The organism is Mycobacterium sp. DBP42 (assembly GCF_005924235.1).
GTDB lineage: Bacteria > Actinomycetota > Actinomycetes > Mycobacteriales > Mycobacteriaceae > Mycobacterium > Mycobacterium syngnathidarum.
The window spans coordinates 1-53844 of the sequence record NZ_VCMY01000015.1 but is presented as its reverse complement, the minus strand read 5'-3'; the positions used below and the strand labels follow the sequence as shown (position 1 = coordinate 53844).

The window sequence follows — 53844 nt, the reverse complement described above, 5'->3', positions numbered from 1 at the left end:
TTGCGCGAGTAAAACCCGGTTCTGGCCTGGGTGCCCGCGGAGTGGATGTGGATGTTGGGTGCCACGATATGGCGCATGAGCCCGGCGGCCATGACCGACTTCCCGGTGTTGCTGACGCAGACGAACCACACAGACTTATCGGACATACTCGGCGTGTTCCCTTGTCTTAGTGGGCTATTGGCTGATCGACACCTTCAGCTCGGCGAGCAGTTGCTGGATCCGGTGGTCGATTTGGTCGCGGATCGGGCGGACCGCCTCGATGCCCTGGCCGGCAGGGTCGGGCAGTTCCCAGTTCTCGTAACGCTTTCCGGGGAAGATCGGGCAGGCGTCACCGCAGCCCATGGTGATGACGACGTCGGCAGCTTGCACGATTTCATCGGTCCAGGGTTTCGGGTATTCACCGGTGATGTCGATACCAACCTCGGCCATGGCCTCGATCGCGGCGGGGTTGATCTCATTGCCGGGCTCAGATCCTCCTGACCAGGCGATCGCGTTGTCGCCGGCATAGTGGGTGAAGTATCCGAGGGCCATCTGCGAGCGCCCGGCGTTGTGGGTGCACAAGAACAGCACGGTGGGCTTGCCGTCGCTGATCTTGCCTTCGACCCGTCCGCGGGCGTGCAGCTGGTGGGTACGTGGGCTGTCCGTCATGGCGTCGTGTCCGTTCGCGTCGTCGAGCCGATGGTGGGTAGATGTTGGGAGGTGTGGTGTCCGAACCGCTTACGCAGGGCCAGCGAGACATAGACCAGCCCAACCAGGACGGGGACTTCGATCAGGGGCCCGACCACCCCGGCGAGTGCTTGGCCGGAGGTGGCGCCGTAGGTGGCGATCGCCACGGCGATGGCCAATTCGAAGTTGTTGCCCGCGGCGGTGAACGCCAGGGTGGTGGTGCGCTCATAACCCAGATCGAGGAGGGTGCCGAGCAGATAGCCGCCGCCCCACATGATCGCGAAATAGGCGAGGAGGGGCAGGGCGATGCGGGCGACGTCCCATGGCTGGTGGGTGATCTGATCCCCTTGTAAGGCAAAGAGAATCACGATGGTGAACAGCAGCCCGTAAAGTGCCCATGGCCCGATCCTGGGCAGGAACCGCGTCTCATACCAGTCGCGACCCTTGGACTTCTCGCCGATGCGGCGGGAGAGGTAGCCGGCCGCCAACGGGATGCCCAAGAAGATGAGCACGGATTTGGCGATCTGCCACGGTGAGGTGTCGATGGTGGTTTGTTCCAGGCCAAGCCAGCCGGGCAGCACCGACAAGTAGAACCAGCCCAGGACGGCGAACATGACGACCTGGAAGATCGAGTTGAGCGCGACCAGGACGGCGGCGGCTTCGCGGTCCCCGCAGGCCAGGTCGTTCCAGATGATGACCATGGCGATGCAGCGGGCCAGTCCGACGATGATCAGGCCGGTGCGGTACTCCGGCAGATCGGGCAAAAACTGCCAGGCCAGGGCGAACATCAGTGCCGGGCCGAGCACCCAATTGAGCAGCAGTGAGGACAGCAGTAGTTTGCGGTCGCCGGTGACGGTGTCGAGTCGGTCGTAGCGGACTTTGGCCAGAACCGGATACATCATGATCAGCAGCCCGAGGGCGATGGGCAGCGAAATCCCGTCGAGCTGAACCTTTTCCAGCGCGGTGTTCAACCCGGGGATCCAGCGGCCCAGCAACAGCCCGGCGACCATCGCCGCGCCGATCCAGACCGGCAGGAACCGGTCGAGGGTGGACAGCTTGCCGACCACCGGCGGTGCGGGAGTGGTGGTGCCGGTCATGCCGGCGCTCCGGCGGTGGTCTCGGTGCCGAGCAGCACGGCCAGGCTGGCCAGCGCATCGGGGACCACCGCGTAGTACACCCACGACGCCCGGCGCTGCGAGCTCAGCAGGCCGGCGTCGCGCAGCACCTTGAGGTGATGGCTCACGGTCGGTTGGGAGACCTCCACACCCACAGAGATGTCGCAGACACAGGCCTCACCACCGGCGTGGCTGGCGATCGCCGAGAACAACCGCAGCCGCACCGGATCGGCCAGGGCCTTGAGCTTGACGGCCATATCCGCGGCCTCGGCTGCCGACAGGGGTTCGCGCAGCAGCGCCCCGGGCGGACAGCATGCCTGGTCGAGCGGCCCCAATGATTTCGACATACATCGATATTGACAGAGATCGATATCACCTGCAAGTGGGCAGTGTCGGCGGGCAAAGCTGGGCGGTGGGCATACAGGTCGGCATGTCCACCGCCAGCTCACCAAGGGTGGACGGTCAGCAGCAGGATGCTGCCTGTGTCGCCTCGGGCTCGGCCTCTGCGGCGGCGGTGCCGCCGCAGCAGACGCCGGTCTCGCCGTCGGCGCGGAGCTGTGGGCTGGTGCCGAACGTCTCGGAATCCGCCAGCACGGTGTAGACCTCCCACTTCTCGCCGGCCGGGCCGGTCACCCACACCTTGTCCTGGGTGGCGAAGCAACAGGTCGTACCGATCTCCTCGTCGGTGAACAGCCCTTCGCCGGTCAGCCGGGCGATCTCGGCGTGCACCTTGTCGCTGGATTCGACCTCGACGCCGAGGTGGTTGATGGTGCCGCCCTTGCCGGGGTTTTCCAGCAGCACCAGCTTCAACGGCGGCTCGGCGACCGCGAAGTTGGCATAGCCGGGCTTCACCTTGGCCGGCTCGACGCCAAACAGTTTGGTGTAGAACGTGATCGCTTCGTCGAGATCGTCGACGTTGAGCGCTAACTGAACACGGGACATGATCAACCTCCCACTAGGGATGAGACATATATCGAACTGACGCGTCACGCTCAGGATGCCACCTTTTCGATATATGTCAAGAAATATGGCAGGATGGGCGCCATGCCCAAGGCCCTGCCCGTGATCGACATGTCCGCCCCGGTGTGCTGCGCCCCGGTGGCCGCCGGGCCGCTCAGTGACGCCGACGCGCTAGAGGTGGCGATGCGACTGAAGGCGATCGCCGATCCTGTGCGGGTCAAAATCCTGTCGTATCTGTACAGCTCATCGACTGGCGAAGAGGCCAGCGGAGACCTGGCCGCGGTGCTCGACCTGGCGGAGTCCACGGTCAGCCATCACCTTGGTCAGCTCCGCAAGGCGGGTCTGGTGATCTCCGATCGGCGTGGCATGAACGTGTTTCATCGGGTGAAACCCGAAGCCCTGCAAGCACTCTGCGTGGTACTCGACCCGAACTGCTGCACTTAGCCGCAGAGACGGTCGGCCGCCCTGGCACCGTCGGTGGGTCCGGTTCGAATCCAGCCGCGGGCGCGCACGCCGACGCCCAGAAATAGTGCACCGAGGCCCGTCGGAGTGGCCTTACGCTTTGTGCATGTCGGCAAATCTGCGAGTGGCTCCCGCCGACCTGCGTACGGCGGCTGCGGCGCAGGCCGAGGTCGCCGCCGCGGTGTCGGCGCTGGGTGCCGGGCAATCGGTGGCGAGCGCAAGCAGCGGCGTATCCGACCTGGTCAGTGGCGCTGCCTGTAGTTTCGTGGCGTCAGCGATCGACAAGGCCACCGCAACCGTCAACGACGAGTTGACAATGCACAAAGACCGCCTGACCGTCGCCGCCGAACGGTACCGACAAGGCGACGAGGAGTTCGGCCGCCGCATACGGCGGATCGGTGGCTGACGCCGCGCCGGCAGGGATGCCGGTCACGATTCCCCAGGTCGAGGCGTCGCAACCTGCCAACCTGGTGCAGGCCGGCGCGGAGATCGGGCAGAAAGCCGCGGCGCTCGGTACCCAGATCGAGCAACATCAAAAGGGTCTGCAGACATTGCACGCCGGGTGGCAGGGGTCCGCATCGCAGGCCGCGCAGGCCAAGTCGACCGCGACCGTTCAGCGGATGCAACAACTGCAGGAGGCCCTGACCCGGACCCAGACGATCATGCAGGAGGGCGGCAGTCAGCTTGCCCAGACCCGTTCCAGCCTCTTGCAGACGGTCAGCGGCCTGACCGCACAGGGCTGGCAGGTCGGGCCTGACGGTTCCGTCTCGATCCGCCCCGGCTCGACGCTCGAGAAGTATGCGAAGGTCAGCCCCGCGAACGCCATGCAACTGCAGGCGTTGGCGGCGAGCAACGCGGTGAACGTGAAGACGATGCTGGCCGGCTTCGACACCGCCGATCGCCGGCTGAGCCAGAATTTGCGCGGCGCCGTCAGCGCACTGGACTCTCCGATGCAGAACTTCGGGCCAGGAGGAATTCCTGCGCCCCAGAGCCCCAAGGACACCGGTCCTCAGATACCGCAAGGCAAGGACGCCACGGAAGTCAAGAAGTGGTGGGAGGGGCTGAGCAAGCAGGATCGTGAACGGCTGCTGCGTGAGCAGCCGGAGAAGCTCGGCAACCTCAACGGCATCCCGGTCGCCGACCGCAGCACGGCCAACAAGGCAGTGATGGATGCCGATATCGCTCGTGTGGAAAATGCCACGGAGGCGTTGTCTCAGCAGGAAATGACCCGCTACTACAACGCGCTGAAGGTGCGCGAGGGACTTCAGCACAACGAGGACAGCACCGACGCTCCCTCATATCTCTACGTGTACGAACCGGAGGCGTTCAACGGCCAAGGCAGAGCAGCCATTTCGATCGGCGACCCCGATACGGCCGACAACACGGCGGTCGTGGTGCCCGGCACCAGCCACAGCGTTTCGGAGGGATGGCTGAGCAGCGACGACGCCGCCAACGTGTACAACGAAACCCAGCGTGCCGATCCGAGCAAGAGCAACGCGGTCGTGGCCTGGATGGGGTACAACGCCCCCGACAGCCTCACCGACCCGCAGGTAGGACAAGTCGGCAATGCACGTGAGGGCGGGGCGTTGTTGTCCTCCGACGTCAATGCATTGTCGGTGACGAACCACGGCGACTCCCATGTCACGGTCATCGGCCATTCCTATGGTTCGACCACCGTCGCCGACGCCGCAGCCGGCTACGGCATGCGCGTCGACGACGTGGTCCTGATCGGTTCACCCGGAACCGATTTGGCGAAGAGCGCTGCCGACTTCCACCTGCCCGAGAACGGCCATGTGTACGTGGGCGCCGCCTCCACCGATCCGATCACTCATCTGGGCGGGGACAACAACCAGGTTCATATCCCCGGAACCGGCGTCACCATAGGACTGGGCACCGACCCCGCCGACGACGATTTCGGGTCGACGCGCTTCAAAGCCGAGGTGGAAGGCTGGACGTTGCCGTGGAAAGACCACAGCGGCTACCTGGTCCCGGGCAGTGAATCGCTGTTCAGTATTTCCGATATCGCCTCAGGGCACGGCGACGCGTTGGAGCATGATGGGATGACTGCTGATCATCGAACGCAAGTTCTCGGCGTGGAGATCGATCCCGAGGCGTGGCGAATCGCCACCGGGGGGCACCGTCACCAATGATCGCCATGGGGCATAGAGAAAAGGTCAGCGTGCGAGCGAATCTGTTCATCGCGGTGGTCATGACGGTCGCCGCTCTCACTTCAGGATGTGATGCCGTGAGTTCCAAGAGCTATGGGGTTTCGGACCCGCTCACACCCGAGCAGTCCAAGACCCAGGTGGTCGACGCCGCTCGCGAGATCGTGCAGACCCTGAAACTCGATACGTCGGCGGTGGTGTTCCGGCGTTCGTCCTGCAATGACCAGCACGAGGCACCGTTCCGGGGCGTCGTCAGGATCAAGTACCCGTTGGCTTCCAGTTTCGAAGCCTCCGGCAGCGAGGTCGAACAGATGGTGCAGCAGCTGAAGTCCAACGGGTGGGGCGAAAACACGGATTTCAAGACGCACGCCAGCAGCCTGGCCAAGAACCAGGTGGTCGCGGTCTTCAACCCTCAAGCCAAGGGGACCGTGAATCGATCGATCGAGCTCTACGGTGAATGCCGCGACGTCACCACGACGAAGGACTCGGCGGGCACCACCGAACACGTTGATCTCGGCTAGCCGCGTACCGCAGCAACCGGCCGGAACCGTACCTTTGCACTGAGCCCCCGGGTTCTGCGTCGACTGACATGAAGTTGATATGAAGTCGGCGGCAGACGCTGTTTCTGTCCGCAGAATGTCAGTGTGACGGCGTCGGCACCTTCCTGCGATCAGCAACGAGTTGATGGCTCGCTGATCCGCGTGGTGGGCGTCGCCGATGAAGTCGACAGGCTCACTGTCGCAGGCTCAGAACGTGACGAGGTCGTCCGGCTGACTCGCCAGCAGGAGCTGCGGCAGGCCCGTTACTACCGGGGGCTACTGGAATCGCAGCGGGCTGAGATCGAGGTGGAGTTGGCTCGCGACTGCGCACTGCTCGCCAGGCACTTGGCCGACGGTCGCAGTCGGCGCCGGATGCCTCGCCTTCGGGAATCCGTCAGGCGCAAGCGCCGTGAGCAATATCAGATCGAGTGTCTGCTGGAATCTTTGAACATGAGGTTCTTCCAGCCGCGGCCGATGCCGCTGCCGGATCACCGCTTCACCGTGGAGATCGAACCGACCCGGCACGGCTATCGGGTTCGGGTCCTCGAACTCGATCAAGTTGTGACCGCGGTCAGCCGGGACGAAGCGGAGATGACTGCCCGCGAGTACATCGCCGTGAGCATCGGTATGGCGATCAGCCGGATCGCCGTACACGTCTCCCCGGCCCGCTCTGTCACCTAGATCCCGCGCCATCCGCGCCGCGCCAATGCGCGTTTTCTCCCATCCTCTGTGACGACGCTGCGCAAAACTGTTGTGGGCCAAGCTATGAAAGCCGAGGGATCATTGGCGCCCAGGTTGGGTGGTTAATGTCCAGGCACAGTTTCCCTGTCAGTCACCTCCGGGAAACGCTGTGTCCCAACTGTTTATGGGGAAACTGACGATGGGTGGTGACATCCCTTCGCGGGCGTTGCTAGTTTCCCTCGGGAAGAATTTCTAATACCGAGAGGCGCGACTTCGCACCATGTTGAAAACTCTTGTCGCACTGGCTGTCGCCGGTTCATTCGCGGCCATGACAGCACTTGGCACCGCCAACCAGTGTGTGGCCCAGCCGCTTCCGGAACCGCCTGCGCCTGACGGCACAGCCGGAATGGGGGCTGGCACCGGTTCCGTGCCGTCTGCCGCGCCCGCGACCCTGCCCACTCCAGAGGGTTGGACTCTTTCGGTCAAGGCGGTGGACGAAACGCAGATCGCCGTAGAGCCGTTGACCACGGCCATTTCGTCGCGTGAATACCTGGTGGGCGGAACGTTTCTGGGCGAGGTGACTGGTGCCGGCAAGGCCGCCTTGACCGGCGGCACTCTGGAGGCGGGGTACCAGATCGGTTGCGGAATCACCGCCGATGTCGTGGATGCCCGGTTCGGCGGCAACATCACGCCCTCGCTCAGCTCGGCGGGTCTGCCGAGTGTTGGAGGTGGGCTCTTCGCGCAGATCCGCCCCACGCTCAAGCCGGGTACGGCAACCGTTGTCGCGGTGACGAAAGTTCAATACGAGGGCGATTCGGCTCGTGCGACGATCACCGGCCTGCGGATCAAGATCGACAGTTGTGTCGGTCAGTCCTTCATCCGCTCATACGCGACCTTCACCAGCTCCACCGCCGACACGCAGGATGTCGTGTCATACGTGGGCGTGACCAAGGCTGTCTGACGTCCCAAACCCAAATACACGCTCGCTCAACAATTTACGCTTTGAGAGGTGTCAAGCTGACATGACCAAGTTCTTTACTGCCCTGGTTACGATTGGTGCGCTGGTGGCGCCGGCACCTTATGCGGTCGCCGCGCCCGAACCTGTTGTGCCGCCCGTTGAGGGCGAGCCCGAACCGACGCCGGACACCGGGGCCGTCGCTTCCGGCGAACCATCCGTGGTCACGACGCCAGACGGCTGGGTGTTGAAGCTCGCCGCCAGGGACGAAACCCAATTGCCGATCCCGGCCCTCACGACGGCGACCTCATCGCGTGCGTACCTGGCTGGAGGGACGTTCACCGGCAGCATCAGCGGCAATGGCAGTACGTCGTTGCGAGGCGGTTCGCTGGAGGCGGGCTACCAGATCGGCTGCGGTATTGCGCTGAGCGCCGTTCGTCTGACCGGCAGCCTCGGCCTGTCCTCGTCGCTCAGCCGGTCTGGCCTCGGCGGGGTCAGCGCGCCGATCCAGGGCAATGTCGAAGTACGGCCCAAACCCGGCGAGGTCATCAACGTGCCGGTCACCAAAATGAAGTTCAAGGGTAAGGATTCCCGGGTCACGCTCAAAGACGTGCACATCAAGATCGATGGGTGCGTCGGCCAGTCTTTTCTGCGCTCATACGCGCAGCTGACCAGCGCTGCCCCGGGATCCGAAGATATCGTCGCGTACTACGGACTGACCAAAACCGTCTGATCCGCGTCCGCCCGCATCTGCGGATACGTCGGGTATTCGATGCCCGAGAGGTACTGCACGGTGCGCACGACCTGGGACGAGTAGCCGAATTCGTTGTCGTACCAGACGTAGAGGATCACGTTGTCCTCGTCGGCGATCGTGGCGTTCGCATCGATGATGCTCGCCGCACGTGAGCCGATGAAGTCGCTCGAAACGGCATCGGTGGCCGCGGTGTAGTCCAGGTTGCGGCTCAACGGTCCCGACAAGGAGGCCTGGCGCAGGTACTCCAGGACCTCACCCTTGGTGGTCTGCTTGTGCAGCTGCATGTTCAGGATGGCCACCGACACATCCGGGGTGGGAACGCGGATCGAGCTGCCGCTGATCTTGGCCTTGAGGTCCGGCATCGCCTTGGCCACCGCCGAGGCCGCGCCGGTCTCGGTGAGCACCAGGTTGAACGGCGCGGACCGGCCGCGGCGGTCAGCCTTGTGGTAGTTGTCCAACAGGTTCTGGTCGTTGGTAAACGAGTGCACGGTCTCCACGTGACAGCGCGCTACGCCGAACTCGTCGTCCATGGCCTTCAACGGCGGAACGATCGCATTGGTCGTGCAGGATGCGCACGAGAAGATCTGCTGCTCGAGATCGAGTGTGCGGTGGTTGACCCCGTGCACGATGTTGGGCACGTCGCCCTTGCCCGGTGCGGTCAGCAGAACCTTGGCGATACCGGGGCGCAGGTGCTTGGACAGCCCTTCGCGGTCGCGCCACTTGCCGGTGTTGTCGATCAGGATCGCGTTGTTGATCCCGTACTGGGTGTAGTCGACGGTCGACGGGTCGTTGCTGTGGATGAACTTGATGACGTTGCCGTTGGCGATGAGGCAGTTGTTCTCGTTGTCGACCTTGATCGAGCCGTTGAACTGGCCGTGCACCGAGTCGCGGCGCAGCAGTGATGCCCGCTTGGCAAGGTCGCCTTCCCCGTTGCTGCGGATGACGACGGCACGCAGGTTCAGGCCGTTACCGGATCCGGCCTTCTCGATGAGCAGGCGTGCGACGAGCCGACCGATACGGCCGAACCCGTAGAGCACCACGTCCCGCGGGCCCTGCGGCTCGATCTTGTTCTCCCCGGTCACATCGCTGAGCACCTGTGCGGTGAACTCGGGCACCGATGCGCTGCCATCGCTGGCGCGGTAAGCCATGACCAGCAGGCCCAGGTCGATCTTCGCGGGGCCCAGGTCCAGGTCGGCCAGGGCCTGAAGGAACGGGAAGGTCTCTTCGACCGAGAGCTCGTTGCCGCCCACCTGGCGGGCGAAGCGGTGCGTCCGCAGGATGCTGATGACGGACTTGTTCACCAGCGACCGGCTGTGCAGCAGAACCGTCACGCCCTTCGCCCGGTGCAGGGTTCCGATGATCGGGATCATCGCCTCCGCGAGTGCTTCTTGGGCATTCCAGTTGGCGAGTTCTGGCGAGTTCAAATCAAGCGTCCTGTGCGTCGTGTGGGCTGGCCCCTCGGATGAGTAGCGCTTAGATGTTAGCGATTGCCGGATTTCACAAAACGCCCTGGTAGGGCGGTGAGATCAGCAGTGGCGCAGGTCACAGGTCTAATCGGCCGGATGTGGAGGCCGTAGGGGGCTTCATGCCATCGAGCCGGCGCCCAGCCGTCACCGTAGCGCGCTGCCCGCGAGCCACTGGTCCCACGACACACCCCAGTCGCCGTTCTGCCAGACCGGCAGTGGCTCACCGCCGGTATTGCGAACCTCGAACACATCTCCGGGCTGGGAGAATTCGTAGAACCACCGGCTGTTGTCGGCGTTGACGTTCAGGCACCCGTGCGACGTGTTGGTCTTGCCCTGCGCCCAGACGGTGCTGTCGAGTTGGTGGACGTAGATCCCGCTGTTGGTGAGCCGTACCGCATTGTTGACGGTCACCTTGTAGCCCAGCCGTGAATCCACGGGCAGACCGTAGGTGGAGGAGTCCATGACGACGGTGTCGGCCTTGTCCATCACCGTGTAGACGCCGGGTTGGGTCCAGAAGGAAATGGATTTTCCCGCGACGGTTTCTGAACCGCCCATACCCATCGAGGTCGGTATCGTCCGGACCAGTTCGTCATTGCGGTAGACACGGATCTGCTTTGTGGCGTCGTCGGCGATGGATACGTGCGACTCTCCGATGACGAACGACACCCGGCCGGCCTCTTGACCGTCGGCGACCACGCTCACCTCGGTGCCTGGACGGAAGTAGTTTTGCGGCCGCCAGTGGGCGTGCCGGCTATCCATCCAGTACCAGGAACCATCAACTGGCGGAATGGTTTTCACCGACAGGCGGCGTTCGGCGGCCGCGCGATCAGCGACCGGTTCGTCGAAGTTAGCCACGATCACCGTGCCGACGCCGTAAGTCCCTCCGTCGGCCAACTTCGCCCCCGAGGTCGCGGTGAAGCTGACTTGCTTCTGCTCACCGGCGGTGAGTGTGGCGACCATCGGCGCCGGCTGCGTCAGCAGGAGGGCGGCGACGATGACGAGCAGCGACAGGACTGGTACCGGTCGCTTCGCGGGTGAACCCACCGACATCCCGGAGCCTCCCATCTGTCCGCCGCACTGCGGCGCCCTGTGCTAGAACGGAATACGTAGCTACGCCGTAGCTACGTAGGAAGGCTAGCACGGAGGTATGCGGTGAGCGGGCGGCGAGACAGCGTCAGGAAAGACCTGATCTTCATCGGGGGACTTGTCGTGATAGCCGCCGCACTGATCGCCTACCTGCTGATACGCCCCGTCAATGGCCCCGCTTCCGCCGCGCCCGTCGCGGAGTCGTCGGCGACCTCGCAAGCAACCAGCGCGACCGCCGGCTCGGACCGGGCTCATCCGCCGGTGGAACGCCGTCAGGCGGGTGACCCGCTGGCGCTGGGAGAACCCGACGCGCCCGTCGCGTTGGTGGTCTTCTCCGACTTTCGGTGCCCGTTCTGCGCCAAGTTCAGTCGCGACACCGAGCCCGAACTGGTCAAGCGATACGTCGATACGGGCCAGCTGCGCATCGAGTGGCGCGACTTCCCGATTTTCGGCCCCCAGTCGATGACGGCCGCACGTGCCGGACGCGCTGCCGCCGAGCAGGGCAAGTTCTGGGAGTTCAACCGCGCCGTCTACGCGGCCGCACCGGAACGGAAGAAGGCAGACCTGACGGATGACGATCTGATCGGTTTCGCCAGGCAAGCCGGTGTCCCCGACATCGACAAGTTCACTGCCGGGATGCGCGGAACCACCTACGACGCCGCCGTCAACGCCGACCTGGCCCAGGGCACGGGGATCGGCGTCCCCAGCACACCGGCATTCCTGATCAACGACGTGCCGATGCTCGGTGCGCAGCCCACCGAAGACTTCGTGACCGCCATCGACGGAGCGTTGGCCAAACGATGAGCGGCGTCGGTCTGCTCGGTGCCTTCCTCGGCGGGTTGGCCTCGCTGCTCAGCCCGTGTTCGGCGCTGCTGCTGCCGTCGTTCTTCGCTTACGCCTTCGATCGGACGCGCCTGCTGATCCGGCGCACCGTCGCATTCTGGGCTGGACTCTGTGTCGTGCTGGTGCCGCTGGGTGCCGGCGTCGGCGCCCTGGGCGGCGTGGTCACGCGCTATCGCAGCGAAGTCACCGTGATCGGTGGCCTGGTGTTGATCGGCTTCGGTCTGATGACGTTGCTGGGCAAGGGTTTCGGCCTCTCGGGCATGCAGCGGTTGACGGCCCGGATCAACATCTCCGGCACGGTCTCGGTGCTTGCGTTGGGGGCGGTGTACGGTCTGGCCGGCTTCTGCGCGGGACCGCTGCTCGGCGCCGTCCTGACCATGTCCGCGATGGGCGCCGACCCGGCTTACGGAGCACTTCTGATGGCGGTCTACGCCCTCGGTATGGCCGCCCCGTTGTTCGTACTCGCCTGGTTGTGGGACCGCTTCAACCTGTCGAAACGCGCCTGGCTGCGGGGGCGGCCGGTGCGTCTGGGCCCGCTGGAAACCCACACCACCTCGCTGCTCACCGGGGCGATCTTCATCGTTCTCGGTGGGATCTACCTGTTCACCGACGGCACCGCGAGTCTGGGCGGGCTGCTCTCCGTCGACGCACAGTACGACCTGCAGGTATGGCTGGGCCGCTTGTCGTCCGGCGTCAGCGATCCCTGGCTGCTTCTGGGCGTCGTGGCGGCGCTCATCGTGTGGCGGTCCATTCGGTTATGGCGGCGACGCACCACGTCCAGCACCGCGAGCGGGACTCACGATGAGCAGAGCAGCTACTATCGCGCTACATAGGTTTGACGGGCTGGGCCACGAAATGACGACGTCGCACCAACACGAGCGGTAATGGGTATGGGAATAAAGGGATTTGGCGATCTCGAAGCTGTGGTGATGGAAGTGCTCTGGTCACGTGCGGAGCCCTCCACGGTGCGCAGCGTGCACGACGAGCTCGTCACCCAGCGCCAGATCGCCTACACCACGGTCATGTCGACCATGGACAACCTGTTCCGGAAAGGCTGGCTGGAGCGGGAAAAGATCGGCCTGGCGTACAGCTATCGGCCGGTGATGACCCGGGAGGAGCATTCCGCGCAGCTGATGCGCACGGTGTTCGAATCCGGCGGCGACAGCGAGCTGATCCTCAACTTCTTCCTCGAGCAGATCGTCGACGAAGACTCGAAGAAACTCCGACAGGCCCTCAAGCGGTTCACCGAGGAGCAGCCACGATGAACGCCGTCACGTTTCTGCTCGCCTATGCGGTGGCGCTGAGCTGGCTGGCGCCCGTTCTGTTCAGCGGACCGCTCTCGGCCAACGTCCACCCCAGGCTTTCGGTGGCGGGGTGGCTGGTCGCCGTCGGCACCGCGGCATTCGCGTGGGTGGCGGCGTTGGCGATCCTGATCGCAGGTGCCGCCCACAGCCTGATCACCCACACGGCGCTCACGTTCTGCGTCGAGACACTGGGGATCGCCAGCGCGGTGACGTTGCCGCCGACCGTGGCGACGGCGCTGGTGGTGGTCTTGCTCGCCGTCACTGGCACGGTGGCGATCCACACCGTGCGTCGCGTCATGGTCTCGCTGCGCGGGGTGCGGCGCGCCAATCGAGCACACGCAGAAGCGGTCCGGATCATCGGGCGGCCCACCGAGCACAACGGCGTCGTCGCCATCACGGCCGACCAACCCGCAGCCTACTGCGTGTCCGGCGGCCGGCGACGCGCGATCGTCGTCACGACCGGGGCCTTGGAATTGCTCAAGCCGCCCGCACTCGCGGCGGTACTGGCCCACGAGCGGGCGCACCTGCGTGGCCGCCATCATCACGTCATCGCCCTGCTCAACACCCTGGCTGCGGCGCTGCCGCGGCTGCCGCTGATGAGGGCGGCGGCGCAGTCCGTACCGGCATTACTGGAGATGTGCGCCGACGACGCGGCCACTCGCCGGTATGGCCGGGAGCCGCTGTTGGCCAGCCTGGTCGCGTTGAGCACCCGGGGCCGTGTTCCTGATGGCGTGCTGGCCGTCGCCGGTACCGCGGTGGCCGCCCGGGTCACCCGGCTCCTGCAACCTCAGCGAGCGATCTGGTGGCGCCCATCGACCCTGGCGATGACGCTCATCGTGATCGCGACGGCCGTCGTGCCGGCTTTCGCGCTCACCTTGTGCACCCTGCAGCCGTAGCCGAATCAGACGTCGTGGCTGCTGCTCGGCCCGGTGCGGGGCCCGTAGCGTTCGGCGTACGCCTGGTGAATGTGGGCGTTCTTCTTGCGCGACAACTCGTCGACGAGGCCCGGGTTGAGGCCGTGTTTGGCGAGCATGTGACGACGCCACACCTTGTTGAGCGCGTGAGAGAAGTACACGAACGGGATGAAGATGGGCACCGTCATGCTGGCGTGCAGATAGAGCGACATCGGGATGAACCAGATCGGCGCCAGAACCAGGATCGCGGGGATCGCGACGCGGACCATCATCCGAATGGTGGCTCCGGGGCCTGCCAGGTCCTTGGCCACCCAGTCGCGCATCGAATCGGGTAGCCGCTTGCCGTAGCAGTACCCGATGTACTGCAGCGGGCCCGGTTTGGTGCGTGGGGCTTGGCCGGTGGGCATCGCTGAAGGGTAGCGCTCGCTATGATGGATTGCGAATTTCATCAATCCGTCAATCATTGGGGCAGTAGTGACCGACAGCGTTCTGGGAGGTCCCGAGCGGCCGTTGTACGAGATCAAAGCCAACCTGTTCAAGGCGTTGGCACACCCCGCACGGATCCGGGTGCTGGAGATATTGTCGGTGAGCCAGGAGCCGACCCCGGTCAGCGCGATCCTGGCTTCCACCGACATCGAACCGACCCTGCTGTCTCAGCATCTCGCGGTCCTCAAACGCCATCACGTGGTCAGCGGGCACCGCGTCGGTAACGCGGTGTACTACACCCTCGCCCATCCGAAGATCGCCGAGCTGTTGCGCATCGCCCGCACGTTCCTCGCCGACACCCTCGCCGCCCAGCAGGGTCAGCTCGAGGCCGTCGGTTCATTGCCGCCAATTGGGACGCCGCGATAGTCAGCGCGGTTGACGATCCGCCTCTCACTTCCTGGCGTCGACGGCTTCGGCTACCGCCGCCAGTAGTTTCGCGTCGGCGGTGAGCAGCGCGAGCCCCTCCACGGTCGCCTGGGCGAGCAGGATCGCGTCGAAAGGATCCTTGTGCGGTAGCGCGGTGAGGTCCGAAGCGAGGGTGTGGCGTCGCGTGATGGGAAGGTTCTGCAAGCCGGAGCGACCGATTGCATCGTCAAGGCCGTCGGGCAGGGCGAGTTTGCCGATCGCCGCCTTGATGCTCAGCTCCCAGGTGCTGGCCGCGGACACGAACACCGCAGGGCTTTGTGCGATGAGACCCCGTGCCTCGGTTCCCAACCTTGCGCTGTCTTCGAGCAGCCACAGCAGGACGTGGGTGTCCAGCAACAGCCCCCTCATTCGAGGGCGAACAACGTGTTGAGGTCGGTGTCGGCATCATCGAAATGTTCGGTGTCGTAATCGAATTGTCCGGCCAGCCCGCCGCAGGCGATGTCGACGCGGGTGTGCGGGACCAGGTCCGCTACCGGTTTGCCGGCCCGCGCAATCGTGATCTTCTCGCCGTTCTCCACGCGGGTGAGCAGTTGCGACAGGTGTGTCTTCGCGTCGTGGACATTGACCGTCGACATGGAGCCCAGCCTACTGGACTTAGTCTAGTTGGACTAGCAATGGATGATCAGCGCGGTAGTCGGTCGAGCCAGTCGGAGTTTCCGTCGAGCGATTCCCCGTCGATGACCACCATCGGCACCCCGGAGTCGGGGAGTGCCCGCAGCAGCGGCAGGTTGTTGGCGGCGATGAGGTGTCCGTCGAAGGGGATGGGAAGCCCCAGCTTGATCATGTCCTGCGCTGACGGCGGCGCACCGGCGCGATCGGCCAAGCCGGCGAGCTGCTCGTTGCTCAGATCGGTCGGGCCTTCTTCCTGCGGCTGCTGCTCGGCGGAAAAGATCTGCTCGATGAACTGCCAGGTGACGTCGCTCGACTTCGAGTGATCGGCGACGATGAACGCGGCGTAGATCGCCCGGCTGTCGTAAGTGCCACTCGCCGAGTACTTTTCGAGGAAATTGACGAGACGCAGGTTGATGTGGAGCTTGCCGTCTTCGATGCGCCGGCCGATCTCGGCGCCCTGCTCGCGGACCATCTTTCCGCTGTACGGGCAGAGCGGATCCAGATACAGCTCGATCTGGCCCGGTGCGGCGGGATCGCCGATGGACAGCACATTCCCGGCCGGGGTGGCTTCGGCCGCGTACGCACGACCGACGCCGGGGCCCCACGCCAGAACCGTTGCCAGCAGGGCCAGCACCACCGCGAGAGCAATCGAGGTGCGTGGGTGTTCGGATCTGGTCCGTGTGTGGCTCATGTGCTTCATCATGTCTGACGGATCAACTCGACGGCGCGAGCCCGTTCTCGATGAGGTGCATGACCTCGTCGGCGACTTTGTCGTGCGTCTTCTCGGAATTGATGACGTTGTGCAGCACCGCGGTCATCATGATGGCGCCGAAGATGGTGATCGCGGCGCTGTCCGGGTCGGCGACGTTGCGCAGTGAGCCGTCGGCGCCTCCGGAGCGGAGCACTCGGGCGATGGGTTCGTAGAACACCTCTTGAACGGCCGATGCGAGCTCGGGGAGTCGGATCGCACGCCCCAGATCCCCGACGAGTGCCTGGGCGGTGCCCGGGCGGTTCATGGTGTGGGCGACCTGCACTTGGATTACTGCGGCCAATCTTTGCCTGCCCGGCCCGGGGGCATCGGCGGCCGCGGCAACGTCGCTGGCCAGCGCGTCGAGGGCGTCCCGGAATAGGAAGGCAAGGATGTCGTCCTTGCCCTTGAAGTAGTAGTAGAGCGTCGCTTTCGGAACGCCTGATGCCGTAGCGATGTCCTCGATCTTGGTCTTGGCCAGCCCGCGAGCGGCAATCAGGTCAGTCGCGGAATACAGCTTCTCGGCCACCGCAGGGGGCACCTTTCGCCCGGTCTGTTGAGCCACGAGCGCAGTCTACGAGTGTCCTTGCGCCTTTTTGTACTTTGAGTACAAACTAGGAGTTTAAGTTCGATGGTCAATCGTTTCAGGGAGAGCCATGACAGGCGCGCGCACAGTGGACGTTCTCGTCGTCGGATACGGAGCTGCGGGCGTCTGCGCTGCGCTGGAAGCGCGGGCCAGAGGCGCCGATGTGCTGGCCATCGACCGATTCAATGGTGGCGGTGCAACTCAGGTTTCGGGCGGAATCATCTACGCCGGCGGCGGGACCTGGGTGCAGCGCCAGGCCGGCGTCGATGACAGCGCCGACGCGATGTACGCCTACCTGCAGGCCGAGATCGGGGATGCCGTCCGCCCGGAAACGCTGCGCCGTTTCGTCGACACCAGCCCGGCGATGATCGACTGGCTCACCGAACACGGCGTGCCGTTCGAGGCGTCAGTGTGCCCGTACAAGACGTCCTACCCGAACAACAAGTACTACCTGTACTACTCGGGCAGTGAGAACTCCGGACGCTTCCGCGCGATCACGCTGCCGGCCCAGCGCGGTCACCGGGCCAAAGGGCCGGGAGCCTCGGGCAAGAAGATCTATCAACCGCTGGCCGAGTCGGCGGCTGCCCGCGGGGTACGCACGCAGTTCCACACCCGTGCCGTCGCACTGCTGACCAACTCCGAGGGCCGGGTGGTCGGCGTGCGGGCCAGCACACTGGCCGATGCGCCGGCGTGGGTCCAGCATCGCTACCGCGCATACGCCGAGCTCGCGATCAAACCGGGCATCTACTACCCGCCATTGCGGGCCGCGATGGAAAAGCTGCTGAACCGGCTGGAACGGCGCTACGCCCGCACCGTCGACATTCACGCGCGCAAGGCAGTCATTCTCAGCGCGGGTGGGTACATCGCGAATCGGGATTGGATCGCCGAGCACGCGCCCGACTACCGCGACGGACTGCAGCTGGGCACCACCGGGGACGACGGCAGCGGGATCACGCTGGCCGCCGACGTCGGTGCGGCTGTCGACCGCCTCGACAACGTCTCGGCCTGGCGGTTCATCACCCCGCCCAGCGCGTTCCTGGGTGCGCTCGTGGTCGATCAACGAGGGCAACGATTCATCGACGAGACCCGCTACGGCGCGGCCGTCGGACACGCCATGATCCAAGACCACGGCGGCCGTGGCTGGATCCTGGCCGACGACGGTCTGCTCAGGCAGGCGCGCGCTCAACTTCGCGAGCAGGCCATCTGGTTTCAGCGCCTGCAGATGGAAGCGATGTTGCGCACCGACCGGGTGGTCGGAGACACCTTGGAGGAAGTGGCGGCCAAAGCCGGCGTCGATCCGGCCGGTTTGCGCGCCACCGTCGAGGCCCACAACGCGGCGGCCACGGCGGGATTGCCCGATCCGATGGGAAAGCCGGCCGAGTACGTGAAACCTGTTGAACAGGGGCCATTCTCCCTGATCGCGATATCCATCAAGCGCAGCCTGATCAACCCTTGCCCCATGTTCACCCTCGGGGGCCTGGTCGTCGATGAAGTCACCGGAGCGGTGAAAATGCCTGGGGGGAAGTCGATCCCAGGACTCTATGCGGCGGGGCGCACGGCAATCGGATTGTGCGTCAATTCGTACGTCAGTGGGCTGTCCATCGCGGACTGCGTGTTCTCGGGCCGGCGGGCCGCAGAACACGCCGTCGAACAGGAAGCCGTGCCGTCAGCGTAGGGCTCTGACCTGCTAGTGGGGCGCCGATGGCGGGACCGCCTGAACGTCGTTGCCGAACAGGGGCGATGACAGCAGCATGTTCGTCACGTGATCGACGAACATCTCTTGGTCTGACCCGAGGTTGCCCTCGGTCCACTCGATGAACAGCGAGATGATTGCGCCGAAGACTGTGGCGTATTGCATCTTCACCGGTGCCGACGCCGCGTCGGCCCGGCCGGCCGCAACCGCCGCACCACCCGTCAGTGCGCCGATGGTGTCGCGCACAAACTGCCGCAGCCCGAGGTCGGCTATGGGTTCTACCAACAAGATTCGGCAGATGCGGGGATCGTCGGTGACGAGTTGTGCCGCGGCTCGCACGCCGGCACGTGTTCGTGCGGGCGGGTCGGACGCCGGGTCACTTGCGGCACCGAGGACGTCGCGGGCGTGCTCGAAGGTGCTGCGGTAGACCGCGCGGAGCAGATCGTCGGTGTCGGTGAAGCTTTCGTAGAAGAACTTCTGGCTGAGTTCGGCCTCCCGGCAGACCGCGCGCATGGTCATCGCGGACACCCCTTGAGTGCCGACCAGGTCAACGGCTGCCTGCAACAGACGGGCGCGGCGCTCCGCCGATCGCGCGTCGGCGCCTTGGCCGCGGTACGCCCTTGACATGCCGCGAGCTTAACGGGCACGATCCAATTCCGGAAGCACATGCTTCCGGAATTGGGGAGGCAAGTCGTGGCGAGCAGTGCAGAAGAGCCCCGCGCCGAGGTCGACGCCTGGAACGCGTTCGTCGACGGATTACGCACGGCCGGTGAACAACTCGCCTCCGATAGCGCGGGTCTGCCGGAGTCTGAACGCGCCGACGGCTACCGGGCCTTGCTGCGGGGCCTGTCCAACCAACTGGGGCGCTTTGAAGTCGACCGCGACAAACCGGAACTCGTCGCATTCAACGGCTGGCGTCAGAAGTTCCTGATGGACAATCCCGACTTCCGGTACTGGGTCGCCGATATTCGCCCCGACGGTCGCTACCGGATCCGCGGTAATCGCGGCGACGCGGCGTATGTGTCGATCACGGTCTACGGCACCGGCGAGAACGGGGCCCAGGCAACCGCCCGGATCGATAGTGACACCATGGCTTTCGGCGCCGATGGCGGCTACGAGCTGACGGTCGGCGGCGATCGGCCGCCGGCCGGGGACTGGTTGGATCTGCCGGAGCGAGCCACGGTGGTCTGGGTGCGCCACTTCCACGATGGAGTGCAGACCGAGCGGCCCGGGTGGTGTGGCATCGAACCGGTCGAGGTGCCTCCGATTCCCGCACCGATCGAGTCGGTGAGGTTCGGCAAGCAGCTGTCCAAGGCATCGGCCGTGATAACTCACCTGCCCCGCATCTGGAATGCCGCCGCCTCCGCGGACCACCAGACACCGAACCAGCTGCGCCACTGGAGCGAGATGACCGGTGGAGCGGTGTTCACCGAACCGGCCATCCAATATGTGCGCGGCGGCTGGCAGTTGGAACCCGACGAAGCACTGCTCATCGAAGGCGATCTGGTGCCGTGCCGGTACTGGAACATATTGGCGTACAGCAGATTTCTCAACTCGCTGGACTACCGCCATCGGCAGGTCTCCTACACCGGTGCCACCGCCCACCTCGACGGCGGGCGCTACCGGTTCGTGGTCTCGGCCACCGACCCCGGCCCGGCCGCCGGCGATTGGATCGACAGTGAGGGACGCGCATTCGGCATCGTCGTCATGCGGTTCTTGCAACCCGAGCAGCAACCGGCGCTGCCGTCCACGCGCGTCGTCCGCATCGCCGACCTGGCGGAGCGCTGATGACCGGTTGGTCCGCGCCGGCCCGTACACCCGAGGCACTCGCGGCGTATGCGGCGGCCGAGAAGGACCGGGCCGCACGTCCTGACCGCTACCGGCTCGGGACGGACGCGGTGGACATCGTCATCGATCGCGGGACTCGCCGTACGGGTGCCGGTGTGCTCGGTGACCCCGACCAATGGCGTCCCGGTCTGCAGCAGTACCTCGCATCGGCCGAGGAGGACGGCCGCCTCAACGCACTCGGCGCGTTCACCGCCCAGCGGACAGCGGCCAGCCGGCTGGCCGCCCGGGTGTCGATCGCGCGATATCTCCACGAGCACCCCGCGGCCGAGCACCGGCCGCTGCGACCTCCGATCATCATCACCGGGGGCTGGCGCACGGGTACCACCTTCTTGTTCCGGTTGCTCGACCGTGATCCCCGGCTGCGGGCACCGCTGCCCGCCGAGTTGGGTGCGCCCTGGCGGCTGTCCGGCGATCTCGACGCTGACGAGCGCTCGCGGCGCCTCGCGGAGGCCGCCGCCGGCCCATACCTGCTGCATGTGCTCAACCCGGCGATGGCGATCGTGCACGACTCCGGGCCAGACCTGCCCGAGGAATGCGTGCTCGGCATGGGCACCACCCTGCGCAACTGGGGTTTCGCCGCCACCACGCGCCTGGACAGCTACGCGAACTGGCTGGCCGGCCAGGACTTCGCCGACGAGTACGCCCGGCACCGGCGGATGTTGCAGATCCTCGACGCCGGCGACGGCCGTCGCTGGGTCCTCAAGGCCCCGGCGCACACCGCCGAACTCCGCCACGTGGCCGCGACGTATCCGGGCGCCTGCGTCGTGCAGTTGCACCGCGACATCGTCGAGACGATCACCTCGGGGGCGAGCCTGTTCGCCACGTACCGATCCACCTACAGCGACCACGTGGACGGCGCGGACGTGGGCCGGTTCCAAACCGAGCAGACCGAACTGTGGCTGCGCCGCGCCGTCGCCGCCCGTGCCTCGGAATCCGCCGTCACCTGGCTCGACATTCAGTACACCGACCTGGTTGCCGACCCCGAGACGACGGTACGTCGCATCTACGCCGCGGCCCAGATGGAGCCGCCGGACGTCGCGGGGATGCTCACCGAGCACCATCGCACCCAGCCCCGCGACGGGAAAGGTAAGCACCGGTACCGGCCCGAGGAATTCGGCATCACCCCGAATGAGTTGCGCGAGCGGATGCGCTTCTACACCCAGACGCTCGTGGGGGAGTGACTGGCGCATTTCGCGTCGTCCCATTACTTTCCCTGAGGTGATGTCCTCAGCTGCTGGCGCAGTCGCGCGGTTGATCGTCCCCTTTCTGACAGTTGCCTCCGTGGTCGGCGCGGGTCTGGCTGCCGAGTCGGCGCCCATGGTGCGCCTGGCCAGCGACGGCAACCCGCTCGAGGGGCACTCGTTCTACGTCAACCCCTCCTCGAAGGCCATGCGTGCCGCGCAAGCCGACCCAAGCCCCGAGCTGCAGGCGATCGCCAACACTCCGACGGCCTACTGGATGGACAACGTCTCCAGCCCGGCCGTCGATGCGAAGTACATCGCCGCGGCGCAGGCCGCCGGCACCATGCCGATCCTGGCGCTGTACGGCATCCCGCACCGTGACTGCGGAAGCTACGCCGCGGGTGGATTCGGGTCGGCCGCGGCCTACAAAGGTTGGATCGACGGTGTGGCGGCGGCCATCGGCGGTGGTCCGGCAGCGGTCATCCTCGAACCCGATGCGCTCGCCATGGCCGACTGCCTGTCGGGTGATCAGCGCGAGGAACGCTACAACCTGATGAGCTACGCGGTGGACACGCTGACCCGCAATCCCGGAACCGCGGTGTACGTCGACGCGGGTCACTCCCGGTGGGTGGCCGCCGACGAAATGGCCAACCGGCTGAACCGGGTCGGGGTGGCCAAGGCGCGCGGTTTCAGCCTCAACACCGCCAACTTCTTCACCACCGAAGAGGAAATCGGATACGGCGACGCGATTTCCGGACAGACGGGTGGCAAGCCCTACGTCATCGACACATCGCGTAACGGCGCCGGGCCGGCTGAGGGCGAGATGTACTGGTGCAACCCGAGCGGTCGGGCCCTCGGCGCGGCGCCGACCACGGCGACCGGGAACGGCAACGTCGACGCCTTCCTCTGGGTCAAGCGGCCGGGCGAGTCGGACGGCGCCTGTGGCACGGGCGAAGCGTCGGCGGGAACCTTCGTCAACCAGTACGCCATCGACCTGGTCCGCAAGGCACACGGCTAGTTGCCGAGGCCTACTGGGGCGGTGGCGCCGCCTGGCACTCGGCGAGCATCGGTGTGGAGAACTTGACCGACCCGACACCGCCGAGCGTCATCCCGTTGTCGGCGAGCGTCATCGTGGTCGTGTAGCGGCAGGTCTGATTCACCGTCAGGCCCGTGAGGAACTCGACGTCATAGGTGTACAGAAACGACCGCACGAGCTGACTCGGATTCCAAGGCACATCGAGGGCGAACCCCAACGACGACGCGGACAGGGCATTGAGCAACCGTGGGCCGGCTTCACCGATGCCCGGTGTGAGGTAGAACGGCGTGCCGTCGAGCTTGTTGCCGGAGACGCTGACGCTTCTGATCCGGTAGCCGGTGGTACCGCCGGGGATGAGGGGCCCGCGTCTGATGTTGGTGCTGAACAGGATTGAGTAGTTCGTGCCGCCGACGATCGCGGTCGTGCTGAAACTCGTCGAGGTGAATTCCTGCGGCAGTTGGGCCGCGCAATTGCCGAGCTTGCCTGCCGGATAACCGCATTCCTGCGGTGCTGCCAAGGCAACCGGTGCCACTACGGCCGCGCCGACGACGGGAACCGTCAAGGCGGCACCGCGGATGAACGTGCGGCGGGAGAACGAGCTCCCGAAATGTTTCGTCATTGGTATTCCTCCTTATTGGCTCGTGCTTTTGATCGGCAAACTCGAACCTACAAGGGTGACCTGCGGTTAGGCGGGGATTGGCAATTACCGGAAGGAGCCGGCCCCGCCGTCCACGAGCAGCGTCTGCCCGGTGAGGTAGGTGGAGTCGTCGCCGATCAGGAACGCGACAACAGCACCGATGTCGGTGGTGGGATCCCCGATTCGCTTGAGTGAGGTGCTTCGGACCACCGCGTCGTACTGTTTGGGTGCCATGTCGCGCAACACTTTCAGGCCGTCGGTTTCGGCGAGCGGGCAGACCACGTTGACGCGGATCCGGTCGACGCCCCATTCCAGTGCGGCCACCTTGGACATGCCGCGAATGGCTTCCTTGGCGCCGGCATACGCCCCGAAAGAGTGCGTACCAACCGTGCCCGCGGCCGAACCGAGGTTGACGATCGATCCGCCGCCGCCTTTCACCATGACCGGGTGAATTGCCTGCATCAGCCGGAACGTCGCCCGCGGGCCCGTGTCGTGGACCTGCTCGTACTCCTCGGCCGGGATGTCGGCGAACGGGATCGGTCCGGCGCTGGCCACGGCGTTGTTGACCAGTCCGTTCACCGTGCCGAATGCCTCGAGTGCGGCGCCGACGATGCGCTGGGCGCTGTCAGCTTCACGTAGGTCTGCCACCACAGACGCGACATCGAACCCGGCCTCGGCGAATTCCGCTGTGGTGTTTGCCAACACATCATCGAGGATGTCGGTCACCAGTACGCGGGCACCGCGGGAGAGCAGAGCGGTGGCGATGCCTTTGCCGACACCACGGGCCGCGCCGGTGACGATCACGGCGTGGCCGTCCAACGAGTGCGGATGGCTGTAAGCGGACATGGCATTGCCTTTCCGGAGTCGACCAGAGTTGGCACGCTAGCTCATGCGAGCGAGCGCTGTCAGGTGACCGGCTCGAGGTCGACCCCGGCCGGGGGCTGGAGCCGCCGTAGCTTGCCGTCAATGGCCGTGACATACAGAGCATTGCCGTTGGGCCCGGGGCCCACCCGCACCGAGGTCGGTCCGTTGGGCGGCAGGGCAAGCCGACTGAGCCCTCTGGCGATCGCGCAAACCCGGCCGGTGTGGGTGTTCACGGCGTAGACCTCGCCGGAGGTATCCCCGGCGACGTAGAGCGTCCCGTCGCGGGTGGCTTGCATATCGTCGGAGCCGGCGATCAGGCCCGGCAATCGAGCCACGGTCGAGGTGGCGTTCGGCTGGTCAAGGGGAAGCCGCAAAACCGTTGACAGGGCTGAGTTCTCGGTAAAAAGCCCGGTGCGATCGGGGGTCAGCGCGAGACCGTTGGGCAGCGGTGTGGTGGACCAGGATTTCGTGTGCCGGCCAGTGGTCGGGTTGTAGCGACCGATGCCTCGTGGCGGGATGGTCAGTTGCGAGAAGATCAAGTCCCCATCCGGCAGGACGAGCAGCCCATTGGGTGAGGGCAATCCGGTGAGCAATGTCGTCGCTCGACCGGTGGACAGGTCCAGGCGCTGCAGTGTGCCACGCGAGCTGCCCGGGTTGTTTCCGGTCAGGAAGTACAGGGTGTTTCCCGAAAGTCTCAAGCCTGCAGGGTGGTCGAGGCCTGACAGCACGGTGGAGCTGGATCCGTGCTCGTCGACGTGCAGGAGCCGTCCGTCGTTGATCGCGCTCAGGTAGAAGCCTCCTCGGCCGTCGGGCTCGAGGTTCTCCAACGCGCCGAGTCCGCTGGCCACCGTGGTTGTCTGCCATGCCTGGCATACGCCCGACCGGCCAATGGCGTCAGGAGTTGCGTGCGCGGTCGGTGTCGCCGCGATGGACAGAGTCGCGATGGCGCATGCCACGGCGCCGATTGATTTCTGCAGCATCAACTCACCCCTCAGATCGCCCGGACCAGGTTGGTACTTTTTAGTATCGGATGCCAAAAGGTATCATGACTCCGTGACCAGGGAAGTGGGGCAGCCGGCGAGGCCGATGACGCGGCGCCGCGTCGAGACCCGTCGGCGCCTGCTCGACGCGGCCTTCTCGGTGTTTGCCGCAAAAGGATTCGGGCGCACCAGGATTGATGACATCTGCCAGGCGTCGGGGTACACCAAGGGCGCGTTCTATTCGAATTTCGGAACGTTGGACGCGCTGTTCTTGGCGCTGTACCGTGAGCAGTCCCGCCAGTTCGCCGAGCACACCGCGGGATTCCTTGCCTCCGAGCCTTTCGGCAGCGTCGAGGCGACGATCGAGGCCTGGGCGCAGGCTCTACCCATCGATCGCGACTGGCTGCTGATCAACACCGACTTTGTCCTGTATGCGGCTCGCCGGCCCGACGTGCAGCTCGAACTTGCCGCAGAACGTTCGCAGATGCGTGAGGACTTCGCTCGCATGCTCGCCGGCCATATCGGTGATCGGGTGTCCAAGCTGCCTGCGTCGTTGCCGACCCCGGCCGACTTGGCCCGGGCGTTGGTCACCGTCTACGACGGAGCCATCTCGCAGCTCATCCTCGACATGGACGAGCAGGCGGTGCGAAAGCACTTCGCAGACATCGCCAGTGCGCTGTTCCGGTAGAAAGCGAGTAGTCGCCTACGCGTGTGCCCGAACATTTTCAGGCAAAGACTGGATACAGCGCTATCCCGACTCACCCGAGGTGACCGCATGTCCAACGTGTTCTTGGAACCTGACCACGGCCGGTTGGTTCGCCGCATCACCGCGATCACCGCAGGCGACCTGACGTCGACTCAGATCAGCAAGGTCGTCGACGGTGACCTCGATCTGCTCAAGAACCTTCCACAGTCCGGCAAGGACAAGGTCGCCGCCCTGGTCAAACCGCAGGTGCACGGTGAGTTGAGAAAGATCATCGGCCCGACGACCGATTTCGTGCCCATCTACTACGTCGAGATGGCCAGGGTATCGGCTCAGGCGGTGGCACGGGTCATCGATGGCAAGCGTCGGCCACTCGGTACCGGGGTCATGGTGTCGCCGCGGCTGTTCATGACCAACAATCACGTCATCGCGGATGCGCAGAACGCCGCGTCGACCTCGATCCAGTTCAATTACCAACTCGACATCGATGACGTGCCCGCAGCCGTCACGGAGTTTCGACTCGATCCGGCAACCTTCTTTTGGACCAGTGACGAAACCGAACTCGACGTATCGCTGATCGCCGTCGGATCCCGCACTGCGGGCGCGGGCAAGCTGGCCGAGTTCGGTTGGACCGCACTGTCATCGGCGAAGGACAAGCACGCCGAAGGTGACCACGTCACGATCATCGAACACCCCGACGCCGACTACAAGCAGATCGCATTGCGTGAGAACAGGGTCATCGGCCGCGGTAAGAAGGGCATCACCCTCTACTACGCCGCAGACACCCTGCATGGCTCCAGCGGCAGCCCGGTGTTCAACGACCAATTCAATCTGGTCGCGCTGCATCACGCCGGTGGCGGCCATAACGACACCGAGCTCGAAGACGGTAAGCCCGTGCCGGAGGACTGCAATGAGGGCATCAGGATCAGCGCCATCGTCGACGCGCTCCGCGCCCGCCACGACCAATTACCCTCCAGGTTGAGGGATCTGCTGGCCGAAGCGCTCAATCCGCCGGCTACCGCCACCCCGCCGGCAGGAACGGGCGCGATCAGTGGTGGTGCTGCGGGCACCGGCCAGCTTGGTGTCCTCGAACGGAATGATGCGCCCAACCCTGACTACGGCAACCGCTCCGGCTACCACCCGGACTTTATGTCCAAAGCCGTTGCAATTCCGTCTATCCCGACGAACTTGCTGGCGGTGTGTGCGCTCCCGAAGGGGCTCAAACGGTCGTCGGCCAACGTGGTGCTGCGCTACCACCACTTCAGCCTCGTCATCCGGGCGGATCGGCGAATGCCGCTGTTCACCATCGTCAACATCGATGGCCGCCGATTGCGGAAAATCAACCGAACGACGGGAGAGGTCGAGGCCGCCGAAACCTGGTACGCCGACTCGCGCCTGCGGTCCGAACAGCAGCTCGACCAGGACGTATTCGAACGGCAGAAGCCACGCTTGTTCGATCGCGGACATATGGTGCGCCGCCTCGATCCGGCGTGGGGCAGTCCCGTCGCCGCCAAACGGGCTGCCGACGACACGTTCCACTTCGCCAACTGCTGCCCGCAGATCTCGGCCTTCAATCAACACCTCTGGGCCAAGATCGAAAACTACGCCCTCGACAACGCCGACGCCGAGAAGCGCCAGATCACCGTCGTCACCGGGCCGGTATTCGGTGACCGTGACCCGCTGTACCGGGGAGTCCTTGTGCCACGGCAGTTCTGGAAGATCGTGGTCCGGGTCAGTGCCCAAGACGGCGATCTGCGCGCCACGGCATTCCTGGCCGATCAGAACGCGGCGCTCGATGCGGCCTTCGGAGCCGACACCGAATCCTTCACCGACATAGACAAAGTGGTGATGTTCCAGAAATCCGTTGCCGACATCGAACGGCTCACCGGGCTGTCGTTCGGTGGGTTGCGTGACCACGACACGATGACAGTGGGGCTGGAGGCGGTTTCGCCGCAGCTGGACTCCCTGGACGAGGCGGCCTGGTGAGGCGACCTGACCTCAGCGAGTCGCACCCTGCCACACGGTGTCGAACGGCGCGTTGCCGCTGATCCGCTGGACGATGCCGGCGGTGGTGAAGTCCTTGGCCAGGCGCACTGCCTCGGAGACGCCGGCGCCCTTGGCCAGCGCGGCCGTGATCGCTGCTGCCAGAGTGCATCCGGCTCCGGCGACGCGAGCGTGTCCGACCTTCGGTGCGCGCAGGATTTCGGCGTCGCTGCCGTCGAAGAGCACGTCGACAGCGTCGTCGCCGGGAAACTCGACCCCGCCCTTCACAAGGACGTGCGCGGGTCCCAGATCGGCAATGCGTCGGGCGGCCTCGATCAGGTCATCGATCGAGTTGATGGAATCCATCCCGGCGAGGGTGCGGGCCTCGAACAGGTTCGGGGTGACGACGGTGGCCAGTGGCAGGATCTGACGGCGCAGTGCGGTGTCGGTGTCGAGCGCGGCGCCCGGTTCCTGCCCTTTGCAGATGAGAACAGGGTCGACGACGATGTGCCGCCAGGGCTGGCCGGCGAGGGCCTCTGCGACGACGTCGATGGTCGCCGGGGTGCCGAGCATGCCGATTTTGACGACGTCGAGGTCATAGGCCGACGTCGCCGCTTCGATCTGATCGGCGATCACCCGGGGATCGACGGGTACGAACCGGTGGCCCCAGTTCGCGTTGGGGTCGAACGAAACGATGCACGTCACCGTGCCCATGCCGTAGGTGCCGAGCTCCTGGAAAGTGCGCAGGTCAGCTTGCAAACCGGCGCCGCCGGTGGCTTCGGATCCGGCGATGACATACGAGAGATCGACCACGTGGGTGAGCGTACGCCTGCGCCGGCGGATACTGGCATACGTTGCCGCGCTCGTTCAGAGGTGAGACGACCATGCCCCCGGCGTCGTGCATTCGCCCGGGTCAACGTGCTCTCGCGAACCCCGCACCGCGGCAACCCCGTCGGTCGTGCTCGACGGCGAAGCCTTCGATGACGTTGCCATGCAACGGCTTGCCCGCAACATCTGTGTCGAGGAACTGCAGTGGATCGGGGATATCACTTCTGCAGAGGGTGGTCGCGCGGGACCGGCGTAGGTTCGCCGCGGCCGGGCGCCAGGATCATGATGGGTACGGCGCAGTGTTCGGTAAGCTCGGTCGCCACACTGCCCAGAAGCCGTTTGGTCAGTCCGCGGCCCTGTCGGCCTATGACGATCGCATCGACATCGTAGCTTTCGGCGAAGTGGCCCAACGTGGCTGCCGGAGGGCCAGTGAGGATCTCGGTGTAGCACGGAATCCCTTGGCGGCGAAGAAGCGCCGCCGAGTTGGCGAGTTCCTCGGTCGCCTCGCCGAGCGCGCGATGGTGCGGGAATTCGCTGGCTTCGTAGTACACAACCCGTGCGAGCACGATCATCTCGGACTGGCGTCCGAACAGGCTCACTGCAGTGTCCAGCACACGTTGTGCTGCGGGCGAGCCGTCCAGCCCAACGAGCAACCGCACTCCAGATGGCTGCGCATCGCGTGGGGGCGGTGGCTCCTGTGATCCTGGATTGGCGAGCCGCGATCCGTGCTCGACACGCTCGGCCGCAATTGGGACGAACAGTGGACCCAATACAGCGGCAATTGCGATCCATGTCTTGTCGTGGCCACGACGGACAATCCAGATGCCTGCGATCAGACCCGTCAGGAGCCATGCGGTGAGGAAGCCGGCCAGTAGGAGAAGCGTCGTCACGCGTCCATTCTGGCAGCCCAAGTCGATCGCGACGATGGTTCTAGGGCTCCAACGGCGAGGGACTTTTGGCCCTTGCGATGGAACGATGGCAATGTCTAGATCACCTGATCGCGCCTTGAGCCGGAAATTGGTGATCGAGCCCGGCTGATGAGCCCCCGGGGTCGAATCGCGAATCTTCCAGTCGGTTCCTGCAGTTCGTCGGGTTGACGACCAGCCGAGGCTGGGCAAGGCCGGCGAGATCAGTGTGGTGGCTGAATCCGATGGATCGGTCTGGGTCGGTGGTGCCACCACCTGCTTCGAGGGTGGTGCGACGCTCTAAACGGCATGTGCGGCAACGGCCGGTGCGACCCAATCCCAGAGGTAGGTGCGCAAACCGGTGTCGTGTCGTGACGGCCCGCCCGGGTCGATGATGAATGACTGTAGGGTCCGCAGCATGAACTCGACGAGCTGAGTGAATACTTCATCATCGAATCCGGCTGCAGCCCAGTCGATGTCGAAACGTTTCAGGATCGACTTGCCGAATTCGATGGCGAGATCCGAGGTTACGCCGGCGGTAAACGCGCTGGCCTTGCCGGGGTGCAACACCAGGCTGAGGTAACGGTCGTGTGGGATCTGTTCGGTGGTGTAGGCGATGCCCTCCACGACGGCTTCGCCGGGATCGGTGATCGAGCCCAGTTCCGCTGCGAGCCGATCGAGGAAGCCGTCCACTGAGGAGACGGCCGTGGCAGCCATGAGGCTCTCGACAGTCGGGAAGTAGCGATAGACGGTCTGTCGCGTCACCCCGAGGGCCTGCGCCACCTCGGACACGCTCACCGTGCCGCGCGCGTCGATCGCCTGGCGGGCCGTGCCGATGATGCGGCTGACGGCTTCGTCGTCGTCGGCGGGAATGTCTCCCGACCAGCCGTGCCTGCGCATCCGTTGATCGTCGCACGAAAGACGCTGAGATCTTGACAATACAGTAAGTGACAATTGTATGGTCAAATTATGACTGTCAGCCCAGTTAGCAGCACTGATGAGGAACTGACCCGCCGTGCCCTGCGGCACGCCGTCGAGGGGACGACGGATATGGCCGAGGCGGTGCTGAAGGTGCCCTTGCACTACTACCGCGATCCGAAGATCACCGAGATCGAGGAATCCCAGATCCTGCGCCGGGTGCCGCTGGCGATCGTGCCGTCGACCCAGATCGCGGAGAAGAACGACTTCGTTGTCCGCTCGGTGCTCGGGGACTCGCTGCTGGTCACCCGCGACCGCACCGGCGCCAGCCATGTTCTCCTCAACTACTGCCGCCACCGCGGCGCGATGCCGGCCTGCGGGTCAGGCAATGCGTCCCGCTTTGTGTGCCCGTATCACGCGTGGACCTACCGCAACACCGGCGAGCTGTTCATGGTTCCGGGTAAGGCCGGTTTCGACACGATGGACCCGGCGGAGTACGGCCTGGTGGAACTGCCGTCGGAGGAGCGTTACGGGTTCGTCTGGGCGGTCCTGACCGCGGATGCGTCGATTGACCTCGACGGCCACCTCGGAGCGCTCGGTCCAGAACTGGCGCAATGGAATTACCAGGACTACGGCTACCACACCGATCGCGAATTCTCCTCAGAGGTGTCGTGGAAGGGTGCACTCGAGGCGTTCGCGGAGGGCTACCACTTCCCGTTCGTGCACGGCGAGAGCCTGATCGGGCAGAACACCCTGCCCAACACCGCAATCTACGACGAATTCGGCAGGCACCACCGCATCGGATTCCCGTTCAACTGGATCAAGAATCTTGCCGAAGATCCGAGTGCCGCATTCGACCCCTCGGCCAACATGGGCGTCATCTACTGGGTCTACCCGAACCTCATTCTCGCGAACAGCCCCGTCGGCGTAGAGATGATCGACATGCTGCCGGAGGGGGAGCCGACCCGCTGCACGGTCCGGCACAGCTGGATGGGTCGCATCCCGGCGACGAATGACGACATGCGGGCGGCTTATGACGCCGTCTACGAAGGCGTCCATGCCGCGGTGCGCGACGAGGATTTCGCCCTGCTCCCGCAATGCGGTGAAGGTGTCCGGCACGGTCAGCACGACCACATGATCATCGGCCGCAACGAAATTGCGGTTCAGCACATGATCAAGGTGTTCGCCCATGAGTTGGGCGTGGCTCTGGCTTAGGAGCCTCACTTCCCGGGCAGGGCGCGCATCGCTTGCAGGGTGATGCCGGGCACCGTGCGCGCCAGGTCCGGGCGCTGCTTGCCGAAGGTCCGCATCGCTCGGTAGAACGACCAGACCTGCCGTGGGCTGGGAACTTTCGGCACCCAGGCCAGCTCCCAATGGATGCCGTTGATCGGGTCGTCGAAGAACACCGCGTAATAGCCGGGCCAATACTGGGGGTAATCCCGCGGTTCGTCGGTGACCCGGAATCCCTGGGGAATCAGGAAGCCACGATGAAAGTGGTCGACTTCTTTGCGGTTTCGGGCCCACAGCGCGACGTGATTGATTCCCACGGACTGCTCGGAATGGGTGAGCTTGCCGCCGGTGCGCGCCGGTTGGATGCCAATGTAGCTGTGGGGGTTGAGGAATCGCGTCATGTAGTAGATCGACTGGTACTCCATGTTCAGTGAGGAGAAACTGCTGAACCCCAGCCAACCGAACATCGCGTCGTAGAACGCTATCGACGCGTCGTAGTCCAAGACCGCGAACTCGACATGACTGACTCCCCGCCACCGCATCGGGCCCCCTAGGTATCGACTACTACCGAATGTAGTACTCAGTGGGGGCGCTGGGAAGGGGTGAACGAGCGCCGGTTTCCACTGCAGGGTTGCTTCGCGCGAAGGGCCACGGCCGGTACGGAGAAATCGGCACACCAAGGCCATTGCTGCCAACCGCCGCTCAATTTCTGCCATCGGAATTAACCGCGCTGACCTGCGTGTTGTGCAGGTCAGACCGGGTAGGAATTCCCCGAACCGGAGGACAGACGTCCGAACCGCGACACTCACGCCACGGCTCGAACGCCCCAGACAGAAGGGCTTCGACATGAAGAAGTTTGGTTTTGCGAGCATGATCGCCACTGGTTTCGCCGCCGCAATCGTCGGCCTGGCCGCCCCGGCGCAAGCCGACGTCTCCCATCACCAGTGGGTGCACGACATCCAGCAGCACGCCAGCACCGGCGCCGTCACCCCGGTATTCGGCAACGGCCGCTGACGCACGACGCAAGCGAGGGACGTCCACCTGGGCGCCCCTCGCTTGTCCGTCGGCGTCGAGTCCCTGGAAGTAGGGTGGCGAAATGACCACCACCCACCGGCTCGCAGTGATTCCGGGCGACGGTATCGGCAAGGAAGTAATGCCCGAGGGGCTCAAGGTGCTGGAGACGGCGGCCGCCGTCTTCGATTTCGCCATCGACTATGAGCAATTCGACTACGCATGCGCGGAGTACTACACCGACACCGGCGCCATGCTGCCCGACGGCTGGTTCGACGAACTCAGCCGCTTCGATGCGGTGTTCTTCGGCGCCGTCGGCTGGCCCGACGTTGTGCCCGACCACATTTCGTTGTGGGGCAGCCTGCTGCAGTTCCGTCGGCATTTCGACCAGTACGTCAATCTACGTCCGGTCAAGCTGATGCCCGGGGTGAAAAGTCCGCTTGCCGGCCGCGGACCCGGCGACGTCGACTTCGTCGTGGTCCGGGAGAACACCGAAGGTGAGTACTCGAGTATCGGCGGCAAGATGTTCGAGGGCACCGATCGCGAGACCGTGGTGCAAGAGACGGTGATGACCCGCGTCGGCGTCGACCGGATCCTCAAGTACGCGTTCGAGCTCGCCCGACGTCGGCCCGACAAGCATCTGACTTCCGCTACGAAGAGCAACGGCATTTCGATCACGATGCCGTACTGGGACGAACGCGTCGAGCGAATGAGCGAGCGATACCCCGACATCCAGGTGGACAAGTTCCACATCGACATCCTCGCGGCGAACTTCGTGCTGCATCCCGACTGGTTCGACGTCGTCGTCGCGAGCAACCTCTTCGGTGACATCCTGTCGGACCTGGGGCCTGCGTGCACCGGCACGATCGGCATCGCCCCCAGCGGAAACATCAACCCGGAACAACGTTTTCCGAGCCTGTTCGAGCCGGTGCACGGCTCCGCACCAGACATTGCCGGACGGGCAATCGCCAATCCCATCGGGCAGATATGGAGTGCGTCGTTGATGCTCGACCACCTGGGTGAGCGCGATGCCGCCGCGGCGATCGTCAAAGCCGTCGAGGACGTGCTGGCGCGTGGGGGTGACATCCTCACACCCGACATGGGTGGATCGGCGACGACGAGCGCGCTCGGCACTGCCGTTCGCGACCAGCTACAGGTGAATCTTTCTGGTTCGCAATAGGTTCGCTATGTGTCAGGCCGACATCTGGCAGAGAAAGTCAGGCCCGCCGACGTAGACGATGCCCGACGGGTACGGAGCCGACGCGGCACGCACGATCGTGGTCGCCAGCTCGCGGTCGGACATCACCTCGCCGGAAACCACGGTGAAATCGATTCCCCGCCGGTCGAATTCGGAGCGCATCGCATAGAGCGCGGTCTCACCGGCCCGCTTGCTCGCGGCGATCGTGGCATAGCCCTTCGGCACGGCCTTGTTGGGGAAGAAGTGTGCCTGGTGGCTGGTGACGAACACGATTTGACCGCCCACCGGCATCAGCGGCAGGGCCAGCTTGGCCAGGCGACGCTGCGCGTCGCGGTTCAGTCGCATCGCATAGCCCGGATCGGATCCGAGCTGAAGCCCGGTCGATGCGTTGAGCACCAGGACGTCCAAGCGGCCGAATTCGCGGCCCACCCGCTCGATCATCGCGGTGGCGGCGGCTTCGTCGGAGATGTCGGCGCCGAGCGTGGAGGCGCGACCGCCCGCGCGGCGGATTTCGTCGACGACCGTGTCGGCGCGTTTGGCGTTCTCGCGGTAGTTGACGACGACGTGGGTGTCCGGACCGGCGAGCTGCTGAGCGACGTCGGCGCCGATACCCCGCGATGCGCCGGTAACGAGAGCGATCCGGGTGGCTGCTGCAGGCTGCATGTCGGGTTCCTTCCGTCACTGCCGAGGCGGATGACCGCCCTGAGCACCCACCGTACCGCAACTCTAAGAAAAATAAGACCCTTTTAAGGTCACGGTAAGGGCAATGTCGCGTCGCAAGTGTGTTGCTGCGGTGCGCCGCCTAACCTGGCCTCATGACTGGTCAACGCGTGCCCGGTGGAGTGGTCCACAAGTTGCCGGCCGACCTGCGGGAAGCCTTGATCGGCAATGTGACGGCGTTGGAAGCCTGGAAAGACATCACGCCGCTCGCGCGCAACGAGTTCATCTGCTGGGTCGAGGACGCCAAGCAGCAGGTCACGCGCGAGCGACGGATCCGTCGGACGCAAGAAGAGTTGGAGGAGGGGCAGCGGCGTCCGTGCTGCTGGCCCGGATGCAAGCACCGCGAGCGCAACGGGAAGTAGCCGCTGAATGCCTACCGGATCGACAGGCCGGTGATGGCCCGGGAGATCACCAGGCGCTGGATCTCGCTGGTGCCTTCGAAGATCGTGAAGATCTTCGCGTCGCGGTGCATCCGCTCCACCGGGTAGTCGCGGGTGTAGCCGTTACCGCCGAGGATCTGAATGGCTTCATCGGTCACGTACACAGCGGTCTCGCTGGCCACCAGCTTTGCCATCGATCCCTCGGCATTGTCGAAGGGCTGGTTGTTGCGCGCCATCCAGCCGGCCCGCCACACCAGCAACCGTGCGGCGTCGATCCGGCTCTTCATGTCGGCGAGCTTGAACGCGACGGCCTGGAACTCGCCGATCTTGCGACCGAACTGCTCACGTTGGCAGGCATAGTCGAGGGCGTACTCGTAGGCCGCGCGGGCCACACCGACCGCCATGGCACCGACCGAGGGCCGGGTGCGCTCGAAGGTCTTCATCGCGGCCTGGCCGCCGGCCGAGGCCCCGGACTTCACTCGCGCGATGCGGGCCTCGAACTTCTCCCGCCCGCCCAGGATCAGATCCTCGGACAGCCGGACGTTGTCGAGCACCACCTCTGCGGTGTGTGATGCCCGGATCCCGTGCTTCTTGAACTTCTGTCCCTGGCTCATGCCGTGAGTGCCCGGCGGGATGATGAACGTGGCCTGTCCGCGGGAGCCCAGCTCGGGGTACACCGAGGCCACCACGATGTGGACGTTGGCGATACCGCCGTTGGTGGCCCAGGTCTTGGTGCCGTTGAGCACCCATTCGCGGGTCGCCTCGTCGAAGCGGGCGCGGGTACGGATGGCGCCGACGTCAGACCCGGCATCGGGCTCCGATGAGCAGAACGCCCCCAGCTGAGGGTCTCCCGGAGTGCCGAACATCGGCGGCAACCAGGTGCCGATCTGTTCGGGCGTCCCGTTGCCCGCCAAGGCTGCTGCGGCCAGGCCGGTACCCAGGATCGACAGCGCGATCCCCGCGTCTCCCCAGAACAGCTCCTCGAACACGGTCAGCATGCCGAGCCCGGTGGGCTCGGCGGTCTGCTGAGCGAACAACTCGGGGGAGTACAGCCCGACCTTGGCGGCCTCCTGGAGGACCGGCCACGGCGTTTCTTCTCGCTCGTCCCATTCGGCCGCTGCGGGACGCACCACGTCGGCAGAGAACTGGTGCACCCAGTCGCGGACCTCGATCACATCGTCGCTGAGTTGCATGGAGAACGTCACGGTTGGCTCCTGAAATAGATTGGGGATCAGTTGGTTTGAGAGCGGTGTTGATTGATCATGCTGACGGTCTGGGTGACCCAGGCCTCGAAGAAGCGTTCGTGGTCGACGTTGCCCGGCAAGCGTCCGGTCAGCGCCTGAAGGGTCGCGGCATAGGACAACCCGGAGATGGCGACCGCTGCGGTGGCCTCTGGATCCGGGATCTGGAAGCGGCCCGACCGATTGGACGCCGCCAACTCGTCGGCGAACCGCTGATAGGCGTTGTCGGTGATGATCTGCCAGGTCTTCTCATCGAGCTCGCCGAGCTCATCGGGCTCGCGCAACATGACCCGCAGCAGCTCCTCACTCTGGGTCAGGTTCGTCCAGATCAACTGCCCCGCGCTGCGCACCGCCTCTTCGACCGACTTGGGATTGCCGGCGTCGTACTGCTCGCGGGCGCTCACGATGGCGTCGATGCGGTGGGACACCGCGGCCTCCAACAGCTCGCGTTTGGAGCCGAAGTGTTTGTAGAGCGCACCCGAGCCGGGTGCCAGGCCGGCGGCCTGCTGGATATGGGCCACCGACGTCGCGGCGTACCCCTTGGCGGCGAACAGCTTCAGCGCTGTGGCCAAGAGCCGATCCCTTCCGGATGACATGGTGAGAGAGTACTCACTCACCAAATTGGGGTGCAAACGGGTCCCTAGTGCTGGCTGCATCGATAAGTTGGCCTGGACTGTGTCGGTCTTACGGGGGAGGCGTGACGATGGCAATGCTGACACGAAACGACAAGATTTTGTGCGGCACCTATGCCGTGATCGCACTGGTCGCGCTGGTGGCGACGTGGTGGAACAACATCGCGTTCTTCAGAACCGAAAGTGCGAGCCTGATCGACTTCATCCAGAGTGGCTACGCCAACTACGGGTCATCCTCGCTCACCAACGACCTATTGCTGTTCGGGCTGGCGGCCTTCGTGTTCATGGTCGTCGAGGCGCGCCGGATCGGCATCCCGAAGGTGTGGATCTACCTCGTGCTCAGTGCGGTCGTCGCGGTGAGTGTGGCATTTCCGCTGTTTCTGATCCGGCGGCAATTCGTGCTGGCGGACCGGCGGGCAGCAGCAGCGGCCGACGGCGATCCCGCGTAGGAACAGGTGGACATCGTCTGGACCAGTTCGTAGCCTGTCCCGGGAGATATACGCCGGGCCAGGAGCGGTCCTCGCAGTGAAGGATCGTGACAGTTCGGATGACCGGGGCGCGCCAGTGGGTTCGGCGAGCGGTGTGCGGTGTCGCGGTCGCGGTCCTGTTTCTGACGCCGATCGGCGACGCAAAGGCGGACCCCGCGGCCGATGGTCTGGCCAAACTCAACGAGCTGTCCCGTCAGGCGGTCGAGACTCGCGAAGCCGTCACGGCCGCCCAACGCGATGTGGACGCCAAGGAGGCCGAGCAGACGGCCGCCGCAGACCGGCATCGGGCCGACCTGGAGGCCCTCGAGATCGCGAACACCCAGCTGCAGCCCCTTCAGACGGCCGTCGACCGGGTGGCGGCGATGACCTACATCAGTGGGCGCACCGGCCAGGTGGCGGCGGTGCTCACCGCGGACTCCCCGCAACAACTGATCGATCAGCTGACGGTGCAGCGGGCGGTCGTCGATGGATCGGCCGACAAGATGGAGGCCTATCGATCCGCGCGTGAGCGCGCGGCCGCCGCCGCAGGCGCCTCGGAGAAATCCGCCGCTGATGCGCGCGCCGCGGCCGAGCGGGCTTCCGCCGTACGCGGAGACCTGCAGACCAAGTTGCGTGAGCTGCTACGTCAGATAGCGGCTGCGGAGGCACAGTACGGGGCATTGACCCCGCAGCAGCAGGCCGTGGTCAACACGGCGGCGGCCGTGACGCCGGGCGTCAGTGCGGACATCCCGGAGTCGTTGCCCGTCGGCGTCGCCTCCGAGGTCGGGCTGCAGCCCAACACCATCGTGGCCGCTCGGGCTGTCAGCGCACAGTTCCCCCAGATTTCCGAGATCGGTGGGGTCCGGCCGGACTCGAAGCCATGGCATCCCAGCGGGCTGGCCATTGACATCATGATCCCCAATGCCGGGAGCCCCGAGGGCATCGCGCTCGGCAACGAGATCATGGCGTTCGCGTTGAGCAACGCAGCCCGATTCGGGCTGCAGGACGTGATCTGGCGAGGCACCTACTACACGCCGTCCGGACCGCAAGGTTCTGGTTACGGCCACTTCGATCACGTGCACATCACCACGACTCCGCGTCACTAGTCGGAGAGCCCCAGCATCCTGCGGGTCATCTGGTTGAGCTGGACGCGGAGGGTCTCGCCGTCGATATCGGCGAGCAGCGGATGCATGACGGCGACACTGATCGCGCTTGAGAGCATCGCGGCGTGGAACCGGGCCTCGACGCCGGCTTCGGTGCCCAGCAGCGCGGCGTAGAGGCGTTCGATGAATCGCTGAAACGGTTCGTACTCGGCCTGTAGGCGAATGATGACGGGGTCGAACATCGGAATGCTGAATGCCCCGCGCCGGTCGATGGCCTGCTCGATCATCCGGTCGAGCAGCGCATCGCGGGCCTGCCCGGGCGCCCCCTCGGCCTCGGCCGCTTCGAGTGCGGCTTCGAGGCGGCTCAGCTCCCGCTCGGTGATCGCGATGACGATTTCGTCCTTCGTCTTGAACTGCCGGTACACGGCGGCCTTCGTGACGCCCATTTCGTCGGCGATCATCTGTAGCGACGTCCCGCTGACTCCGTGACTGGCGATGAGTTTCAGGGCCGCGTCCATCACCCGGGTCTGAGCGGCGGTGCGCGTGATCCCGCCGAAGGTGCGGGCCTCCTGAGTGGACGTCACAGCGTCAACGGTAGCCGACGATTGACCGCCAAGTAGCCGATCGGCTACCGTCCAAGTTGCCGATCGGCAACCAAGGCCACGTACGAAGAGAGTTCGACGATGAGACGACCTGACGGTGAGTTGATCCTGCTGGGGACGTTGCCCGTGGTGGCAATCATCTGGATCTCAGCGTTCTTCCTGTTCCCGGGATTCGTACATCCGATGTCCCCCAACATGTCTGCCGAACAGGTCGCCGCCTTCTATCAGGACGAGGCCGCACGGATCCGCTACAGCATGATCCTGTTCAACTGGTTCGGCGTCGGCCTCATCCCCATCGTGATCCTGCTGGCGATGCAGGTGCGCCGGATGGCCCACCGCACGCCGATCCTGTCCTACAGCTTGGTCGCCGCGGCCGGAGGTCCGCCGGCGCTGTTCCTCATCGCCAACATGTTCTGGCTGCTCGGATCGTTCCGTCCCGACCGTGCCCCCGAGCTGACCCAGGTACTCAACGACCTCGCGTGGCTGACCTTCACGCTGCTGGTGCCGTATCTGATCGCGCAGTGCCTGCTGCTGGCCTTGGCGATCTGCTGGGATCAGCAGGAACGACCGGTGTTCAAACCGTGGGTGGCGTACTTCAATCTCGCCATCGCGGCCGCGCTGGTCCCCGCGACGTTCACCGCACTGTCGTTCGACGGGCCCTTCGCCTGGGACGGGGTGTTGTCCTTCTGGCTCAAGAACATCGCCATCGCCGTCTGGATTCTGGTGATGGGAGTCGTTCTCGCCCAGGCGGTCAAGCAGCAACGGGCGCAGGACACGGTGCCCGCATGACCGGCTCACGGTGGAGCAGGTTCCTGTGGAACGTCCGCTACCACCCCAAACGCGAACTGTGGTTCGCCTGGTACGTGATGGTGTTCTTCTACCAGCTCTACGGTGTGCTGTTCTTCTTCGTCACCCGCGTGCAACCACCGCCGAGCCCGGCATGGGACACCCCGACCGTCGTGGAGTGGGTCACCGGCCATCGATTCGGCGTGCTCGCCGGCTTCGGCGTCGTCTTCCTCATCACCGGCCTGTGCGCGCCGATGAATGCCCTCCTTGCGTACTCGATGCGAAGAATGTCGGTCAGCCCGGTGTTCGCCTACTCGTATCTGATCATGTACTCGCTGAGCGCAATTCCGGGCATGCTGGTCATGGCCATCGCGATGACCGCGGCCGCGTTGCGGCCCCACCGCGACCCCGAGATCATCCACTGGCTCTACGAATTCGCCTTCCTGTCGTTCAGCGGGACCATGGGCGTGTTCCTGATCGGCTCCTTGGTGTGGATGACTGCAGTCCTGCTCGACAAGAACCGCGTGTTCCCGAAGTGGTTCGGTTATCTCAACCTCTGCAACGCGCTGACCGAGGTGGTCGTCGCGCCGGCCTGGATCTTTCAGCGAGGTGCGTTCGCCTGGAACGGCGCGATCGCCTGGTGGGTCAACATGGTCGTATTCGTCACGTACACCGGCGTTTTCATCGTGCTGCTGCGCCGGATGATCGAGCGTGAGGACTTCGGCACCGGTCCGCTGCCGGACCTTGCAGGCAACGAGGCCGACGAGCACCACGTGGCGGAGGTGGTTCGATGACCGAGCAAGTCCACGATGTGCGCGCGAGGTCTGTGCCCGGCCAGCCCGACATGTGGATGTTCGTACTGTTCGAGTCGCTGTTGTTCACCGCGTACTTCTCGGTGTACCTGGTGTCACGCACCCAGAATCCAGAACTCTTCCTGCAGTCCCAGTCTCATCTTGACCTGCGCATCGGCGTCGCCAATACCATTGCACTGCTGCTGAGTTCGTGGGCGATCGCCCGCTGCGTCCAGGCCTCCCGCGAGGGCAACTACCGATCCGCGTTGACGAACGTGTTCCTGACGATCTCGTTCGGTGTCCTCTTCCTGGCCGGCAAGATCGTCGAGTGGATCACCCAGATCCGCATGGGGAACACGTTCACCAGCGACGAGTTCTTTCAGCACTACTTCTTCCTGACCTCTATTCACTGCATCCACGTGCTGATCGGCTTCGTGGTGCTCGGTGTCGTCGTCTACCAGTTGTGGAACCCGAAGCGGCGATCCCAGCAGCTCGTCGAGACGGGGGCCACCTATTGGCACACCGTCGATTTCCTCTGGGTCCTGATTTTCGCGTTGATCTACGTCGTGAGGTGAGTGGTGCGCAACGGCTTCGACAAGAGACTGCTGATTGTCTGGGCGGTTTTGACGGGAATGACGCTTGTCTACGTCTGGCTGGACGAAGCCGTCGACCAGAACGGGACCTTGACGGCCAGCACGGTGGTCACCGTCAGCGCGATCGGCATCGCACTCATCAAGGTGCGCATCATCTTCCGGGAATTCATGGAGGTGCGGAACGCGCCGGCGCTGCTCTGCCGTCTGACCGACGGATGGGTGGTGCTCATCGGTGTGTGCTTGTTGGGAAGCTACTTCGTGGGATCAGCCATCGCGAGCTAATTGTGGCCACACCGCCTTGGCCGGTTCAGATTGCCAAGTAGCCGAGACGCTGTGCAGCCCCGGCGATCCGAAGGGCCAGACCGGGATGGGTCAGCGGCAGTGAGAGTGCGGGCCATGCGGGCATCGCCGAGGCTGCGGGAAAGAACAGGGCGATACAGGGCTCCCCGGCGAACCGACTGTTGTAGCGCAACCCATCGAGATCCGGGAAGGCTTCGGTGATTCGTCTGGCCCAGCGCTGTGTGATCGAGTGTGGTGCAGTCGATATCGCGAATGTGCCGCCGGCTCGCGTCGGCCAGGATCCGGTGCTGTCCGTGGCCAAATCGAGCAGCCGAATGTCACGGGCGAACCGCAACCCGGTCAGGTAGGGGTCACCCCGTAACCGGTCGATGGTGCGCCCAACTTGAAACGCCTCGGCCAATGCCGGCGTTGGTGCCGAGGCGCCGTACCAGACACCGATACCAGGGTGATCTCGCGCCGGCGGTGGATGAGGGTCGAACCGCAAGTGCGGACCGTACTCGCGAAAACCGTTCCAGGCCAGTATGTGACTGCCGGTGGTGCGGTGTATCCGCCACCAGAGATCGTCCGTTGTGACGATCCGGTATTCCTCGTTCCGGATACCGATGGCACGTAGCTTGGCTGCCGTCGGCGGTCCAGGAAGGCGAGCGGTCACGTGGTGTACCAGTCGGTGCCTGCCGCAGCGGCGACTGCTTGGGTGACGTCACCACCATCGCGCAACCACTCGACCGGAGTCAGCGGCCGGTCGTGGAACAGGTCAAGCTGCGGGGTGCGGAGGAACCCGGCCACGGCTACGGGGTGAAGATCGGCGGGCAGCGCCTTGAACACCTGATCGAGGCCGCGGATCTGGCGTGTGGGCCCACCGTGGGCGTCAGTCTCGAACTGCAGCGCGGGAAAGAGCCAGGTCTGCCCGTCCGGGATCGCCCACAATTCGCCGGCGAGCCGTTTCTGCCGCACCCGTGACGGGCTGATCCCGAGTCCGGTGGCGACCTCGTCGGGGGTGAATGCGGTCACCGTGAGGTGAGCCGTGCGGCCGGCGATCTCTGTGCCGGCCGCAATCAGCGCGTCCTGATCCTCGGCGAAACCTGCCTCATCGAGCAGTCGAGCCTCGTCCTCGCTGAGGGAAGCGGCCCATGGTCGCAGCGTGGGAAAGCTTTTCAGCGCCGCGACAAATTGAGGGGTCGTGATATCGAAACGCTCCTGGAGCAGCTGCTCCAGCTCGGCGTTCGGCTGCATGGCAACCTCCTTCTAACGGAAGTTAACAACAGTCTATGTTCGTTAGCCGAGCGTGTCGAGACGCGTTCAGGTCCCGTACAGGTGCAAGGCTCGGGCTGCCGCCGTCGCCACTTCGCCGCTCAACTTCGCGATGGGTGGACCACCGCGCTGATGGATGACGTTGGCCAGGACGGCGACGTACGTGTCTGACCCTGGATCCATCCACAGGGTGACGCCCGTGAACCCGGTGTGACCGAAACTGCCGACGGGAAAGACCGTGCCGCGCGGTCTGGAATGCGGGGTATCGATATCCCAACCGAAGCTCCGAAGGTCTTGCCCGTTGATGGCCGGGTAGTGCGGAGCGAGACGGGCGCCGTTGGCGTTGTTGGCCGCCTCGACTTGTTGGGCGTTGTGCCCGGGCTGTTGTGGTGTCGTCATCAACTCCACGGTCGACTGCTTCAGCGGAAATGTGCTCGGCCGGCCGGCGAGACGATCGAGCAGGGCTTGCGCGAACCGGCCGACGTCGTTCACCGTCGAGAACACCCCGGCGCTCCCGGCCACCCCGCCCATGCGGCGTGCCGTCGGGTCATGCACGGTGCCGCGCAACGGGTGGCCGTAGTCGGGGTTGAGGCCCGGGGTGTCCTCGTCGAGCGCCGTCGGTGCGATGCGGGGCAACAGGTCGGTGCTCCAGGTGCCGGCCGGGCAGTCGGTCACCTCGGGCGCGTTCGAGTCGAAGGCGATCGCGGTTCCCCGGACCTGGTGTGGGCCACAGGCTTTGGCCGCCGGCAGATAGTGGGTCTCCGACATCCCAAGTGGGGTAAAGACATTGTCCGGCACGTACCGATCCAGAGGTTGGCCCGTGATGCGCTCGATGATCGTGCCCACCACAATGAAGTTGATGTCGGAGTAGTGAAACAGCTGTCCGGGTTCGTACACCACCCACGCGCCGAGCGCGCGGTGAATACCTTCAGCCTTGTCAGCCTTTTCCAGCCCCCACGGCCCGTCCAGGCTCAGATCGCCGGCGATACCCGAGGTGTGGGTGAGCAACATGCGGACGGTCACCTGCGCGCGGCGTGGGTCGCTGGCCGGGTTGAAGTCCGGCAGGTAGGTCTGCACCGGCTCGTCGACCTTGACCAGGCCCCGTTCGTAGAGCTGCATGAACGCCGTCGTCGTCGCGATGCTCTTCGACAGCGACGCCAGGTCGAAGATCGTGTCCTCGGTCATCGGCTCCGCGGGAGCGGGCACCCCGTCCAGCCCGGGTTCACCGTCGAGCTTGCGCGAGCCGTATGCCTTGCGGAACACGACGTTGCCGCCATGCCCGACCTGGACCACCGCGCCCGGCAGCCGATGTGCCGCGATGGAGTCGTTGACGAGCTTCGAGACCGCGGTGAAATCGCCCGTCGGAACGACGGCGGCCAGGGTGGGTGCCGCGAAGGTGGGTGCCGCCGCGGTCGTCGTCGATGGGGAACTGGCCGTCGGCGGGGACGCTGGTTGCCCGCACGACGGGGTCGCGACGACGGCGAAAACGACTGTTCCCACCGCGCAGATCCGGGCAAGCGGTCGCGACATGGTCACCCGATCGACGGTACGGGATCAGTGTCGAGCCCGAGCCTGCGTTCGCAGGCGTCCCGCGCGAAGTGGTGCGAGTCTGGGAGGGAGGTGTCGTGTGCCTGACGCTGTGACGAACATGTAGCCTCTTGCGGCTTTTCCGGCTTTTCGTCGCAAGAGCCTGCAGACTCGTCACAGCGCGTCAGAGGGGAACCCAGGTGCAGACAGGGACAACGATTGCGCTCAATGTGTTGCCTGCGTCCGCGGCTCAAGGTGTTGCGCCCACCCCGACGCGCACACCGCAGTGCAGACCAGCGCCAACAAGCCCACAAAACTCAGCATCACCGGGTAGCTGAACCAGTGCGCCAGCGCCGCCAGCACGGCGGGCAAGAGGAACCCGAGATAGGCCAGCGAGTAGTAGACGCCGGAGATCCCGGCGAGCTCGTCGGGCGGCGCAATACGTTGGATCTCAAGCAGGCCCGACACGATCGCGATCCCGTACGCGCTGCCGAGCAGCATCGCGACCAGCGGGGCGACGAGCGCCGAGCGGGTGACGGCGGTGGCAACCGCGGCGAAGATGCCCAGGGCCATCAACGCCATCGACACCACGACGGCCCGCGAGCTGGAGACGTCGTCGAGGCGTCGCGCCACCGGTTGGATCGCCACCCCGCAGCCCAGTGTCAGCACGGTCAGGCCGACGGTATAGAGCAGGGCCCAGGAGCCGAGCTGGTCGGCGACGAGTGCCGGCACCACCGCGTAGGCGATGGCTGCCGAACCAAAGATCCACGGCGCCATGGGAACAACGACATGGAGGAACCGGCGGTGGCCGGCTGCGGGCACCTTCAATCCGTCCAGGAAGGGCCGGTCCGAGGGCGCTGTCCGCGTTTCGACGGTCCGGTTCCACACCGCCCACAGCACCGGCACGCAGAGCGCCGCGTGGACCAGGTACGTCAACACCAGCGGCAGTGGCGCGTACACGGTGAGCAGTCCGGCACACAGCGGTCCGACGCCGAAGCCCAACGACAGGCAGATCGAGGCCCGGCGCGCCCCGGCACCGGCCGGCGCGTCGTCAAACGGTGGCCGAGACAATTCGGTGATCCATGCCGAGCCGACCGCCATTGCGATACCGACGGCCACTCCGCTGAACAACCTGCCGGCGAACAGGGCCGGGAAACCCCAGTAATCACCGATGGCCAGGATGAGACTGCCCAGCGCCGCACTGATCACGCCGGCGGCCATGACGTTACGTCGACCGTGGCGGTCCGAGAGCGTCGAGGCGATCAGGAGTCCCGGGATCAGGCCGAGCACGTAGGCGCCCAACAGGATGTCCACATCCACCCGGGTGTATCCCGAGTGCTGGGCGTAGGCGATCAGCAACGGGGTGAATTGGTTTCCGCCCCAACCGATGCAGAACACCGCGATGGCCACCGCGAGCCACGGCTGTAGACGGTGCCGAACCTGAGCCGGCGCCTCACGGGAGTCGAAGGCGACTGCGGTCATGCCAGCACCACCCGGTACGTCGCCTCCAGATGCGCCAGCAACGCGCCTTCGAAACCCGGCACATCACGCCGGCCGATGGCGTCGGCCAATGCCGCGTGTTCACCGATCAATTCGGTCAACCGCGCGGCGTCGGAGCGCGCGGCGTCGGCCATCATGCGGCGCTGCCGGTCGCTGAGCGAACCGTAGAAGCGGCCGGCGATCGTGTTCCCGGCGACCTCCACGATCCGCCGGTGAAAGGCGTCGTCGGCGGCCGCGAACTGATCGGCATCGCCGATCGCCGCGCCGTGGCGCTGTCGCTCGACCAACTCGGTCAGCTCGCCGAACAGGCTGTCGATGGATTCTGCGGAGCGGCACAGCCGGCGCACCGCCGCGGTCTCGAGCGCCAGGCGCATCTCGAGCAGATCGGTGGCCTCTTGTGCGGAGACGGGGACGACGACGGCGCCGCGTCGCGGCACCAGATCCAGGAAGTCTTCGGCAGCCAGGCGCAGAAACGCCTCGTGCACGGGGGTGCGGCTGACGCCGAGCTGCGTCGCCACCTCTACCTCGCTGAGCAGCTGTCCGCCGCGAAACTCACCGGAGAGGATCTGATCCTTGGTCATCCGGTAGACGCGTTGGCTGTTGCTCGACTTCTCGTCCGTGCCCACGGGAGAACACGCTACACCCTTGCATGCAAGCTTGCATGCAAGGGGTCTACGCAGGGGAAACGCCTAGAAGGGACTGCTGTTGGCCTGGTACTTGGAGGATTCCGGTCGCGGGCCGAACCGGCGGATGTAGTCCTCGTGTTTCTGCTGGTCTTTCTTGTACTGGATCTCGTCGACCAGGTTGGGGTCGAGGCCGTGCTGGGCCAGCCGGTGCCGACGCCAGATCTTGTTCAGTGCCAGCGCCATCAAAATCGCCCAGATGTAGATCGGCACGGTCATTTCGATGTGCACGTACAGCGACGCGGGCAAGAGCCAGAGCGGTGCCAGCACGAACAGCGGCGGGATGGCCATGCGGATCAGGTGCCGGCGGACGGCCCCGTGGTCGGCAAGGTCGTGGGCCACCCAATCACGCATGGAATCGGGCAACCGTTTGCCGTAGCAGTAGGCGATGTACTGAAAGAGGTTGGGACGGTCTTTGGTTTTCTGGCCGGCCATGGTGGGCTCCTGGTGTCAATCGGTGAGTGAATTGGCCGCCAGCGCAGCCACATTGATGCGGGTCAACACCCGGTGCAGCTCTTCGAGTTCGGCGATGTCGGCGCCCAGGCGTTCCACTACCGCGGCCGGGATGGCAAGTGCCTGCTCACGCAGGGCCACCCCGGCTTCGGTGAGCTCGACGTCGGTCGCGCGTTCATCGCCGGCGCGGCGGCTGCGGGTCAACAGGCCGAGCGCTTCCAACCGCTTGAGCATCGGCGAGAGCGTCGCCGAATCGAGCTGCAATGCGGCGGCGATCTCCTTGACCGAGAGCGGGGATGCACCGCCGGAGCTGGACCGTTGGTGATCCCACAGCGCCAGCATCACGAGGTACTGCGGGTGGGTTAGGCCCAGCGGCTCCAGCAGTGGGCGATATACCGCCAGCACCGCGCGGTTGCTGACGGCCAGCGCGAAACAGACCTGCCGTTCGAGGGCCAGCGGATCGGAGCTGAGCTCCGGCGCTTCGGATACTGCGGACACAAAATGAACGTACCCTAATAGTTAGGGCACTAACAATGTCTCGGTGCTCACACGATCAGTGTGCGCGTTTGGCCAACCGCTCGGCGTTGTCGATGAGGATGGTCCGGCCCTGCACCCGGATCCAGCCGCGTTGCGCGAAATCGGACAGCGCCTTGTTGACCGTCTCCCGCGAGGACCCGACGAGCTGGGCGATCTCTTCCTGGGTCAGCTCGTGGTCGACGCGCAGCGCGTTGCCATCGCGGCTGCCGAACCGTTGCGCCAGGTAGAGCAGTTGTTTGGCGACCCGGCCCGGTACATCGGTGAAGATCAGGTCGGACAGGTTGTCGTTGGTACGACGCAGCCGGCGGGCCAACACACGCAGCAGTTGTTCGGCGATCTCGGGGCGATCGGCGATCCAGCTCCGCAGCACCGTGCGGCTCATCACCACCGCCTTCACCTCGGTCAGTGCGGTCACCGTCGAGGTCCGCGGCCCGGGATCGAAGATGGCGAGCTCACCGAACATGTCCGACGGGCCCATCAGCGTGATCAGGCTGTCGCGACCGTCCACCGATTTACGGCCGATCTTCACCTTGCCCGAGGTGATGATGTACAGCGTGTCGCCGGGCTCGCCTTCGGTGAACACGACCTCGGACCGGCGGAAGGTCACCGGCTCGAGCTGCCGGACCAGTGCGGCCACGGCATCTGGTGACACACCCTGGAAGATGCCGGCACGGGCCAGCACTTCATTCATATTTCCCCCTTGGTGGATGTGCCGAACCTGGCTGCCCGGAGTGTTTGCACTGGTAGCAGCCGAAAGTGCGACCGCCTTTCTACTTTACAAGGGCCGACGGACGCCTTCGGCTGCCGGGTTTACAGCAACGACGGGTTTCGTAATGGCTGCCGGGCGTGGGACAACTGCTGCAGTCAGATCGTCGAACAGCAGATCCGCTGAGCTTCGGCGACAGAGTCGGCGAGCGGACGACGCGTGTTGATCAGGTGGGCGTCGGACCAATCGGCACCGCCGGCCGCCAGTCCTTCGGCGATCTGCGGAGTGGCGTCCGAGTTGGTGCCCCGCCTTTGCGTGATGCGGTCCTTGGCTTCGTCCAGGGGTACCGTGCAGGCCAATTCTGTTGTCGGACAATGATGTTCTGCGGCGAGTTCGCGGGCCCGCCGTCGGAGCGCCGGGTCTCGCCAGGTACCGTCCAGGATCACCGATCGGCCCCCGGCCAGGGCAGTGGCGGCGTTGCACAGGACAGCGTCGTACACCGCTGCCACGTTCTCGCTGCTGTAGAGCCCCTCGTTCAGCGTTCCCGCATCGCCGGTGACCAGGCCTTGTTCCTGCAACTCGCGGCGCACGTCGTCGGTGGAGATCACCCGTGCAGACAACTGCTCGGCCAGCGCATGCGCCAACGTGGTCTTGCCGGTGCCGGGGCCACCGCCGATGACGACCAACCGAACGGCGCCTCGGCGAAGGTGTTCGAGGGCAATGTCGAGGTGGCGCCGAGCGTCGGCCTCGGCGCTCTGGTTGCCCTGTTCGACCCTGATGCAGTCGGTCTTGGCGCGAACTCCCGCACGGTAGGCGACGTAGAAATCAACCAGCGCGGCCTGGGCGGTGTCGCCAGAGAGCCGCCGGTACTCGGCGATGAAGTAGTCCGCCAGATCTTCGCGGCCGAGAAATTCCAGGTCCATCGCCAGGCAGGCGGCGTCGTCGATGCAGTCGAGGTGACGCAGGTGGTCATCGAACTCGAGGCAGTCCAGGATCGCCGGGCCCTCGGGCATGCAGAAGATGTCGCCGCTCAGCAGGTCGCCATGGCCATCGACGATGCGCCGGTTCGCGATGCGGTCCGCGAACAACGCGGTCCGGCCCTCGATGAACTGGTCCACCAGTCGGCCGATCTCGCTCAGCGATTCCGTGGACACCACAGTTCCGGCGTGCCGGTGCAGTTCCCTGAGGTTGTCGTGCCAGCGGCCGGCAACCGCGGGAACCCTAGCTGCAGTGTCGATGTCCTCCGAACGCTGCGCATCGGCGTGGAACCGCGACACCGCTTGCGCGATCGCCGACAGTTGCTCGAGGACGGGTTCACGGTTGACGACGATTGACGACAGTCGGCGGGCATCGGGGTATCGGCGCATCACGATCACTGGCTCGGGCGGACCGCCTTGCGGATCCGAGAGGTGCGCGACGCCCAGATAACTGTCGGGCGCCAGTCGCTGGTTCAACCGCACCTCACGGTCACAGACCTGTTCGCGACGCTCGACCGAACTGAAGTCGAGAAAATCGGTCACGACGGGCTTTTTGACCTTGTATGCCCGGTCGCCGACCAAGGCGACGATGCCGGTATGCGTCTCGTGGATCTCTGCCGCGGCACTCGTGGTCTCGGACTCAGCAGTCGGCGCCGGCGCGGGCCAAGCTGAAGTACCCATACCTCATGATGGCCGTGTGTGGACCCGCGGCGGTAGGGCCATAGGTCCTACCTCGCTCTGGTGGGGTACCGCGGCAGGTTCGTTCACTGGGGGCTGACCAGTCCGGTGTCGTACGCATGGATGATCGCGGCGGCGCGGTCACGCAGGTCGAGTTTGATGAAGATGTGGCCGATGTGGCTCTTGACGGTGAGACCGGAGATGCTGAGCTCGTCGGCGATCTCGGCGTTGGAATGCCCTTTGGCGATCAGCTTCAGCACATCGAGTTCGCGGGCGGTGAGGTCGCCGACTGCGGCGCTGCGACGCGGCTCGGCTGACTTGCGGTAGGTGGTGAGCACCCGTGAGGTCACGGCCGGGTCCAGATAACTGTCGCCCTGGGCCACTGCGCGAACCGCCCGGATCAGCTCTTCTGCCGAGGAATCCTTGAGCACGAATCCGCTGGCTCCGGCGCGCAGCGCTCCGGAGAGCAACTCGTCGTCATTGAACGTGGTCAGCGCCAACACCGGAGGGCCGCCGGCCGCGGTCACCTGGCGGGTGGCCTCGATCCCGTCGACGCGTTTCATCCGCAGGTCCATCACCACCACGTCGGGGCGGTACTGGGTGATGGCATCTGGCACCTCGTCGCCGTCGGCGCACTCTGCAACGACCACGAAGCCGTCCTTGCGTCGCAGTATGCGTCGCAGCCCAGAGCGCACCAGATCCTGGTCGTCGACCAGCAGGACCGCGACTTCGGTCACGGGGTCCGTCATGACACCACGGGGCACCATCGGGGTGCCCGGTCGGTGTCGTCCAACGGAATGTTCGTGCGCACCGACCATCCGTCATCGGCCGGGCCGACGCTGATGATCCCGCCGAGCTGCTCGACACGTTGGCGCATACCGCGCACGCCGCGGCCATCGACATCGCGGCCGTTCCTGACGGACAACGCGGGGACCGGGAGCCGGTTGGCGACGGTGAGCGACGCCGAAGTGCGTGAGATCCTCAGTAACACTGTGGCTTCCGCATCAGGTGCGTGCTTGGCGATGTTGGCCAGCGACTCCTGGGCGATGCGATACAACGCCAAGCCCACCGCGCCGGAAACCACATCGGTGCGCCCCGTGGCGTCGAAACGCACGGTTAGCCCGGCGCGTACGAAATCGTCGACCAGGCAAGAGATATCGTCGACACCAGGTTCGGGAGCCATGCTCATCGGGGCGCCGTCGAGCAGTCCGACCGTGCGGCGGATGTCCGCCATGGCCTGCCGGCCCAGGCGTTCGGCCTGTTCCAGCGCCTCGACGGCGTCGTCGACATCGCGATCCTGCTGCAACCCGCGACGTGCGCCGGTCACATGCAGCAGGGTCACGCTCAGCGAATGGGCGATCACGTCGTGGACCTCGCGGGCGATACGGCGGCGCTCGTCGGCCGCGGCGTGCCGGGCCTGCGCGGCCTGCGCATCCTGCTGCTGGCGCATGAGCTGCTGCTGAGTGTGCACGAGATAACCTACCAGCCAACCCATTCCGAGGATCCCCAGATACAGCGGCAGCGCTTCGAGGCGGTGCTGTGCGGCAGCCGCCATCAGCAGTGTGGCCGCGGTCAGCGAGGCCAGGAATCCACCCCACACGCCGACGAGTGAGGCGACCTCGCCGACCATCAGCACCGCGATCAGCGGGGCGAAATCGTTGGATACCGGTGTGGTCGTCGCGAACAGCAACACCGCGGTAGCGGTGGTCCATGTCGCCCAGACAATTGGTGCCTTGAAGTCGACGCCGGACAGGTAGAACAGCGCGAACGGGGCCACGCACACCACGACCGCGAGCAGGCTCGCCGGGAAGTCGGCGGTCGGGCGCTGCAGCATGGCCACCACGCCGGCGCCGATCACCGTGGCATCGAACGCCAATACGATGGCCCAGTTGTAGCCCACCGGGAGGGCGTAGCCCCGCCGGCGCACGTGTGCACGGAGGCCGCGCGCGATGCTGCCGAGCATGTTCTGATCGTAGAAGGCGAGGTCGCGGTCATGCCTCCTACTGCGGTTGGATTTTTTGGGGCCGGATTTTCCGGGATCGGACTTCAGCACTCAGAGTCGCCACATTTCGCGCGCCATGGCGGCATCTTCGACGAAGCCTTCACGCAGCGGCGGATAGTACGGCTGTTTCAGATTCGGCCGGGGTACGGCGACCAGTGCGGACCGTACCGCGGTCAGGGCGCGGCCCCAAAAGCTGCCGTCCCGGCGACCCGGCCGGTGCGGGGTTGCCGGCGCGGTCTCCGGCGGGGTGAAAACGGCGTCTTTGGCCGTCCATCCACGGGCGACGCCAGTCACTGAATTCGCTAGGGAAATAGCTGGGGAACGCTGTGCTCGTGTCATGTCTTGACGCTATGAAGAATGCAGGTCAACCCACATCGCGCTGCTGTCCGATCTTGTCCTACGACCGTGGTAGGAGATCTGCACCGACCATAGGACGATCCGGGCGTGAGTGATTACGCTCGTGCTGTGGTCCCGAGCTCGACGCGCAGGCGTGGCCCCCGGCGCGATGTCGACACCCGTGCCCTGATCGTCGACACCGCCGAGCGAATGTTCGCCGAGACGTCGATCGGCGCGGTGGCTTCGCGCGCGGTGGCCCGGGAGGCCGGCGTGGCCAGCCGCGCGGTGGCCTATCACTTTCCGGCCAAGAGGGATCTGGTGCTGGAGGTGGCCCAGCGCCGCGCCCCGACGGTGTTCGCGGCTGTCATCTCCGAACTTGTCCGGGTGGCTCAGTCCGAGAACGAGATTGGCGTCTGTGACGTCGTCGAGGCATTGATCGCGCCGTACGTCCGTCTGCTCGACGAGGATCCCGTCGGCGGGTTGCGCTGGCTGAAGGTGATGAATCAGCTTGCCCTGGATGAAGATCAGATCTGGCTGGATCAGTTGGCAGGTACACCGAGTCTGCCCGAGCTGTTCTTTGCCGCGGCGGGCCGTGCGATACCTGACATTCAGAGCAGAGAAGGCCAGCAACGCAGCACAATTGCCGTCTTGTCGATGATCGGTGCGCTCGCCAGTTCGGATCTCGCGCTGTACGGACGCCCGCTCGGGCCCGAGGGTTTGGACCGTGGCTGGGTCGACCAGCTCGTCCGGTTCACCGGCAGCGGTTTACTCGGCGATGAGCGCCAACCCGACTAGGATCGTGGCGTGCAGATCGACGGCCAGCAGCTTGCTGCCTTCGCCGCGGTGGTCGAACTGGGGAGCTTCGATGCGGCCGCGCAGCGTCTGCACGTGACTCCGTCCGCGATCAGCCAGCGCATCAAGGCCTTGGAACAGCGTGTCGGTCAGGTGCTCGTTGTTCGCGAAAAGCCTTGCACCCCAACTTCTGCTGGTGTTCCGCTGTTGAGACTGGCGGCGCAGACGGCACTGCTGGAGTCCGAGACCCTTGCCGAGATGGGCGGTGGCTCGGCGCACCGCACCAGGATCGCTCTGGCGGTCAACGCCGATTCGATGGCGACGTGGTTCACCGATGTGTTTGCCCAGGCGGCCGAGTTCTTGTTCGATATCAGGATCGAGGATCAGGACCTCTCGGCTCGGCTGCTGCGGGAGGGTGTCGTGATGGGCGCGGTGACCACCGAGCGACGTCCGGTTCCGGGTTGTCGGGTGCATGCGTTGGGGGCGATGCGCTACGTGCCGGTGGCCAGCGCGGAATACGTGCAGCGTTACCTGCCCGACGGCTTTACTCGCGAGGCCGCGCAGACAGCACCCTCGCTGGCCTGGAACCGCGATGACGCCCTGCAAGACCAATTGGTGCGCAAGGTGTTCCGCAAGGATGTCGTCAGGCCGATTCACTTCATCCCGACCGCAGAGGGGTTCGGTGCCGCGGTACGGGCCGGGTTGGCCTGGGGGATGTATCCCGAGGAATTGGTCGACGACGACTTCGTCCGGATCACCGAGCAGCACCTGGACGTGCCGCTGTACTGGCAATGTTGGAAGCTCGACAGCCGCACAGTCGAGGCCATCACGGCAGCGGTGCGCGATGCGGCAGGACGCCTCCGGGCCTGACCTCTAGCCCGGATTTTGCGTGGAAATGGGCGTGGGCTTGGTCTGATGTCGAGTTGTGTTGCTGGGGAGTAGTTTTCGGGTGTAGGCGTGGGTGGATTGTCCTGTTTCGCCAGGTGGTGCGGGCTTTCCCGGGG

At 65.2% G+C, this 53844-nt stretch carries 64 protein-coding genes and 2 pseudogenes (2 of these 66 cut by a window edge); 31 read left to right on the top strand and 35 right to left on the bottom strand.

Going from position 1 to position 53844, the window contains the following annotated elements; genetic code table 11:
- A protein-coding gene (locus tag E0T84_RS15950) for an STAS/SEC14 domain-containing protein (protein WP_138744882.1) crosses the window boundary here: on the top strand, positions 1-12 show its final stretch. The gene continues 354 nt to the left of window position 1, outside the view; the window shows 12 of its 366 coding nt (coding positions 355-366); its start codon lies off the left edge, out of view; it ends in the stop codon at positions 10-12.
- On the opposite strand, the gene E0T84_RS32735 is transcribed toward E0T84_RS15950, so the two are convergent.
- The 4 genes and pseudogenes from E0T84_RS32735 to E0T84_RS15925 form a co-directional block, all read right to left on the bottom strand.
- On the bottom strand, positions 1-146 hold the 5' portion of the coding sequence (locus E0T84_RS32735; RefSeq protein WP_083284489.1) for a hypothetical protein. It extends 37 nt beyond the left edge of the window; the window shows 146 of its 183 coding nt (coding positions 1-146); it begins with the start codon at positions 144-146; its stop codon lies beyond the left edge, outside the window. The genes E0T84_RS15950 and E0T84_RS32735 overlap by 49 nt on opposite strands.
- Positions 147-174: 28 nt before the next feature.
- Positions 175-1763, bottom strand: a pseudogene (gene arsB, locus E0T84_RS15935) (ACR3 family arsenite efflux transporter).
- Positions 1760-2128, bottom strand: coding sequence for a metalloregulator ArsR/SmtB family transcription factor (locus tag E0T84_RS15930; RefSeq protein WP_138744880.1), 369 nt, complete (start codon positions 2126-2128; stop codon positions 1760-1762). Before E0T84_RS15930 ends, arsB begins: the two are co-directional and overlap by 4 nt.
- A gap of 115 nt (positions 2129-2243) precedes the next feature.
- The gene (locus tag E0T84_RS15925; RefSeq protein ID WP_138744879.1) at positions 2244-2723 is read right to left on the bottom strand and encodes an ArsI/CadI family heavy metal resistance metalloenzyme; all 480 of its coding nucleotides are present in this window, start codon (positions 2721-2723) and stop codon (positions 2244-2246) included.
- Positions 2724-2825: 102 nt separating this feature from the next.
- Here E0T84_RS15925 and E0T84_RS15920 point away from each other — a divergent pair, with 102 nt between their 5' ends.
- The 7 genes from E0T84_RS15920 to E0T84_RS15890 all read left to right on the top strand — a co-directional run bounded on the left by E0T84_RS15920 (position 2826) and on the right by E0T84_RS15890 (position 8276).
- Positions 2826-3185, top strand: coding sequence for an Rv2640c family ArsR-like transcriptional regulator (locus E0T84_RS15920; RefSeq protein WP_070945060.1), 360 nt, complete (start codon positions 2826-2828; stop codon positions 3183-3185).
- 124 nt (positions 3186-3309) lie between these two features.
- Complete coding sequence (locus E0T84_RS15915; protein WP_070188568.1) at positions 3310-3609, top strand: type VII secretion target; 300 nt, start codon at positions 3310-3312, stop codon at positions 3607-3609.
- Positions 3602-5353, top strand: coding sequence for an alpha/beta fold hydrolase (locus E0T84_RS15910; protein WP_249383651.1), 1752 nt, complete (start codon positions 3602-3604; stop codon positions 5351-5353). Before E0T84_RS15915 ends, E0T84_RS15910 begins: the two co-directional genes overlap by 8 nt.
- A gap of 95 nt (positions 5354-5448) precedes the next feature.
- On the top strand, positions 5449-5889 hold the full coding sequence (locus E0T84_RS15905; RefSeq protein WP_234998528.1) for a hypothetical protein: 441 nt from the start codon (positions 5449-5451) through the stop codon (positions 5887-5889).
- Positions 5890-6012: 123 nt separating this feature from the next.
- A complete protein-coding gene (locus tag E0T84_RS15900) occupies positions 6013-6588 on the top strand; it encodes a hypothetical protein (protein ID WP_138744878.1) in 576 nt (191 codons plus the stop codon).
- 280 nt (positions 6589-6868) lie between these two features.
- Positions 6869-7549 carry an MspA family porin gene (locus E0T84_RS15895; protein ID WP_371725993.1) on the top strand — a complete coding sequence of 227 codons (681 nt, stop codon included), beginning with the start codon at positions 6869-6871 and terminating at the stop codon, positions 7547-7549.
- Positions 7550-7610: 61 nt separating this feature from the next.
- A complete protein-coding gene (locus tag E0T84_RS15890; RefSeq protein WP_138744877.1) occupies positions 7611-8276 on the top strand; it encodes an MspA family porin in 666 nt (221 codons plus the stop codon).
- Here E0T84_RS15890 and E0T84_RS15885 read toward each other — a convergent pair.
- Complete coding sequence (locus E0T84_RS15885; protein WP_070188572.1) at positions 8252-9721, bottom strand: glyceraldehyde-3-phosphate dehydrogenase; 1470 nt, start codon at positions 9719-9721, stop codon at positions 8252-8254. The genes E0T84_RS15890 and E0T84_RS15885 overlap by 25 nt on opposite strands.
- Positions 9722-9907: 186 nt before the next feature.
- A pseudogene (locus E0T84_RS15880) lies at positions 9908-10714 on the bottom strand (L,D-transpeptidase); the annotation flags it as partial.
- Positions 10715-10915: 201 nt separating this feature from the next.
- Here E0T84_RS15880 and E0T84_RS15875 point away from each other — a divergent pair.
- Genes E0T84_RS15875 through E0T84_RS15860 form a run of 4 tightly spaced genes read left to right on the top strand, consistent with a single transcriptional unit; the run spans position 10916 to position 13892 of the window.
- The gene (locus E0T84_RS15875) at positions 10916-11653 is read left to right on the top strand and encodes a thioredoxin domain-containing protein (protein WP_138744876.1); all 738 of its coding nucleotides are present in this window, start codon (positions 10916-10918) and stop codon (positions 11651-11653) included.
- Positions 11650-12525, top strand: a complete 876-nt coding sequence (locus E0T84_RS15870) for a cytochrome c biogenesis CcdA family protein (protein WP_138744875.1) — start codon at positions 11650-11652, stop codon at positions 12523-12525. Before E0T84_RS15875 ends, E0T84_RS15870 begins: the two co-directional genes overlap by 4 nt.
- Positions 12526-12582: 57 nt before the next feature.
- Positions 12583-12957, top strand: coding sequence for a BlaI/MecI/CopY family transcriptional regulator (locus tag E0T84_RS15865; RefSeq protein ID WP_070188575.1), 375 nt, complete (start codon positions 12583-12585; stop codon positions 12955-12957).
- A complete protein-coding gene (locus tag E0T84_RS15860; protein WP_138744874.1) occupies positions 12954-13892 on the top strand; it encodes a M56 family metallopeptidase in 939 nt (312 codons plus the stop codon). Before E0T84_RS15865 ends, E0T84_RS15860 begins: the two co-directional genes overlap by 4 nt.
- Before the next feature lie 5 nt (positions 13893-13897).
- Here the strand turns inward: E0T84_RS15860 and E0T84_RS15855 are convergent, their stop codons facing one another.
- Positions 13898-14317 (bottom strand): DUF5313 domain-containing protein, encoded by a 420-nt coding sequence (locus tag E0T84_RS15855; protein WP_070188635.1) that lies wholly within the window; start codon positions 14315-14317, stop codon positions 13898-13900.
- A 67-nt stretch (positions 14318-14384) separates the two neighbouring features.
- Here E0T84_RS15855 and E0T84_RS15850 point away from each other — a divergent pair, with 67 nt between their 5' ends.
- On the top strand, positions 14385-14762 hold the full coding sequence (locus tag E0T84_RS15850) for a helix-turn-helix transcriptional regulator (protein ID WP_070944994.1): 378 nt from the start codon (positions 14385-14387) through the stop codon (positions 14760-14762).
- A 24-nt stretch (positions 14763-14786) separates the two neighbouring features.
- Here the strand turns inward: E0T84_RS15850 and E0T84_RS15845 are convergent, their stop codons facing one another.
- The 4 genes from E0T84_RS15845 to E0T84_RS15830 are packed head-to-tail and all read right to left on the bottom strand — an operon-like array spanning position 14787 to position 16747.
- Positions 14787-15170, bottom strand: coding sequence for a type II toxin-antitoxin system VapC family toxin (locus E0T84_RS15845; protein ID WP_075909408.1), 384 nt, complete (start codon positions 15168-15170; stop codon positions 14787-14789).
- A complete protein-coding gene (locus tag E0T84_RS15840; RefSeq protein ID WP_138744873.1) occupies positions 15167-15397 on the bottom strand; it encodes a type II toxin-antitoxin system Phd/YefM family antitoxin in 231 nt (76 codons plus the stop codon). The genes E0T84_RS15845 and E0T84_RS15840 overlap by 4 nt, the downstream gene beginning before the upstream one ends.
- Positions 15398-15444: 47 nt before the next feature.
- Positions 15445-16125, bottom strand: a complete 681-nt coding sequence (locus tag E0T84_RS15835) for a thioredoxin domain-containing protein (protein WP_070945059.1) — start codon at positions 16123-16125, stop codon at positions 15445-15447.
- A 22-nt stretch (positions 16126-16147) separates the two neighbouring features.
- On the bottom strand, positions 16148-16747 hold the full coding sequence (locus tag E0T84_RS15830; protein WP_075909410.1) for a TetR/AcrR family transcriptional regulator: 600 nt from the start codon (positions 16745-16747) through the stop codon (positions 16148-16150).
- Between the two features lie 91 nt (positions 16748-16838).
- Here E0T84_RS15830 and E0T84_RS15825 point away from each other — a divergent pair, with 91 nt between their 5' ends.
- Positions 16839-18443, top strand: coding sequence for an FAD-binding protein (locus E0T84_RS15825; protein ID WP_138744872.1), 1605 nt, complete (start codon positions 16839-16841; stop codon positions 18441-18443).
- A 12-nt stretch (positions 18444-18455) separates the two neighbouring features.
- On the opposite strand, the gene E0T84_RS15820 is transcribed toward E0T84_RS15825, so the two are convergent.
- The gene (locus E0T84_RS15820) at positions 18456-19088 is read right to left on the bottom strand and encodes a TetR/AcrR family transcriptional regulator (protein WP_138744871.1); all 633 of its coding nucleotides are present in this window, start codon (positions 19086-19088) and stop codon (positions 18456-18458) included.
- 66 nt (positions 19089-19154) lie between these two features.
- Between E0T84_RS15820 and E0T84_RS15815 the strand changes: the two genes are divergently transcribed.
- From E0T84_RS15815 to E0T84_RS15805, 3 genes are read left to right on the top strand one after another with little or no spacing between them, the layout of a single operon-like run.
- Positions 19155-20249, top strand: coding sequence for a DUF1214 domain-containing protein (locus E0T84_RS15815; RefSeq protein ID WP_249383649.1), 1095 nt, complete (start codon positions 19155-19157; stop codon positions 20247-20249).
- Positions 20249-21490, top strand: coding sequence for a sulfotransferase (locus E0T84_RS15810; protein ID WP_138744869.1), 1242 nt, complete (start codon positions 20249-20251; stop codon positions 21488-21490). Before E0T84_RS15815 ends, E0T84_RS15810 begins: the two co-directional genes overlap by 1 nt.
- A 40-nt stretch (positions 21491-21530) precedes the next feature.
- Positions 21531-22508, top strand: coding sequence for a glycoside hydrolase family 6 protein (locus E0T84_RS15805; protein ID WP_070188585.1), 978 nt, complete (start codon positions 21531-21533; stop codon positions 22506-22508).
- A 10-nt stretch (positions 22509-22518) separates the two neighbouring features.
- Here E0T84_RS15805 and E0T84_RS15800 read toward each other — a convergent pair whose 3' ends face one another.
- The 3 genes from E0T84_RS15800 to E0T84_RS15790 form a co-directional block, all read right to left on the bottom strand.
- The gene (locus E0T84_RS15800) at positions 22519-23145 is read right to left on the bottom strand and encodes a hypothetical protein (protein ID WP_138744868.1); all 627 of its coding nucleotides are present in this window, start codon (positions 23143-23145) and stop codon (positions 22519-22521) included.
- An 84-nt stretch (positions 23146-23229) separates the two neighbouring features.
- The gene (locus E0T84_RS15795) at positions 23230-24009 is read right to left on the bottom strand and encodes an SDR family NAD(P)-dependent oxidoreductase (RefSeq protein ID WP_070944988.1); all 780 of its coding nucleotides are present in this window, start codon (positions 24007-24009) and stop codon (positions 23230-23232) included.
- A 59-nt stretch (positions 24010-24068) separates the two neighbouring features.
- Positions 24069-25007: an SMP-30/gluconolactonase/LRE family protein gene (locus E0T84_RS15790; protein ID WP_138744867.1), complete on the bottom strand. Its 939-nt coding sequence runs from the start codon at positions 25005-25007 to the stop codon at positions 24069-24071.
- Between the two features lie 73 nt (positions 25008-25080).
- Between E0T84_RS15790 and E0T84_RS15785 the strand changes: the two genes are divergently transcribed.
- The gene (locus tag E0T84_RS15785; protein ID WP_249383648.1) at positions 25081-25695 is read left to right on the top strand and encodes a TetR/AcrR family transcriptional regulator; all 615 of its coding nucleotides are present in this window, start codon (positions 25081-25083) and stop codon (positions 25693-25695) included.
- Positions 25696-25782: 87 nt separating this feature from the next.
- A complete protein-coding gene (locus E0T84_RS15780; RefSeq protein WP_138744866.1) occupies positions 25783-27696 on the top strand; it encodes a DNA/RNA non-specific endonuclease in 1914 nt (637 codons plus the stop codon).
- A 12-nt stretch (positions 27697-27708) separates the two neighbouring features.
- Here the strand turns inward: E0T84_RS15780 and thiD are convergent, their stop codons facing one another.
- The 3 genes from thiD to E0T84_RS15765 form a co-directional block, all read right to left on the bottom strand.
- The gene (gene thiD / locus E0T84_RS15775; protein ID WP_070944986.1) at positions 27709-28506 is read right to left on the bottom strand and encodes a bifunctional hydroxymethylpyrimidine kinase/phosphomethylpyrimidine kinase; all 798 of its coding nucleotides are present in this window, start codon (positions 28504-28506) and stop codon (positions 27709-27711) included.
- A 233-nt stretch (positions 28507-28739) separates the two neighbouring features.
- Complete coding sequence (locus tag E0T84_RS15770; RefSeq protein WP_212757711.1) at positions 28740-29699, bottom strand: universal stress protein; 960 nt, start codon at positions 29697-29699, stop codon at positions 28740-28742.
- A gap of 27 nt (positions 29700-29726) precedes the next feature.
- Positions 29727-30326: a TetR/AcrR family transcriptional regulator gene (locus E0T84_RS15765; protein WP_070944984.1), complete on the bottom strand. Its 600-nt coding sequence runs from the start codon at positions 30324-30326 to the stop codon at positions 29727-29729.
- 69 nt (positions 30327-30395) lie between these two features.
- Here E0T84_RS15765 and E0T84_RS15760 point away from each other — a divergent pair, with 69 nt between their 5' ends.
- A complete protein-coding gene (locus E0T84_RS15760; protein ID WP_070944983.1) occupies positions 30396-31559 on the top strand; it encodes an aromatic ring-hydroxylating dioxygenase subunit alpha in 1164 nt (387 codons plus the stop codon).
- A gap of 5 nt (positions 31560-31564) precedes the next feature.
- Here the strand turns inward: E0T84_RS15760 and E0T84_RS15755 are convergent, their stop codons facing one another.
- Positions 31565-32116, bottom strand: a complete 552-nt coding sequence (locus tag E0T84_RS15755) for a VOC family protein (RefSeq protein ID WP_070944982.1) — start codon at positions 32114-32116, stop codon at positions 31565-31567.
- A gap of 304 nt (positions 32117-32420) precedes the next feature.
- On the opposite strand from E0T84_RS15755, the gene E0T84_RS15750 reads away from it, so the two are divergent.
- Positions 32421-32588, top strand: coding sequence for a hypothetical protein (locus E0T84_RS15750; protein WP_120764836.1), 168 nt, complete (start codon positions 32421-32423; stop codon positions 32586-32588).
- 82 nt (positions 32589-32670) lie between these two features.
- Positions 32671-33765 (top strand): tartrate dehydrogenase, encoded by a 1095-nt coding sequence (locus E0T84_RS15745; RefSeq protein ID WP_138744865.1) that lies wholly within the window; start codon positions 32671-32673, stop codon positions 33763-33765.
- Between the two features lie 12 nt (positions 33766-33777).
- Here the strand turns inward: E0T84_RS15745 and E0T84_RS15740 are convergent, their stop codons facing one another.
- A complete protein-coding gene (locus E0T84_RS15740; protein ID WP_070188595.1) occupies positions 33778-34446 on the bottom strand; it encodes an SDR family oxidoreductase in 669 nt (222 codons plus the stop codon).
- A 152-nt stretch (positions 34447-34598) separates the two neighbouring features.
- On the opposite strand from E0T84_RS15740, the gene E0T84_RS15735 reads away from it, so the two are divergent.
- Positions 34599-34865: a YdeI/OmpD-associated family protein gene (locus tag E0T84_RS15735; protein WP_070944980.1), complete on the top strand. Its 267-nt coding sequence runs from the start codon at positions 34599-34601 to the stop codon at positions 34863-34865.
- Between the two features lie 11 nt (positions 34866-34876).
- On the opposite strand, the gene E0T84_RS15730 is transcribed toward E0T84_RS15735, so the two are convergent.
- Together E0T84_RS15730 and E0T84_RS15725 are read right to left on the bottom strand one after the other, a co-directional pair.
- On the bottom strand, positions 34877-36088 hold the full coding sequence (locus E0T84_RS15730; protein WP_138744864.1) for an acyl-CoA dehydrogenase family protein: 1212 nt from the start codon (positions 36086-36088) through the stop codon (positions 34877-34879).
- Positions 36089-36114: 26 nt separating this feature from the next.
- On the bottom strand, positions 36115-36720 hold the full coding sequence (locus E0T84_RS15725; protein ID WP_070944978.1) for a TetR/AcrR family transcriptional regulator: 606 nt from the start codon (positions 36718-36720) through the stop codon (positions 36115-36117).
- 107 nt (positions 36721-36827) lie between these two features.
- Here E0T84_RS15725 and E0T84_RS15720 point away from each other — a divergent pair, with 107 nt between their 5' ends.
- On the top strand, positions 36828-37205 hold the full coding sequence (locus tag E0T84_RS15720) for a DUF2834 domain-containing protein (protein WP_171055046.1): 378 nt from the start codon (positions 36828-36830) through the stop codon (positions 37203-37205).
- A 98-nt stretch (positions 37206-37303) separates the two neighbouring features.
- Complete coding sequence (locus E0T84_RS15715) at positions 37304-38329, top strand: glycoside hydrolase (RefSeq protein WP_138744944.1); 1026 nt, start codon at positions 37304-37306, stop codon at positions 38327-38329.
- On the opposite strand, the gene E0T84_RS15710 is transcribed toward E0T84_RS15715, so the two are convergent.
- The gene (locus E0T84_RS15710; RefSeq protein ID WP_138744943.1) at positions 38326-38844 is read right to left on the bottom strand and encodes a TetR/AcrR family transcriptional regulator; all 519 of its coding nucleotides are present in this window, start codon (positions 38842-38844) and stop codon (positions 38326-38328) included. The two genes, E0T84_RS15715 and E0T84_RS15710, sit on opposite strands and share 4 nt — an antisense overlap.
- Positions 38845-39009: 165 nt before the next feature.
- Here E0T84_RS15710 and E0T84_RS15705 point away from each other — a divergent pair, with 165 nt between their 5' ends.
- From E0T84_RS15705 to E0T84_RS15690, 4 genes are read left to right on the top strand one after another with little or no spacing between them, the layout of a single operon-like run.
- A complete protein-coding gene (locus E0T84_RS15705) occupies positions 39010-39717 on the top strand; it encodes a hypothetical protein (protein WP_070944966.1) in 708 nt (235 codons plus the stop codon).
- Entirely contained in the window at positions 39714-40508 is a 795-nt protein-coding gene (locus E0T84_RS15700; protein ID WP_070188613.1) for a hypothetical protein, read from the top strand. The genes E0T84_RS15705 and E0T84_RS15700 overlap by 4 nt, the downstream gene beginning before the upstream one ends.
- Positions 40505-41080 (top strand): cytochrome c oxidase subunit 3, encoded by a 576-nt coding sequence (locus E0T84_RS15695; RefSeq protein ID WP_070944965.1) that lies wholly within the window; start codon positions 40505-40507, stop codon positions 41078-41080. Before E0T84_RS15700 ends, E0T84_RS15695 begins: the two co-directional genes overlap by 4 nt.
- Positions 41081-41380 (top strand): cytochrome C oxidase subunit IV family protein, encoded by a 300-nt coding sequence (locus E0T84_RS15690; protein WP_083339258.1) that lies wholly within the window; start codon positions 41081-41083, stop codon positions 41378-41380.
- A 25-nt stretch (positions 41381-41405) separates the two neighbouring features.
- On the opposite strand, the gene E0T84_RS15685 is transcribed toward E0T84_RS15690, so the two are convergent.
- From E0T84_RS15685 to E0T84_RS15630, 12 genes are all read right to left on the bottom strand, one after another.
- Positions 41406-42050: an RES family NAD+ phosphorylase gene (locus E0T84_RS15685; protein WP_070944964.1), complete on the bottom strand. Its 645-nt coding sequence runs from the start codon at positions 42048-42050 to the stop codon at positions 41406-41408.
- Complete coding sequence (locus E0T84_RS15680) at positions 42047-42631, bottom strand: helix-turn-helix domain-containing protein (protein ID WP_070944963.1); 585 nt, start codon at positions 42629-42631, stop codon at positions 42047-42049. The genes E0T84_RS15685 and E0T84_RS15680 overlap by 4 nt, the downstream gene beginning before the upstream one ends.
- 66 nt (positions 42632-42697) lie before the next feature.
- The gene (locus E0T84_RS15675) at positions 42698-44179 is read right to left on the bottom strand and encodes a serine hydrolase (RefSeq protein WP_138744942.1); all 1482 of its coding nucleotides are present in this window, start codon (positions 44177-44179) and stop codon (positions 42698-42700) included.
- Between the two features lie 222 nt (positions 44180-44401).
- Positions 44402-45658: an MFS transporter gene (locus E0T84_RS15670; protein ID WP_138744863.1), complete on the bottom strand. Its 1257-nt coding sequence runs from the start codon at positions 45656-45658 to the stop codon at positions 44402-44404.
- Complete coding sequence (locus E0T84_RS15665; RefSeq protein WP_138744862.1) at positions 45655-46302, bottom strand: GntR family transcriptional regulator; 648 nt, start codon at positions 46300-46302, stop codon at positions 45655-45657. The genes E0T84_RS15670 and E0T84_RS15665 overlap by 4 nt, the downstream gene beginning before the upstream one ends.
- Before the next feature lie 63 nt (positions 46303-46365).
- Positions 46366-46794, bottom strand: coding sequence for a DUF5313 domain-containing protein (locus E0T84_RS15660; protein WP_070944961.1), 429 nt, complete (start codon positions 46792-46794; stop codon positions 46366-46368).
- Between the two features lie 15 nt (positions 46795-46809).
- A complete protein-coding gene (locus E0T84_RS15655; RefSeq protein WP_070944960.1) occupies positions 46810-47310 on the bottom strand; it encodes a MarR family winged helix-turn-helix transcriptional regulator in 501 nt (166 codons plus the stop codon).
- 55 nt (positions 47311-47365) lie between these two features.
- Positions 47366-48040: a Crp/Fnr family transcriptional regulator gene (locus tag E0T84_RS15650; protein WP_070188620.1), complete on the bottom strand. Its 675-nt coding sequence runs from the start codon at positions 48038-48040 to the stop codon at positions 47366-47368.
- A gap of 173 nt (positions 48041-48213) precedes the next feature.
- Positions 48214-49713 (bottom strand): AAA family ATPase, encoded by a 1500-nt coding sequence (locus E0T84_RS15645; protein WP_070944959.1) that lies wholly within the window; start codon positions 49711-49713, stop codon positions 48214-48216.
- Between the two features lie 83 nt (positions 49714-49796).
- Entirely contained in the window at positions 49797-50459 is a 663-nt protein-coding gene (locus E0T84_RS15640; protein ID WP_070944958.1) for a response regulator transcription factor, read from the bottom strand.
- Entirely contained in the window at positions 50456-51673 is a 1218-nt protein-coding gene (locus tag E0T84_RS15635) for a sensor histidine kinase (protein ID WP_070188644.1), read from the bottom strand. Before E0T84_RS15635 ends, E0T84_RS15640 begins: the two co-directional genes overlap by 4 nt.
- Before the next feature lie 90 nt (positions 51674-51763).
- Positions 51764-52051 (bottom strand): hypothetical protein, encoded by a 288-nt coding sequence (locus tag E0T84_RS15630; RefSeq protein ID WP_138744861.1) that lies wholly within the window; start codon positions 52049-52051, stop codon positions 51764-51766.
- A gap of 105 nt (positions 52052-52156) precedes the next feature.
- Between E0T84_RS15630 and E0T84_RS15625 the strand changes: the two genes are divergently transcribed.
- Positions 52157-52843 (top strand): TetR/AcrR family transcriptional regulator, encoded by a 687-nt coding sequence (locus E0T84_RS15625; protein ID WP_070944956.1) that lies wholly within the window; start codon positions 52157-52159, stop codon positions 52841-52843.
- A gap of 9 nt (positions 52844-52852) precedes the next feature.
- Positions 52853-53710, top strand: coding sequence for a LysR family transcriptional regulator ArgP (locus E0T84_RS15620; RefSeq protein WP_070944955.1), 858 nt, complete (start codon positions 52853-52855; stop codon positions 53708-53710).
- Positions 53711-53844: the final 134 nt, after the last annotated feature.

What these genes read in the sequence shown, in the direction of transcription:
- E0T84_RS15930 (WP_138744880.1), bottom strand. Translation starts at nt 2,128, where the DNA reads ATGTCGAAATCATTGGGGCCGCTCGACCAGGCATGCTGTCCGCCCGGG.
- E0T84_RS15925 (WP_138744879.1), bottom strand. Translation starts at nt 2,723, where the DNA reads ATGTCCCGTGTTCAGTTAGCGCTCAACGTCGACGATCTCGACGAAGCG.
- E0T84_RS15920 (WP_070945060.1), top strand. Translation starts at nt 2,826, where the DNA reads ATGCCCAAGGCCCTGCCCGTGATCGACATGTCCGCCCCGGTGTGCTGC.
- E0T84_RS15915 (WP_070188568.1), top strand. Translation starts at nt 3,310, where the DNA reads ATGTCGGCAAATCTGCGAGTGGCTCCCGCCGACCTGCGTACGGCGGCT.
- E0T84_RS15895 (WP_371725993.1), top strand. Translation starts at nt 6,869, where the DNA reads ATGTTGAAAACTCTTGTCGCACTGGCTGTCGCCGGTTCATTCGCGGCC.
- E0T84_RS15890 (WP_138744877.1), top strand. Translation starts at nt 7,611, where the DNA reads ATGACCAAGTTCTTTACTGCCCTGGTTACGATTGGTGCGCTGGTGGCG.
- E0T84_RS15870 (WP_138744875.1), top strand. Translation starts at nt 11,650, where the DNA reads ATGAGCGGCGTCGGTCTGCTCGGTGCCTTCCTCGGCGGGTTGGCCTCG.
- E0T84_RS15865 (WP_070188575.1), top strand. Translation starts at nt 12,583, where the DNA reads ATGGGAATAAAGGGATTTGGCGATCTCGAAGCTGTGGTGATGGAAGTG.
- E0T84_RS15860 (WP_138744874.1), top strand. Translation starts at nt 12,954, where the DNA reads ATGAACGCCGTCACGTTTCTGCTCGCCTATGCGGTGGCGCTGAGCTGG.
- E0T84_RS15855 (WP_070188635.1), bottom strand. Translation starts at nt 14,317, where the DNA reads ATGCCCACCGGCCAAGCCCCACGCACCAAACCGGGCCCGCTGCAGTAC.
- E0T84_RS15845 (WP_075909408.1), bottom strand. Translation starts at nt 15,170, where the DNA reads ATGAGGGGGCTGTTGCTGGACACCCACGTCCTGCTGTGGCTGCTCGAA.
- E0T84_RS15840 (WP_138744873.1), bottom strand. Translation starts at nt 15,397, where the DNA reads ATGTCGACGGTCAATGTCCACGACGCGAAGACACACCTGTCGCAACTG.
- E0T84_RS15835 (WP_070945059.1), bottom strand. Translation starts at nt 16,125, where the DNA reads ATGAGCCACACACGGACCAGATCCGAACACCCACGCACCTCGATTGCT.
- E0T84_RS15825 (WP_138744872.1), top strand. Translation starts at nt 16,839, where the DNA reads ATGACAGGCGCGCGCACAGTGGACGTTCTCGTCGTCGGATACGGAGCT.
- E0T84_RS15820 (WP_138744871.1), bottom strand. Translation starts at nt 19,088, where the DNA reads ATGTCAAGGGCGTACCGCGGCCAAGGCGCCGACGCGCGATCGGCGGAG.
- E0T84_RS15810 (WP_138744869.1), top strand. Translation starts at nt 20,249, where the DNA reads ATGACCGGTTGGTCCGCGCCGGCCCGTACACCCGAGGCACTCGCGGCG.
- E0T84_RS15805 (WP_070188585.1), top strand. Translation starts at nt 21,531, where the DNA reads ATGTCCTCAGCTGCTGGCGCAGTCGCGCGGTTGATCGTCCCCTTTCTG.
- E0T84_RS15800 (WP_138744868.1), bottom strand. Translation starts at nt 23,145, where the DNA reads ATGACGAAACATTTCGGGAGCTCGTTCTCCCGCCGCACGTTCATCCGC.
- E0T84_RS15795 (WP_070944988.1), bottom strand. Translation starts at nt 24,009, where the DNA reads ATGTCCGCTTACAGCCATCCGCACTCGTTGGACGGCCACGCCGTGATC.
- E0T84_RS15790 (WP_138744867.1), bottom strand. Translation starts at nt 25,007, where the DNA reads ATGCTGCAGAAATCAATCGGCGCCGTGGCATGCGCCATCGCGACTCTG.
- E0T84_RS15780 (WP_138744866.1), top strand. Translation starts at nt 25,783, where the DNA reads ATGTCCAACGTGTTCTTGGAACCTGACCACGGCCGGTTGGTTCGCCGC.
- E0T84_RS15765 (WP_070944984.1), bottom strand. Translation starts at nt 30,326, where the DNA reads ATGCGCAGGCACGGCTGGTCGGGAGACATTCCCGCCGACGACGACGAA.
- E0T84_RS15760 (WP_070944983.1), top strand. Translation starts at nt 30,396, where the DNA reads ATGACTGTCAGCCCAGTTAGCAGCACTGATGAGGAACTGACCCGCCGT.
- E0T84_RS15755 (WP_070944982.1), bottom strand. Translation starts at nt 32,116, where the DNA reads ATGCGGTGGCGGGGAGTCAGTCATGTCGAGTTCGCGGTCTTGGACTAC.
- E0T84_RS15750 (WP_120764836.1), top strand. Translation starts at nt 32,421, where the DNA reads ATGAAGAAGTTTGGTTTTGCGAGCATGATCGCCACTGGTTTCGCCGCC.
- E0T84_RS15745 (WP_138744865.1), top strand. Translation starts at nt 32,671, where the DNA reads ATGACCACCACCCACCGGCTCGCAGTGATTCCGGGCGACGGTATCGGC.
- E0T84_RS15740 (WP_070188595.1), bottom strand. Translation starts at nt 34,446, where the DNA reads ATGCAGCCTGCAGCAGCCACCCGGATCGCTCTCGTTACCGGCGCATCG.
- E0T84_RS15735 (WP_070944980.1), top strand. Translation starts at nt 34,599, where the DNA reads ATGACTGGTCAACGCGTGCCCGGTGGAGTGGTCCACAAGTTGCCGGCC.
- E0T84_RS15725 (WP_070944978.1), bottom strand. Translation starts at nt 36,720, where the DNA reads ATGTCATCCGGAAGGGATCGGCTCTTGGCCACAGCGCTGAAGCTGTTC.
- E0T84_RS15720 (WP_171055046.1), top strand. Translation starts at nt 36,828, where the DNA reads ATGGCAATGCTGACACGAAACGACAAGATTTTGTGCGGCACCTATGCC.
- E0T84_RS15715 (WP_138744944.1), top strand. Translation starts at nt 37,304, where the DNA reads ATGACCGGGGCGCGCCAGTGGGTTCGGCGAGCGGTGTGCGGTGTCGCG.
- E0T84_RS15710 (WP_138744943.1), bottom strand. Translation starts at nt 38,844, where the DNA reads ATGGACGCGGCCCTGAAACTCATCGCCAGTCACGGAGTCAGCGGGACG.
- E0T84_RS15705 (WP_070944966.1), top strand. Translation starts at nt 39,010, where the DNA reads ATGAGACGACCTGACGGTGAGTTGATCCTGCTGGGGACGTTGCCCGTG.
- E0T84_RS15700 (WP_070188613.1), top strand. Translation starts at nt 39,714, where the DNA reads ATGACCGGCTCACGGTGGAGCAGGTTCCTGTGGAACGTCCGCTACCAC.
- E0T84_RS15695 (WP_070944965.1), top strand. Translation starts at nt 40,505, where the DNA reads ATGACCGAGCAAGTCCACGATGTGCGCGCGAGGTCTGTGCCCGGCCAG.
- E0T84_RS15680 (WP_070944963.1), bottom strand. Translation starts at nt 42,631, where the DNA reads ATGCAGCCGAACGCCGAGCTGGAGCAGCTGCTCCAGGAGCGTTTCGAT.
- E0T84_RS15675 (WP_138744942.1), bottom strand. Translation starts at nt 44,179, where the DNA reads ATGTCGCGACCGCTTGCCCGGATCTGCGCGGTGGGAACAGTCGTTTTC.
- E0T84_RS15670 (WP_138744863.1), bottom strand. Translation starts at nt 45,658, where the DNA reads ATGACCGCAGTCGCCTTCGACTCCCGTGAGGCGCCGGCTCAGGTTCGG.
- E0T84_RS15660 (WP_070944961.1), bottom strand. Translation starts at nt 46,794, where the DNA reads ATGGCCGGCCAGAAAACCAAAGACCGTCCCAACCTCTTTCAGTACATC.
- E0T84_RS15650 (WP_070188620.1), bottom strand. Translation starts at nt 48,040, where the DNA reads ATGAATGAAGTGCTGGCCCGTGCCGGCATCTTCCAGGGTGTGTCACCA.
- E0T84_RS15645 (WP_070944959.1), bottom strand. Translation starts at nt 49,713, where the DNA reads ATGGGTACTTCAGCTTGGCCCGCGCCGGCGCCGACTGCTGAGTCCGAG.
- E0T84_RS15640 (WP_070944958.1), bottom strand. Translation starts at nt 50,459, where the DNA reads ATGACGGACCCCGTGACCGAAGTCGCGGTCCTGCTGGTCGACGACCAG.
- E0T84_RS15635 (WP_070188644.1), bottom strand. Translation starts at nt 51,673, where the DNA reads ATGCTCGGCAGCATCGCGCGCGGCCTCCGTGCACACGTGCGCCGGCGG.
- E0T84_RS15630 (WP_138744861.1), bottom strand. Translation starts at nt 52,051, where the DNA reads ATGACACGAGCACAGCGTTCCCCAGCTATTTCCCTAGCGAATTCAGTG.